Source organism: Bradyrhizobium sp. LB11.1 (assembly GCF_040549385.1).
Taxonomy (GTDB): Bacteria; Pseudomonadota; Alphaproteobacteria; order Rhizobiales; family Xanthobacteraceae; genus Bradyrhizobium.
The window spans coordinates 56,482-111,186 of record NZ_JBEPTH010000008.1 but is presented as its reverse complement, the minus strand read 5'-3'; the positions used below and the strand labels follow the sequence as shown (position 1 = coordinate 111,186).

57 protein-coding genes (2 of these 57 cut by a window edge) are annotated in these 54,705 nt (G+C 64.1%); 21 read left to right on the top strand and 36 right to left on the bottom strand.

The window, feature by feature from the left end; translation table 11 throughout:
* The 7 genes from ABIA96_RS21660 to sdhC form a co-directional block, all read right to left on the bottom strand.
* Positions 1-91, bottom strand: the beginning of a protein-coding gene (locus tag ABIA96_RS21660; protein ID WP_354139082.1) for a VOC family protein. Its footprint begins 296 nt before the window's first position; 91 of the gene's 387 nt are visible here — the first part of the coding sequence; the start codon lies at positions 89-91; the stop codon falls past the left edge of the window.
* A 21-nt stretch (positions 92-112) separates the two neighbouring features.
* Complete coding sequence (locus ABIA96_RS21655; RefSeq protein WP_354139081.1) at positions 113-937, bottom strand: FkbM family methyltransferase; 825 nt, start codon at positions 935-937, stop codon at positions 113-115.
* 117 nt (positions 938-1,054) lie between these two features.
* The gene (locus tag ABIA96_RS21650) at positions 1,055-3,208 is read right to left on the bottom strand and encodes a hybrid sensor histidine kinase/response regulator family protein (RefSeq protein ID WP_354139080.1); all 2,154 of its coding nucleotides are present in this window, start codon (positions 3,206-3,208) and stop codon (positions 1,055-1,057) included.
* 196 nt (positions 3,209-3,404) lie between these two features.
* On the bottom strand, positions 3,405-4,187 hold the full coding sequence (locus ABIA96_RS21645) for a succinate dehydrogenase iron-sulfur subunit (RefSeq protein ID WP_354139079.1): 783 nt from the start codon (positions 4,185-4,187) through the stop codon (positions 3,405-3,407).
* Between the two features lie 42 nt (positions 4,188-4,229).
* The gene (gene sdhA / locus ABIA96_RS21640) at positions 4,230-6,059 is read right to left on the bottom strand and encodes a succinate dehydrogenase flavoprotein subunit (protein ID WP_354139078.1); all 1,830 of its coding nucleotides are present in this window, start codon (positions 6,057-6,059) and stop codon (positions 4,230-4,232) included.
* 3 nt (positions 6,060-6,062) lie between these two features.
* Positions 6,063-6,467 carry a succinate dehydrogenase, hydrophobic membrane anchor protein gene (gene sdhD, locus ABIA96_RS21635; RefSeq protein WP_354139077.1) on the bottom strand — a complete coding sequence of 135 codons (405 nt, stop codon included), beginning with the start codon at positions 6,465-6,467 and terminating at the stop codon, positions 6,063-6,065.
* Positions 6,464-6,862 carry a succinate dehydrogenase, cytochrome b556 subunit gene (gene sdhC / locus ABIA96_RS21630; protein WP_354139076.1) on the bottom strand — a complete coding sequence of 133 codons (399 nt, stop codon included), beginning with the start codon at positions 6,860-6,862 and terminating at the stop codon, positions 6,464-6,466. The genes sdhD and sdhC overlap by 4 nt, the downstream gene beginning before the upstream one ends.
* Positions 6,863-7,384: 522 nt before the next feature.
* Here sdhC and ABIA96_RS21625 point away from each other — a divergent pair.
* Positions 7,385-8,245 (top strand): sulfite exporter TauE/SafE family protein, encoded by an 861-nt coding sequence (locus tag ABIA96_RS21625; RefSeq protein WP_354139075.1) that lies wholly within the window; start codon positions 7,385-7,387, stop codon positions 8,243-8,245.
* Positions 8,246-8,371: 126 nt separating this feature from the next.
* Here the strand turns inward: ABIA96_RS21625 and ABIA96_RS21620 are convergent, their stop codons facing one another.
* Positions 8,372-9,901, bottom strand: a complete 1,530-nt coding sequence (locus tag ABIA96_RS21620; RefSeq protein WP_354139074.1) for a malonate--CoA ligase — start codon at positions 9,899-9,901, stop codon at positions 8,372-8,374.
* A 112-nt stretch (positions 9,902-10,013) separates the two neighbouring features.
* On the opposite strand from ABIA96_RS21620, the gene ABIA96_RS21615 reads away from it, so the two are divergent.
* The 4 genes from ABIA96_RS21615 to ABIA96_RS21600 all read left to right on the top strand — a co-directional run bounded on the left by ABIA96_RS21615 (position 10,014) and on the right by ABIA96_RS21600 (position 13,274).
* Entirely contained in the window at positions 10,014-10,775 is a 762-nt protein-coding gene (locus tag ABIA96_RS21615; RefSeq protein WP_354139073.1) for an SDR family oxidoreductase, read from the top strand.
* A gap of 341 nt (positions 10,776-11,116) precedes the next feature.
* On the top strand, positions 11,117-11,671 hold the full coding sequence (locus tag ABIA96_RS21610; RefSeq protein WP_354139072.1) for a fasciclin domain-containing protein: 555 nt from the start codon (positions 11,117-11,119) through the stop codon (positions 11,669-11,671).
* 176 nt (positions 11,672-11,847) lie between these two features.
* Positions 11,848-12,477, top strand: a complete 630-nt coding sequence (locus tag ABIA96_RS21605; RefSeq protein WP_354139071.1) for a cytochrome b/b6 domain-containing protein — start codon at positions 11,848-11,850, stop codon at positions 12,475-12,477.
* A 14-nt stretch (positions 12,478-12,491) separates the two neighbouring features.
* Positions 12,492-13,274, top strand: a complete 783-nt coding sequence (locus ABIA96_RS21600) for a molybdopterin-binding protein (protein WP_354139070.1) — start codon at positions 12,492-12,494, stop codon at positions 13,272-13,274.
* A 111-nt stretch (positions 13,275-13,385) separates the two neighbouring features.
* Here ABIA96_RS21600 and ABIA96_RS21595 read toward each other — a convergent pair whose 3' ends face one another.
* Positions 13,386-14,585 (bottom strand): YbfB/YjiJ family MFS transporter, encoded by a 1,200-nt coding sequence (locus ABIA96_RS21595; RefSeq protein ID WP_354139069.1) that lies wholly within the window; start codon positions 14,583-14,585, stop codon positions 13,386-13,388.
* Between the two features lie 131 nt (positions 14,586-14,716).
* Here ABIA96_RS21595 and leuB point away from each other — a divergent pair, with 131 nt between their 5' ends.
* Positions 14,717-15,829 carry a 3-isopropylmalate dehydrogenase gene (gene leuB / locus ABIA96_RS21590; RefSeq protein WP_354139068.1) on the top strand — a complete coding sequence of 371 codons (1,113 nt, stop codon included), beginning with the start codon at positions 14,717-14,719 and terminating at the stop codon, positions 15,827-15,829.
* 155 nt (positions 15,830-15,984) lie between these two features.
* On the top strand, positions 15,985-16,623 hold the full coding sequence (locus ABIA96_RS21585; RefSeq protein ID WP_354139067.1) for a DapH/DapD/GlmU-related protein: 639 nt from the start codon (positions 15,985-15,987) through the stop codon (positions 16,621-16,623).
* Positions 16,624-16,696: 73 nt separating this feature from the next.
* Here ABIA96_RS21585 and ABIA96_RS21580 read toward each other — a convergent pair whose 3' ends face one another.
* Both ABIA96_RS21580 and ABIA96_RS21575 read right to left on the bottom strand, forming a co-directional pair.
* Positions 16,697-17,083 (bottom strand): hypothetical protein, encoded by a 387-nt coding sequence (locus tag ABIA96_RS21580; RefSeq protein ID WP_354139066.1) that lies wholly within the window; start codon positions 17,081-17,083, stop codon positions 16,697-16,699.
* A 196-nt stretch (positions 17,084-17,279) separates the two neighbouring features.
* Positions 17,280-18,068, bottom strand: a complete 789-nt coding sequence (locus tag ABIA96_RS21575; protein WP_354139065.1) for a hypothetical protein — start codon at positions 18,066-18,068, stop codon at positions 17,280-17,282.
* A gap of 116 nt (positions 18,069-18,184) precedes the next feature.
* On the opposite strand from ABIA96_RS21575, the gene ABIA96_RS21570 reads away from it, so the two are divergent.
* Positions 18,185-19,219 carry an aspartate-semialdehyde dehydrogenase gene (locus tag ABIA96_RS21570; RefSeq protein WP_354139064.1) on the top strand — a complete coding sequence of 345 codons (1,035 nt, stop codon included), beginning with the start codon at positions 18,185-18,187 and terminating at the stop codon, positions 19,217-19,219.
* Positions 19,220-19,342: 123 nt separating this feature from the next.
* On the opposite strand, the gene ABIA96_RS21565 is transcribed toward ABIA96_RS21570, so the two are convergent.
* Complete coding sequence (locus ABIA96_RS21565) at positions 19,343-19,987, bottom strand: carbonic anhydrase (protein ID WP_354139063.1); 645 nt, start codon at positions 19,985-19,987, stop codon at positions 19,343-19,345.
* A 111-nt stretch (positions 19,988-20,098) separates the two neighbouring features.
* On the opposite strand from ABIA96_RS21565, the gene ABIA96_RS21560 reads away from it, so the two are divergent.
* On the top strand, positions 20,099-20,980 hold the full coding sequence (locus tag ABIA96_RS21560) for an HpcH/HpaI aldolase/citrate lyase family protein (RefSeq protein ID WP_354139062.1): 882 nt from the start codon (positions 20,099-20,101) through the stop codon (positions 20,978-20,980).
* A gap of 97 nt (positions 20,981-21,077) precedes the next feature.
* Here the strand turns inward: ABIA96_RS21560 and ABIA96_RS21555 are convergent, their stop codons facing one another.
* From ABIA96_RS21555 to ABIA96_RS21535, 5 genes are all read right to left on the bottom strand, one after another.
* On the bottom strand, positions 21,078-21,899 hold the full coding sequence (locus tag ABIA96_RS21555) for an LssY C-terminal domain-containing protein (RefSeq protein WP_354139061.1): 822 nt from the start codon (positions 21,897-21,899) through the stop codon (positions 21,078-21,080).
* A 34-nt stretch (positions 21,900-21,933) separates the two neighbouring features.
* Complete coding sequence (locus ABIA96_RS21550; protein ID WP_354139060.1) at positions 21,934-22,779, bottom strand: metal-dependent phosphohydrolase; 846 nt, start codon at positions 22,777-22,779, stop codon at positions 21,934-21,936.
* Between the two features lie 452 nt (positions 22,780-23,231).
* The gene (locus tag ABIA96_RS21545; protein WP_354139059.1) at positions 23,232-24,017 is read right to left on the bottom strand and encodes a glycosyltransferase family 32 protein; all 786 of its coding nucleotides are present in this window, start codon (positions 24,015-24,017) and stop codon (positions 23,232-23,234) included.
* Between the two features lie 80 nt (positions 24,018-24,097).
* A complete protein-coding gene (gene leuD / locus ABIA96_RS21540; protein WP_354139058.1) occupies positions 24,098-24,703 on the bottom strand; it encodes a 3-isopropylmalate dehydratase small subunit in 606 nt (201 codons plus the stop codon).
* A gap of 81 nt (positions 24,704-24,784) precedes the next feature.
* On the bottom strand, positions 24,785-25,183 hold the full coding sequence (locus tag ABIA96_RS21535; protein WP_354139057.1) for a metallopeptidase family protein: 399 nt from the start codon (positions 25,181-25,183) through the stop codon (positions 24,785-24,787).
* A gap of 154 nt (positions 25,184-25,337) precedes the next feature.
* Between ABIA96_RS21535 and ABIA96_RS21530 the strand changes: the two genes are divergently transcribed.
* The 4 genes from ABIA96_RS21530 to ABIA96_RS21515 all read left to right on the top strand — a co-directional run bounded on the left by ABIA96_RS21530 (position 25,338) and on the right by ABIA96_RS21515 (position 27,179).
* Entirely contained in the window at positions 25,338-25,619 is a 282-nt protein-coding gene (locus tag ABIA96_RS21530) for a hypothetical protein (protein ID WP_354139291.1), read from the top strand.
* A gap of 234 nt (positions 25,620-25,853) precedes the next feature.
* The gene (locus ABIA96_RS21525) at positions 25,854-26,069 is read left to right on the top strand and encodes a hypothetical protein (RefSeq protein ID WP_354139056.1); all 216 of its coding nucleotides are present in this window, start codon (positions 25,854-25,856) and stop codon (positions 26,067-26,069) included.
* Between the two features lie 93 nt (positions 26,070-26,162).
* Positions 26,163-26,423 (top strand): hypothetical protein, encoded by a 261-nt coding sequence (locus tag ABIA96_RS21520; RefSeq protein WP_354139055.1) that lies wholly within the window; start codon positions 26,163-26,165, stop codon positions 26,421-26,423.
* A gap of 147 nt (positions 26,424-26,570) precedes the next feature.
* Positions 26,571-27,179, top strand: a complete 609-nt coding sequence (locus tag ABIA96_RS21515) for a hypothetical protein (protein WP_354139054.1) — start codon at positions 26,571-26,573, stop codon at positions 27,177-27,179.
* 73 nt (positions 27,180-27,252) lie between these two features.
* On the opposite strand, the gene leuC is transcribed toward ABIA96_RS21515, so the two are convergent.
* The 6 genes from leuC to ffh all read right to left on the bottom strand — a co-directional run bounded on the left by leuC (position 27,253) and on the right by ffh (position 32,888).
* Positions 27,253-28,659: a 3-isopropylmalate dehydratase large subunit gene (gene leuC / locus ABIA96_RS21510; protein ID WP_354139053.1), complete on the bottom strand. Its 1,407-nt coding sequence runs from the start codon at positions 28,657-28,659 to the stop codon at positions 27,253-27,255.
* Positions 28,660-28,982: 323 nt separating this feature from the next.
* Complete coding sequence (rplS, locus tag ABIA96_RS21505; protein WP_354139052.1) at positions 28,983-29,363, bottom strand: 50S ribosomal protein L19; 381 nt, start codon at positions 29,361-29,363, stop codon at positions 28,983-28,985.
* Between the two features lie 109 nt (positions 29,364-29,472).
* Positions 29,473-30,228 (bottom strand): tRNA (guanosine(37)-N1)-methyltransferase TrmD, encoded by a 756-nt coding sequence (gene trmD / locus ABIA96_RS21500; RefSeq protein ID WP_354139051.1) that lies wholly within the window; start codon positions 30,226-30,228, stop codon positions 29,473-29,475.
* 127 nt (positions 30,229-30,355) lie between these two features.
* Entirely contained in the window at positions 30,356-30,913 is a 558-nt protein-coding gene (rimM, locus tag ABIA96_RS21495) for a ribosome maturation factor RimM (RefSeq protein ID WP_354139050.1), read from the bottom strand.
* 9 nt (positions 30,914-30,922) lie between these two features.
* Positions 30,923-31,255, bottom strand: a complete 333-nt coding sequence (rpsP, locus tag ABIA96_RS21490) for a 30S ribosomal protein S16 (RefSeq protein ID WP_014438992.1) — start codon at positions 31,253-31,255, stop codon at positions 30,923-30,925.
* Between the two features lie 85 nt (positions 31,256-31,340).
* Complete coding sequence (ffh, locus tag ABIA96_RS21485) at positions 31,341-32,888, bottom strand: signal recognition particle protein (RefSeq protein ID WP_354139290.1); 1,548 nt, start codon at positions 32,886-32,888, stop codon at positions 31,341-31,343.
* Positions 32,889-33,364: 476 nt separating this feature from the next.
* On the opposite strand from ffh, the gene ABIA96_RS21480 reads away from it, so the two are divergent.
* Positions 33,365-34,345, top strand: coding sequence for an MBL fold metallo-hydrolase (locus ABIA96_RS21480; protein ID WP_354139049.1), 981 nt, complete (start codon positions 33,365-33,367; stop codon positions 34,343-34,345).
* A gap of 96 nt (positions 34,346-34,441) precedes the next feature.
* On the opposite strand, the gene ABIA96_RS21475 is transcribed toward ABIA96_RS21480, so the two are convergent.
* Both ABIA96_RS21475 and ABIA96_RS21470 read right to left on the bottom strand, forming a co-directional pair.
* Positions 34,442-35,155, bottom strand: coding sequence for an SIMPL domain-containing protein (locus ABIA96_RS21475; RefSeq protein WP_354139048.1), 714 nt, complete (start codon positions 35,153-35,155; stop codon positions 34,442-34,444).
* Positions 35,156-35,160: 5 nt separating this feature from the next.
* Positions 35,161-35,898: a GyrI-like domain-containing protein gene (locus ABIA96_RS21470; RefSeq protein WP_354139047.1), complete on the bottom strand. Its 738-nt coding sequence runs from the start codon at positions 35,896-35,898 to the stop codon at positions 35,161-35,163.
* A 219-nt stretch (positions 35,899-36,117) separates the two neighbouring features.
* On the opposite strand from ABIA96_RS21470, the gene dapF reads away from it, so the two are divergent.
* On the top strand, positions 36,118-36,993 hold the full coding sequence (gene dapF / locus ABIA96_RS21465) for a diaminopimelate epimerase (protein ID WP_354139046.1): 876 nt from the start codon (positions 36,118-36,120) through the stop codon (positions 36,991-36,993).
* A complete protein-coding gene (mtaB, locus tag ABIA96_RS21460; protein ID WP_354139045.1) occupies positions 36,993-38,285 on the top strand; it encodes a tRNA (N(6)-L-threonylcarbamoyladenosine(37)-C(2))-methylthiotransferase MtaB in 1,293 nt (430 codons plus the stop codon). The genes dapF and mtaB overlap by 1 nt, the downstream gene beginning before the upstream one ends.
* Here the strand turns inward: mtaB and ABIA96_RS21455 are convergent.
* Together ABIA96_RS21455 and ABIA96_RS21450 are read right to left on the bottom strand one after the other, a co-directional pair.
* Positions 38,257-39,366 carry a DUF2336 domain-containing protein gene (locus ABIA96_RS21455; RefSeq protein WP_354139044.1) on the bottom strand — a complete coding sequence of 370 codons (1,110 nt, stop codon included), beginning with the start codon at positions 39,364-39,366 and terminating at the stop codon, positions 38,257-38,259. The genes mtaB and ABIA96_RS21455 overlap by 29 nt on opposite strands.
* A 104-nt stretch (positions 39,367-39,470) precedes the next feature.
* Positions 39,471-40,172: an RluA family pseudouridine synthase gene (locus ABIA96_RS21450; RefSeq protein WP_354139043.1), complete on the bottom strand. Its 702-nt coding sequence runs from the start codon at positions 40,170-40,172 to the stop codon at positions 39,471-39,473.
* Positions 40,173-40,219: 47 nt separating this feature from the next.
* On the opposite strand from ABIA96_RS21450, the gene ftsY reads away from it, so the two are divergent.
* Together ftsY and ABIA96_RS21440 are read left to right on the top strand one after the other, a co-directional pair.
* The gene (gene ftsY / locus ABIA96_RS21445; protein WP_354139042.1) at positions 40,220-41,167 is read left to right on the top strand and encodes a signal recognition particle-docking protein FtsY; all 948 of its coding nucleotides are present in this window, start codon (positions 40,220-40,222) and stop codon (positions 41,165-41,167) included.
* Between the two features lie 3 nt (positions 41,168-41,170).
* A complete protein-coding gene (locus ABIA96_RS21440) occupies positions 41,171-41,773 on the top strand; it encodes a septation protein A (RefSeq protein WP_354139041.1) in 603 nt (200 codons plus the stop codon).
* Positions 41,774-41,936: 163 nt separating this feature from the next.
* On the opposite strand, the gene ABIA96_RS21435 is transcribed toward ABIA96_RS21440, so the two are convergent.
* The 5 genes from ABIA96_RS21435 to ccmA form a co-directional block, all read right to left on the bottom strand.
* A complete protein-coding gene (locus ABIA96_RS21435) occupies positions 41,937-42,530 on the bottom strand; it encodes a DsbE family thiol:disulfide interchange protein (RefSeq protein WP_354139040.1) in 594 nt (197 codons plus the stop codon).
* Positions 42,527-42,706, bottom strand: coding sequence for a heme exporter protein CcmD (ccmD, locus tag ABIA96_RS21430; RefSeq protein ID WP_354139289.1), 180 nt, complete (start codon positions 42,704-42,706; stop codon positions 42,527-42,529). Before ccmD ends, ABIA96_RS21435 begins: the two co-directional genes overlap by 4 nt.
* Positions 42,706-43,437 carry a heme ABC transporter permease gene (locus tag ABIA96_RS21425; protein ID WP_354139039.1) on the bottom strand — a complete coding sequence of 244 codons (732 nt, stop codon included), beginning with the start codon at positions 43,435-43,437 and terminating at the stop codon, positions 42,706-42,708. Before ABIA96_RS21425 ends, ccmD begins: the two co-directional genes overlap by 1 nt.
* Before the next feature lie 76 nt (positions 43,438-43,513).
* Positions 43,514-44,182 carry a heme exporter protein CcmB gene (gene ccmB / locus ABIA96_RS21420; RefSeq protein WP_354139038.1) on the bottom strand — a complete coding sequence of 223 codons (669 nt, stop codon included), beginning with the start codon at positions 44,180-44,182 and terminating at the stop codon, positions 43,514-43,516.
* 73 nt (positions 44,183-44,255) lie between these two features.
* Positions 44,256-44,858: a heme ABC exporter ATP-binding protein CcmA gene (ccmA, locus tag ABIA96_RS21415; protein WP_354139288.1), complete on the bottom strand. Its 603-nt coding sequence runs from the start codon at positions 44,856-44,858 to the stop codon at positions 44,256-44,258.
* Between the two features lie 244 nt (positions 44,859-45,102).
* On the opposite strand from ccmA, the gene acnA reads away from it, so the two are divergent.
* From acnA to ABIA96_RS21400, 3 genes are all read left to right on the top strand, one after another.
* Positions 45,103-47,823 carry an aconitate hydratase AcnA gene (gene acnA / locus ABIA96_RS21410; RefSeq protein WP_354139037.1) on the top strand — a complete coding sequence of 907 codons (2,721 nt, stop codon included), beginning with the start codon at positions 45,103-45,105 and terminating at the stop codon, positions 47,821-47,823.
* 211 nt (positions 47,824-48,034) lie between these two features.
* On the top strand, positions 48,035-48,814 hold the full coding sequence (locus ABIA96_RS21405) for a DUF1223 domain-containing protein (protein ID WP_354139036.1): 780 nt from the start codon (positions 48,035-48,037) through the stop codon (positions 48,812-48,814).
* A 625-nt stretch (positions 48,815-49,439) separates the two neighbouring features.
* Positions 49,440-49,811 (top strand): DUF2794 domain-containing protein, encoded by a 372-nt coding sequence (locus ABIA96_RS21400; protein ID WP_354139035.1) that lies wholly within the window; start codon positions 49,440-49,442, stop codon positions 49,809-49,811.
* Between the two features lie 115 nt (positions 49,812-49,926).
* Here the strand turns inward: ABIA96_RS21400 and ABIA96_RS21395 are convergent, their stop codons facing one another.
* The 4 genes from ABIA96_RS21395 to ABIA96_RS21380 all read right to left on the bottom strand — a co-directional run.
* Positions 49,927-50,457: a GNAT family N-acetyltransferase gene (locus tag ABIA96_RS21395; protein ID WP_354139034.1), complete on the bottom strand. Its 531-nt coding sequence runs from the start codon at positions 50,455-50,457 to the stop codon at positions 49,927-49,929.
* Positions 50,458-50,766: 309 nt separating this feature from the next.
* Positions 50,767-51,558 (bottom strand): Bax inhibitor-1/YccA family protein, encoded by a 792-nt coding sequence (locus ABIA96_RS21390; protein WP_354139033.1) that lies wholly within the window; start codon positions 51,556-51,558, stop codon positions 50,767-50,769.
* Positions 51,559-51,838: 280 nt separating this feature from the next.
* A complete protein-coding gene (locus tag ABIA96_RS21385; protein ID WP_354139032.1) occupies positions 51,839-54,409 on the bottom strand; it encodes an ABC transporter permease in 2,571 nt (856 codons plus the stop codon).
* Positions 54,406-54,705, bottom strand: the 3' portion of a protein-coding gene (locus ABIA96_RS21380; protein ID WP_354139031.1) for an ABC transporter ATP-binding protein. 423 nt of this gene lie beyond the right edge of the window; only the last 300 of its 723 coding nucleotides appear in the window; its start codon lies off the right edge, out of view; it ends in the stop codon at positions 54,406-54,408. The genes ABIA96_RS21385 and ABIA96_RS21380 overlap by 4 nt, the downstream gene beginning before the upstream one ends.

Sequence of the window (54,705 nt, the reverse complement as noted above, 5' to 3'; positions counted from 1 at the left end):
TCAGGCTGTAGCCGAGCGGCGCCAGGGCCTTGCTGTAGAACGCCTTCGCGGCCTCGTAGTCGGAGACGGAGAAACCCAAATGATCGATCATCGCAACCTCCGTGGTTCGTCGTCAGCGTGACAGGAACGTATTGCTTCGTGTTTTGCGCGCGATCGTAAAACCGCGCGCGATCATGTCAGCGATACAATCCTCTCGCCATTCGCTTTGTGACAGATGCTCGATCACCACTGCGTGCGGCCACAGCGATGGCGGCGCGTCGCGGAAGAAGCCGATCAGCACGCGGTCCTCAAAACCCTCGACGTCGATCTTGAGCGAATCGACCTGGGTGACGCCAGCCTCTTCCAAAATGCGCGTCAGCCGCAGCGACGGCACCTTGATCGCCTCGGCGCTGGCCGTGCCGGTGACGACGTGAGTGGCGCCGAGATTGCCGCCGCCGCTTTCGATCATCAGCTCGCCGTCGCTGTCGCCCGCGGCGGCCTGCACCAGGCGCACCTGCATCGCGTTCGATGCGGCATGATTGAACGAGAGCCGTCCAAACGTCAGCGGATGCGGCTCGATCGCGACCACCTTGCCATTGGTGCCGACGTGCCGCGCCATCACCAACGCGAAGGTGCCGACATTGGCGCCGACATCGACGAACGTGCCGCCGGCCTGCGTGTGCCGGCGCAGGAAATCGAGCTCATCGAGATTGTAGTCGGGATTGAACAGCGCGCCGCGTTCGGTCGCACTGCCCTGGTGATAGAAGCGGAACGCGGCGCCCTGATACTGCACGTCGACCGGGCCGCTACGCAGCAGATTGACCAGTCGCGACATCCACGGGCGGAAGGCGCCGCGCTTCAGCCCCGATCCTTGCGCGAGGCGAATGATCGCGGCCTGTGCTGCGTTCGGCGCAAACGCACCGAACGGCGCGGACGAAAGGGCGTTGTCTGGCGTCAAGCAGGCGATCCTCGTTGCAGGCGGCGCATGCATAGCCGGTTTTGCCGGGGACTCCAATGTTGCGGCGAAGGAATGCAGCCGGATTGCGCTGCGCTCCATCCGGGCTACACCATGGCGCTATTCCGCGGCGCCGTCGCGCACCCGTTTGAGCCGCGCCGCTTGGCGCAGGACCCGCGACAGCTCCTCGATTGAATAGGGCTTTTGCACGAGTTCGAAGCCGGCGACTCCGTCCTGGGAGAGGGCCTGGCTGTCGCCCGTGGTCAGCACGATCGGCACGCCGATGCCGCGATCGCGGATCGCCTGTGCGAGATCGAGCCCCGTCATTCCCGGCATGACGACGTCGGAGAATACGACGTCGAAACGATCCGCGTCGCTGGCCAGCTGGGAGAGAGCGTCGGTGGCATTGTCGACCAGCGTGATGCTGTAGCCGAGCTCCGTCAGCCCGTCGGTGGCGAAATTGCCGAGCTCGACATTGTCCTCGACGACCAGCACCGATATGCCGCTGCCGACGACGGCCGGAGCCGTGGTCGGCGCCTGGCTTCGGGGCAGGAGATCCGCCGGCACGCGCTGCAGATAGAGCGAGAAGGTGCTGCCCTGGCCGACTTCGCTCATGACCGTCACCTCGCCGCCGGATTGGCGGGCAAAGCCGAACACCTGCGACAGGCCGAGGCCGGTGCCTTGGCCGACCTGCTTTGTGGTGAAGAACGGTTCGAAGATGCGTCCCAATTGTGCGGCGGGAATGCCGATGCCGCTATCGCTGACGGCGACGCAGACGAAGCCGGGACTTTTCAAGGTCTGGCTCCCTGAAAGGTGCGCGAGCGTATCAGGAACGGTTGCCGCCGCGTGCACCGTGAAGACGATCCGGCCCTTGCCCTGCATGGCGTCGCGGGCATTGGTCGCCATGTTGATCAGGGCGGTCTCGAACTGGCCGGCATCGGCGTTGACGAAGCAGGGTTCGGCCGGCGGCCTCATGTCGATCTCAATCGCCGCTCCAAGCAGCGTGGCGAGCATGTCGCGCAGCGACTGCATGCGATCGCCGACGTCGAACACTTCGGGCTTCAAGGTCTGGCGCCGCGCAAAGGCCAGCAGCTGCGAGGTCAGCTTGGTCGCGCGTGCGACGGCCTCCGCGATCGCCTTGATGTAGCGCTGCCGCCGCTCCTCGCTCAGTTGCGGCCGGTTCAGGAGGTCGACGGAGGCGCGGATCACGGTGAGGAGGTTGTTGAAATCGTGCGCGACACCACCGGTGAGCTGGCCCAACGCTTCCAGCCGCTGGCTGTGCTTGAGCGCCTCCTCGGCCTCGCGCCGTCTTGCAGCCTCGGTCTGGAGATGCTGGGTGCGCCGGAAAGCGAAGGCGAGCAGGATGAACAGCAGTGCGGTCGCGGGAACGCCGAACACCAGATGCTGGCTCATGGTGGCGAGCCAGCGCGCGCGGATCGCCGAGGTCTCGAGGCCGGCGCTGACGTAGATCGGATATTCGGCGACGCGCCTGTAGCCGATGCGCCGCTCGATACCGTCCGAGGGCCAGGCGATGGTGATGAGCCCATGGTCGGGATGGGCTGCGATGGTCCGGCCGACCAGACCGTTCGGATCGAGCCGGATCTCGCGGTCGAGCCGCGGGAAATGCGCCAGCAGCACGCCGTCGGTGCGTCCCATTGCGAAGAAGCTTCCGGGGTCGGCGCCGATCCGGGCATAAAAGCTCTCGAAATATTCCGGCAGCACGGACGCCTGAATCACGCCGGTGAAGCTGCCGTCGTCGGACTCGCGGCGGCGGCTCATGCCGAAGAAGCGCGCGCCCAGATAGGGCCGGCGCGGCGTCAGCGAGACACCGATGAAGGTGCCGATGCTCTGGTCGACATGGGCATAGAAGTAGTCGCGGTCGGCAAAGCTCAGCTCCGGCGGCGGTGACGCCAGGCTGTTGACCAGCGACTTTCCGTTCGCATCGAAGATCCAGGCCGATTTGAGCTGCGGCAGCGCTTCGGTCAGCTGCTTGAGGCGCCTGTGCAGCGCAGGTTCTCGCGACCGGATCACGTCGTCGGGAAGGTCTCGCACGACCTCGTTGATCTCGGCCAGACTGCGATCAATGGTCTCGAACACCTTGAGCGCGTGCTCATGCGCGACATCGAGCGAGCGCCCGATCTCGCGATCGGCGATGTCGAGCGTCGAATTGTACGAAATCGTGGAGGCGATGGCGAACAGCGCAATCGGCAGCGCCAGGGATGCGGCCATCATCCACTGCAACAGTCTCAGAGAATTGCGTTGCGCGCCCTGCACGGTCGCTCCGGTCCCCCGACCAGAGCTTACTTGAATTTTACGCCGGGAAGGAAGCGGCTTGTGTCGGGAACCGGAGGTTGTAGTTTCGCGAGTCGCTCGCGACGCGGGATGAGTAAATTTTACCCGAAATCGTCCAAATGGCGGAACGTCCCGGGCATTTTGGCCCGGAATCGCAGCATGGAATGCGCCAATGCGCCTAGATCTGGCGCTCGACCATCTTGAGCTTGAGCTCTGCGATGGCTTCCGCCGGGTTCAGGCCCTTCGGGCAGGCCTTGGCGCAGTTCATGATGGTGTGGCAGCGATAGAGCCGGAACGGATCCTCGAGATTGTCGAGCCGCTCGCCGGTGGCCTCGTCGCGCGAATCGGACACCCAGCGGTTGGCCTGGAGCAGCGCGGCGGGGCCGAGATAGCGGTCGCTGTTCCACCAATAGCTCGGGCACGAGGTCGAGCAGCAGGCGCAGAGGATGCACTCGTAGAGGCCGTCGAGCTTCTCACGGTCCTCGTGGCTCTGCTTCCATTCCTTCTGCGGCGTCGGCGAGGTCGTCTTCAGCCACGGTTCGATCGAGGCGTACTGCGCGTAGAAATTGGTCAGATCGGGGACCAGGTCCTTCACCACCGGCTGGTGCGGCAACGGATTGATCTTCACCGCGCCGTCCTTCACGTCGTGCATCGAGCGTGTGCACGCGAGCGTGTTCTGGCCGTCGATGTTCATGGCGCAGGAGCCGCAGACGCCTTCGCGGCATGAGCGGCGGAAGGTCAGCGACGGATCGATGTGGTTCTTGATCCAGATCAGGCCGTCCAGCACCATCGGACCGCAATCATGGGTGTCGATGTAATAGGTGTCGACGCTGGGATTCTTGCCATCGTCCGGATTCCAGCGATAGACGCGGAATTCGCGAAATTCGGTCGCGCCCGCGGGCTTCGGCCAGGTCTTGCCGCCGGTGATCTTGGAGTTCTTCGGAAGTGCGAATTCAACCATTTCGATAAGGCTTTCGCTGTTCGCTCAGTACACGCGCGCCGTTCAGTAAACGCGAGCTTTGGGCGGGATGTACTGCACGTCGTTGGTCATGGTGTAGTCGTGAACCGGGCGGTATTCGATCTTGGCCTTGCCGTTGTCGTCCAGCCAGGCCAGCGTGTGCTTCATCCAGTTCTTGTCGTCGCGCTCGGAGAAGTCCTCGCGCGCATGCGCGCCGCGGCTCTCGGTGCGGTTGGCGGCCGAGTCCATCGTCACCACTGCCTGCGCGATCAGATTATCGAACTCGAGCGTCTCGATCAGGTCGGAATTCCACACCAGCGAACGGTCGGACACGGCGATGTCGGTGATGCCGCTGTGGACCTTCTCGATCAGGTTCTGGCCTTCACTGAGAATGTCGCCGGTGCGGAACACCGCGCAGTTGTTCTGCATCACGTGCTGCATGCCTTCGCGCAGCTTCGCGGTCGGCGTGCCGCCAGAGGCGTAGCGATAGTGGTCGAGGCGGCCGAGCGCGAGGTCTGACGAGTTCGCCGGCAGCTCGGGCTGCTTGGCGTTCGGCGTCAGCTTCTCGGCGAGACGCAGCGAGGCGGCGCGGCCGAACACGACGAGGTCGATCAGCGAGTTGGAGCCGAGGCGGTTGGCGCCATGCACGGAGACGCAAGCAGCTTCGCCGATCGCCATCAGGCCGGGGATGATGGCGTTGTCGTCGCCGTCCTTCTTGGTCAATACTTCGCCGTGATAATTCGTCGGGATGCCGCCCATGTTGTAGTGCACGGTCGGCACGATCGGGATCGGCTCGCGCGTTACGTCGACATTGGCGAAGATCTTTGCGGATTCGGAGATGCCCGGCAGGCGCTCGGCGAGCACCGCGGGATCGAGATGGTCGAGATGAAGGAAGATGTGGTCCTTCTTCTTGCCGACGCCGCGGCCTTCGCGGATCTCGATGGTCATCGCGCGCGAGACGACGTCGCGTGACGCCAGATCCTTTGCGGACGGCGCGTAGCGCTCCATGAAGCGCTCGCCCTCGGAGTTGACGAGATAGCCGCCTTCGCCGCGTGCGCCTTCGGTGACGAGACAGCCCGAGCCGTAGATGCCGGTCGGGTGGAACTGCACGAACTCCATGTCCTGCATCGGCAGGCCGGCGCGCAGCACCATGCCGCCGCCGTCACCGGTGCAGGTGTGCGCCGAGGTGCAGGAGGCATAAGCGCGGCCGTAGCCGCCGGTTGCCAGAATCACGGTCTGGGCGCGGAAGCGGTGCAGCGTGCCGTCGTCGAGCTTGAGCGCGATGACGCCGCGGCAGGTGCCCTGGTCGTCCATGATCAGGTCGATCGCGAAGAACTCGATGAAGAACTCGGCCGCGTGGCGCAGCGATTGGCCGTACATCGTGTGCAGCATGGCGTGGCCGGTGCGGTCGGCGGCGGCGCAGGTGCGCTGCGCCTGGCCCTTGCCGTAGTCCATCGTCATGCCGCCGAACGGACGCTGGTAGATCTTGCCGTCTTCGGTGCGGGAGAAGGGCACGCCCCAATGCTCGAGCTCGTAGACCGCTTCGGGCGCATTCCGCACCATGTATTCGATCGCGTCCTGGTCGCCGAGCCAGTCCGACCCCTTCACGGTGTCGTACATGTGCCAGCGCCAGTCGTCCTTGTGCATGTTGCCGAGTGAGGCCGAGATGCCGCCCTGCGCCGCAACCGTGTGCGAGCGGGTCGGGAACACCTTGGTGATGCAGGCCGTCTTCAGGCCGGCTTCGCTGCAGCCGACGGTGGCGCGCAGGCCCGCGCCGCCGGCACCGACCACGACGACGTCATAGGTGTGGTCTTCGATCGGATAGGCTTTGCCGCTGGTCGCGGGAGCGCCCTTGCCATTCGTCGCATTGGCCATGGGTTACACTCCGGATGACAGTTGGAGAATCGCGTAGATCGAGGCGAGCGCGACCGCGATCGAGAAGAAATTGTTGAACATGATCGTTGCGAGCTTCAGCTTCTCGTTGTGGACATAGTCCTCGATCACGACCTGCATGCCGATCTTCATGTGCCAGGCGCTGGCGATGATGAAGAGCACCATGATGATGGCTATCGGCAGCGAGCCGAGAATCTGCTTGGCATAGGCTTGGTTGCGGCCGAGCAGCATCATGATCACGACGATCACGGGGATCATCAGCAGCACCATTGCGACGGCAGTCAAGCGCTGGCGCCAGAAATCGGATGTGCCGGAATGCGCCGCGCCGAGGTTGCGGACGCGGCCGAGCGGGGTGCGCATGCTGCGCTTCGGCGTATCGGCCGTGCTCATCGTCCACCTCCGATCGCGTAGGCAATGATCCAGATCAGCACTGTCAGCGCGATGCCGCCGATCAGCGCGCCCCAGGTCAGCGCTTCACGCTCATTGGCCTTGAAGCCGTAGCCGAGGTCCCACACGAGGTGCCGGATGCCGCTCAGCATATGGTGCATCAGCGCCCAGGTGTAGCCGAACATGATCAGCCGGCCGATGATGCTGCCGGTGAAGGCCTGGACGTGGCCATAGGCGGCCGGGCCGGAGGCCGCAGCGATCAGCCACCAGGCCAGCAGCAGGGTTCCGACGTAAAGGGCGATACCGGTGGCGCGATGGACGATGGACAGCGCCATCGTCAGCGTCCAGCGGTAGACTTGCATGTGTGGTGAAAGCGGTCGTTCGATCCGTGCGGTCATGGGCTTTTGATGTTTATGGCGGCCCAGCAGGGGGCGCGCGGGGATCGCGAAAGGTCGGCTCTATTTACGGAGTCGATTTGGCCTGCGCAATCACCAATTCGCCATAAATCGAACCTGCGTTCAGCCCTAGGCCCTTGATGAACCAAGGCCAATCAGGGCTTGGTATACCAGAGCGATGGCGCACCGACCAAAGATAGAACATTAATTCATTCTATGTGACGCCGGGCGAGGCGCATTGAAATCACTATTGGAACGGCTCTAACCCGCCGGTCGACGGCCACGGTTCGAACCAGTCAGTTCATGACGTCGAGAGCGCTTCGGCTGGCCGCCGCGCCGCTCCCAATTTTCCATCAGGCGCACCGATTTTCCGCGAGGTGGCGGATATGCGCAACCTGCATTCCACCCAAGACCGCGAGCGCAGTGTGTCGACCGGGCAAATCAGATCGCCTACAGCTTCCTCAGCAGCTGAATTCGCGCCGACGAATCGGACGCGCTGCGATCAGTCGCCGGGGCAGGTCAGGGGTGATTGCAGGTCTTGATATCAAGGAGATCGTGGAGCTCGCGCTGCTGCTGATCGCAGTCGGCGCGCTGTCCGGATTTCTGGCCGGCGTGTTCGGCATCGGCGGCGGCGCGATTCTCGTGCCGGTGTTTTACGAATGCTTCCGCATCGCCGGTGTGCCGCTCGAGGTGCGCATGCCGCTCTGTGTCGGCACCTCGCTTGCGGTGATCATCCCGACCTCGATCCGCTCGTTCCAGGCGCATTACAAGCGCGGCGCCGTCGACCTGACGATCCTGCGCGTCTGGTGGCTGCCGATCCTCATCGGCGTCGTCGCCGGCAGCGTGGTCGCACGCTACGCGCCGGAGCGGCTGTTCAAGATCGTGTTCGTCTGCGTCGCCTATTCTGCGGCGGCGCGCCTGATCTTCGGGCGTGAGACCTGGAAGCTCGGTGACGACCTGCCGCAGGGCCCGTTGATGCGCGTCTACGGCTTTTGCGTCGGCCTTCTATCGACGCTGATGGGCATCGGCGGCGGACTGTTCTCGAACCTGCTGATGACCTTCTACGGCCGTCCGATTCATCAGGCGGTGGCGACCTCATCGGCGCTCGCCGTGCTGATCTCGATCCCCGGCGCGCTCGGCTATGTCTATGCAGGCTGGCCCGCGGCAGCGGCCTATCCCGCCGTCGCAGCGCTGCAAATCCCGTTCGCGCTCGGTTACGTCTCGCTGATCGGCGCCGTGCTGGTGATGCCGATGAGTCTTGTGACAGCGCCGTTAGGCGTGCGAGCCGCGCACGCGATGTCGAAGCGGACGCTGGAAGTGGCGTTCGGTTGCTATCTGTTTATCGTGGGCAGCCGGTTTGTGATGAGCCTGGTCGGCGGGCAGTAGCCACCGCACACTTCGTCATTGCGAGCGACGCGAAGCAATCCAGAATCGTCCCGCAGCGACAGTCTGGATTGCTTCGTCGCAAGTGCTCCTCGCAATGACGGCGTTGAGAGTTGTGTGCAACAGCTCCTACTTCTTCGCGAAAATATCCTTGTACGTATCCCGCAAAATGTTCTTCTGCACCTTGCCCATGGTGTTGCGCGGTAGCTCGTCGACGACGAACACGCGCTTGGGCATCTTGAACTTTGCCAGCCGTCCGTCGAGCGCTTTCAGCACCGCGGCTTCGGTGACCTCGGCGCCCTTGTTGCAAACGAGAACCGCCGTGACGCCCTCGCCGAAATCGGCATGGGGCAAACCGATCACGGCGGATTCGATCACACCCGGCATCGCGTCGATCTCGCTTTCGATTTCCTTCGGATAGACGTTGAAGCCGCCGGAGATGACGAGATCCTTGCCGCGGCCGAGGATGTGGACGTAGCCCTTGCTATCGATCTTGCCGAGATCGCCGGTGATGAAGAAGCCGTCGGGACGGAATTCGGACTTGGTCTTCTCCGGCATGCGCCAATAGCCTTTGAAGACGTTCGGGCCTTTGACCTCGATCATGCCAATCTCGTCGCGTGGCAGCTCCTTAGCCGTCTCCGGATCGGTCACGCGGACGGAGACGCCGGGCAGAGGGAAGCCGACCGCGCCGGGCACGCGCTCGCCGTCATAGGGGTTCGACGTGTTCATGTTGGTTTCGGTCATGCCGTAGCGCTCGAGCACGGCGTGTCCCGTCCGCGCCGACCATTCGCGATGGGTTTCGGCCAATAGCGGCGCCGAGCCCGAGATAAACAGCCGCATATGTTTTGCGGTGTCGCGCGACAGCGCGGGGTTCTGCAGAAGCCGCGTGTAGAACGTCGGCACGCCCATCAGCACCGTGGCGCGCGCCATCAGCTTGATGATGAGGTCCGGATCGAGCTTCGGCAGGAAGATCATCGAGGCGCGGGCGAACAGCGTCACGTTGGTCGCCACGAACAGGCCGTGGGTGTGGTAGATCGGCAGTGCGTGGATCAGCACGTCCTTGTCGGTGAAGCCCCAGTATCCGACGAGCGAGAGCGAGTTCGACGCGAGATTGTCGTGGCTGAGCATCGCGCCCTTGGAGCGGCCGGTGGTGCCGGACGTGTAGAGGATCGCGGCGAGATCGTCGTTCGTCCGCGAGACGGTCGCAAACTCGCTGCTCGCCCTCTCGGCGGCATCCGTCAGCGAGCCCTTGCCGTCAGGCCCGAGCGTCTCGACCTTGGCCTTCACCTTGGCGGCGATCGGGGCGAGCCCATCCGCCTTGGCGGGATCGCAGACCACCAGCGACGGCTCGGCATCGCCGATGAAGTAATCGAGCTCATTCAGCGTATAGGCGGTGTTGAGCGGCAGGTAGATTGCGCCGGCCCTGACAGTGCCGAGATACAGCACGATATTGGCGACGGATTTTTCCACCTGTACCGCGACGCGGTCACCGGGTTTCACGCCGCGCGCGACCAGCGCGTTCGCCATTTGCCCGGCCCGCGCGATCAGATCGCCATAGCTGATATGGGCGCCGTCCTGCGTCTCGATCGCGAGGCGTTTGGGGTCGTCGAGGCCGTCGAACAGGCGGGAAAACAGATTGGCGTTGGCTGCTTGGTTCATGCAAGATTTCCTCGACGGCAAGGCTCGTAACAAGCCTCGTAAAGCAAGGCCGGTCAAAACCGAGGGCTGGATTAGCAAAAACCGCCCCAATGTAGCAACGGAGACAGTTTGCATGACCAAAAACGGGAAACGCGTGGCCTGGGTCACGGGCGGGGGCAGCGGGATCGGGGAGGCCGGTGCCGAGGCGCTCGCGGCCGACGGCTGGATCGTCGTGGTCTCCGGCCGCCGCAAGGACGCCCTGGAGACCGTGGTTGCCAGGATCGCCAAGGCTGGCGGGACGGCCGAGGCGCTGGCCCTGGACGTGTCAAACGCGGCCGAAGCCCAGAAGGCCGCCGATCACATCGTCGCGAAGCATGGCCGGATCGACCTGCTCGTGAACAATGCCGGCATCAATGTTCCGAAACGCAACTGGAAGGACATGGAACTGGAAGGCTGGGACAGGCTGGTCCAGGTCAATCTCAACGGCGTGCTCTATTGCATGCACGCGGTGCTGCCGACGATGCGCAAGCAGCAGGACGGCTCGATCATCAACGTCTCGTCCTGGGCCGGCCGCCATGTCTCGAAGATGCCGGGCCCGGCCTACACCACCACCAAACATGCGGTGCTGGCGCTGACCCATTCGTTCAACATGGACGAATGCATCAATGGCTTGCGCGCCTGCTGCCTGATGCCCGGCGAGGTGGCGACGCCGATCCTGAAGCTGCGCCCGGTGGTGCCGAGCGAGGAAGAGCAGGCGAAGATGCTGCAATCCGAAGACCTCGGCCGCACCATCGCATTCATCGCCAGCATGCCGCCGCGCGTCTGCATCAACGAGCTCCTGATCAGCCCGACACACAATCGCGGGTTCATCCAGACGCCGCACAACAGGGATTGAGGCGGGCGCAACTGTCGCAACGGGCAAACTGCCGTAGCAAGGGTGGGCAAAGGCGCCAAGCGCCGTGCCCACCACCTCTCGCCATTTGCGTTTGGTGGGCACGCTACGCTTTGCCCACCCTCGCGACACTGTCTCTTTGGCACGCGTGCGGCGCTCACACGATCACGCCGCCCCATAGTTTCACGCATCACAAAGAATTTTTGTCCGAAACCGCTCGCAAACCGTCCCGTAGCTCGGGCCAACGACGCCACTTCTGCCTCACGCCAAACTGTCGCAGTTGCCGTTGTTGCCCAAGTTCATCGCCGGCAAACGCCGGTCACAATCCAATCGGGAGTTGCCCCATGTCGAAGCGCATTGCCTATCTCACCGCCGCAGCCTTCAGCGCCCTGGCCATCACAGCGACCGTCGTCGCGCCTGCCCGTGCCGAGGAAAAGACCGTCATGGTCGGCGGCGCCGCGATGTTCCCGTCGAAGAACATCGTCCAGAATGCCGTCAACTCGAAGGATCACACCACGCTGGTGGCGGCGGTGAAGGCGGCCGGCCTGGTTCCGACGCTGGAAGGCAAGGGTCCGTTCACGGTGTTCGCGCCGACCAACGCCGCCTTCGGCAAGCTGCCGGCCGGCACCGTCGACACCCTGGTCAAGCCTGAGAACAAGGCGACGCTGACCAAGATCCTCACCTACCATGTCGTGCCCGGCAAGCTCGAAGCCTCCGACCTCACCGACGGCAAGAAGCTCAAGACCGTCGAGGGCGAGGAGCTCACCGTGAAGAAGCAGGACGGCAAGACCTGGATCGTCGACGCCAAGGGCGGCACCTCGATGGTGACGATTCCCAACGTCAACCAGTCCAACGGCGTCATCCATGTGGTCGACACCGTGCTGATGCCGGCGACGTAACACCGCGCACCCCTGTTTAGTCCCCCGAGCGGGGATGAACGGCAAAGCGAGCCGGGGGTCCCCCCGGCTCGCTTTATTGTGAGAAGCTGCCCGCCAGTTTCGCGAAAACGCCGATGTAACGAAGGCGTAGCGACTGGCGTATAATTACCAACGCGATCTCACAGGACGGAACCACCATGGCGAGCCTAGCCACAGTCGACGAGCACATCGAAGCGGCCCCGACCAGGACGATCCAGCCGGCCTGGGTTCGGGTCATGCACTGGACCAACGCCGTTGCCATGGTCCTGATGATCCTGTCGGGCTGGCAGATCTACAACGCCTCGCCGCTGTTCGGCTTCAGCTTTCCGCGCGAATACACGCTCGGCGGCTGGCTCGCCGGCGGTCTTCTTTGGCATTTTGCCGCGATGTGGCTGCTGATGATCAACGGCCTTGCCTATCTCATCACCGGTTTCGTATCCGGCCGCTTCGCCAAGAAGCTGTTGCCGATCACGCCGTCGGGTGTGCTCCACGATGTCAGGGCCGCGCTGACCTTCAAGCTTAGCCATGACGATCTCAGCGTCTACAATTACGTTCAGCGTGCGCTCTATGCCGGCATCATCTTGGTCGGCGTGCTGATCGTGCTGTCGGGCCTGTCGATGTGGAAGCCGGTGCAGCTTTACTATCTGGTAAAGCTGTTCGGCGATTACCCGACCGCGCGCTACGTCCATTTCTTCTGCATGGCTGCGATCTGCGCTTTCATGGTCATTCACGTGCTGCTCGCGCTGCTGGTGCCGAAGAGCCTGCGCGCGATGATCATCGGTCGCTGAGAGGGAGAATCACAATGGCGAAGCGTTCATTCCTGATCCCCGGCGTCGACAAGCGGCTGCTGATCAAGGACTCCCTCAAGACCATGCCCGATCCCACCCGCCGCCGCTTCATCGCGGGCGGCGCCAGCCTCGGCGCGCTGACACTGCTCACCGGCTGCGACGTGATCGACTCGTCCTCGGCGGACACGATGCTGGCGAAGATCTCGAAATTCAACGACGCCGTGCAGGATTTCATCTTCAATCCCGACGCACTGGCGCCGACGTTCCCCGAGAGCGCGATTACAAAGCCGTTTCCGTTCAACGCCTATTACGATCTCGACGACGCGCCGGAGGTGGATGGCGATGCCTGGAAGCTCGAGGTGCGCGGTCTCGTCGACAACAAGAAGTCGTGGACGCTTCCCGAGCTCACCAGGCTGCCGCAGTTCACGCAAATCACGCGCCACATCTGCGTCGAAGGCTGGAGCGCGATCGGCAGCTGGACCGGCACGCCGCTGCGCGATTTCCTGAAACTGATCGGCGCCGATACGCGCGCGAAATACGTCTGGTTCCAGTGCGCCGACAAGGACGGCTACAATTCGCCGCTCGACATGCGCACCGCCCTGCATCCGCAGACCCAGATGACGTTCAAATACGCCAACGAGACCTTGCCGCGCGCTTACGGCTTTCCGATGAAGATCCGGGTGCCCACAAAACTCGGGTTCAAGAATCCGAAATACGTGGTCTCGATGGAAGTCACCAACGACTACAAGGGCGGCTATTGGGAAGACCAGGGGTATAATTCGTTTAGCGGGAGCTGACGGCTACTACTAGCTCCGCTGCCGTAGGGTGGGCAAAGCGAAGCGTGCCCACCAGTGTTGTGTCAGCGATGACTGTCATGGTGGGCACGGCGCTACGCGCCTTTGCCCACCCTACGGCACCGAGACCTTCGGACCGACCTTCCGCTGAAGCAACGCTAGCACCGCCCCTAGCGCCAGCAACCCCGCCGAGACATTCAGTGCGTAGCTCAAACTCCCCAGCGCATCCGTGATCGCGCCGACCACGATCGGGCCCAACGTCTGGCCAACGCCGAACGAGATCGTCATCGCCGCGATCGCGCGCGGCCATACCTCCGGCGGATAGTTGAAGCGTACGAACGCCGTGGTCGACCCGACCACGGCGAAGAAGGCGACGCCGAACACCACCGCGGAGGTCGCAAGCCACGTGATCGAATGTCCCAGCATCGGCAAACCGGCGCCGATCGCGTTGGTGCCGAGGATGATGGCGGTGGCGAGCCCGCCGCGATCGAGCGCGAGCACGCGACGCCAGATCCAGGGCGTCACGAAAGCGCTCATGCCGATCAGGCCCCAGAATCCCGCCTGCGCCGCGGCGCCGCCGCCGCCGTCGCGCACATAGGCGATCATGAAGGTCATGTAGGCGATGTAGCCCGCGCCAAACAGGAAGTAGGCGGCGAGATAGATCAACGCGGGAAGAATCCTGAAAGCGGCGTGGCTGCCTTCCGAAAAACGCGCGCCGCTCTCGATCCGGACCAGGAACAGCGGCACGGTCATCGCGGCCGAGAGCAGCGTCATCGCCCACCACACGATCCACCACGAGCCCGGGCCGAAATGCTGCAGCGTGAACGGTGCGATCAGCCCGGAGGAGAGAATGCCGATGCCGGGGCCGGCATAGAACAGACTGAGCAGGAAATTGGCCCGCTCCGGGCGCGACTGCGCGACGGTCGCGGCGAGCGCGCCGCCGGCCACGAAGCCAGCCGCGGCGCCGATACCGAGCACCAGCCGCGCCAGGCTCAGCGCGAAAAAATTTCCGGTCAAGGCGCAGACCGCCAGCGCAGCGACGCAGGCCACGGTTCCGCCGCGGATCGCCGCCGCCCAGCCGACGCGCTGGATCAGCCGGGACGCCATCAGCGCGCCCACGAGGTAGCCGACGGCGTTGATGGTGTTCATGAAACCGGCCGCCGAGTAGGACCAGCCGAGATCCTCCCGCATATCAGGCAGCACCAGCGCATAGGCAAAGCGGCCGATGCCGAGCCCGACCGTCGCGGCAAGCGACAGGGTCAGGATCAGCCGCGCGGGATGTGCGTCGGGCGAGGGGCGGTTAGGTGCGAGCAAAGGGTACTCCGGCCGGCGCAGTGTGGCAGGCCCCGTCCGCCTTGCACAGCCGCGCGGCGGCAATGGTGTCTTGCCAAGCACGCAACGCCGCTCTAGCACTCCGGCCGAATTCGATCTCAGAGGAAACGACCATGGCGACCCATAAATTGCTGCTGCTCCCCGGCGACGGTATCGGCCCCGAGGTGATGGGCGAGGTGAAGCGGCTGATCGATTGGCTCAATTCGGCCGGGATCGCCAAATTCGAGACCGATACCGGCCTCGTCGGCGGCTCGGCCTATGACGCCCACAAGGTGTCGATCTCCGAGGGCGACATGGCCAAGGCGCTGGCTGCCGACGCCATCATCTTCGGCGCGGTCGGCGGTCCGAAGTGGGATGCGGTGCCTTACGAGGTGCGCCCCGAAGCCGGCCTGCTGCGCCTGCGCAAGGATCTCGCTTTGTTCGCCAACCTCCGCCCGGCCGTGTGCTATCCGGCGCTGGCGGATGCTTCCAGCCTGAAGCGCGAGGCGGTCGAGGGTCTCGACATCGTCATCGTGCGCGAGCTCACCGGCGGCGTCTATTTCGGCGAGCCCAAGACCATCACCGATCTCGGCAACGGCCAGAAGCGCGCCATCGATACCCAGGTCTACGACACCTATGAGATCGAGCGCATCGGCCGCGTCGCCTTCGAGCTGGCCCGGAAGCGCAAGAACAAGGTGACGTCGATGGAGAAGCGCAACGTCATGAAGTCGGGCGTGCTCTGGAACGAGGTCATGACCCAGGTCCACAAGCGCGAATACCCGGATGTCACGCTCGAGCATCAGCTTGCTGACTCCGGCGGCATGATGCTGGTGAAGGCGCCGAAGCAGTTCGACGTCATCGTCACCGACAATTTGTTCGGCGACATGCTGTCCGACATCGCGGCGATGCTGACGGGATCGCTCGGCATGCTGCCCTCGGCCTCGCTCGGCGAAGTCGACGTCAAGAGCAAGAAGCGCAAGGCGCTGTACGAGCCCGTGCACGGTTCGGCGCCTGATATCGCAGGCCAGGGCCTCGCCAATCCGATCGCGATGATCTCGTCGTTCGGCATGGCGCTGCGCTATTCCTTCGACATGGGTGCGCTCGCCGACAAGGTCGACGCCGCGATCGCCGCCGTGCTCGCCAGCGGTCTTCGGACTGCCGACATCAAGTCGGAAGGCACGAAGGCTGCCTCGACCACGCAGATGGGCGAAGCGATCCTGAAGGAACTGCAGAAGCTGCACGCGTAAGGCGGGCACAGAACCGTAGGGTGGGTTAGCCTTGCGGACTGCGCGAAGCGCAGACCGCTTGGCGTAACCCACCTCTTCTATCTCCGCGGAAATCAAAGTGGTGGGTTACGCCTTCGGCTAACCCACCCTACGGCACCTGCTCTCGGAGCCACCTCATGGATGCCTCTTCCCGCCCCAAGATCGCGGAAACCATCATCCATGACACGGTGCGCCAGCGCGAGGCGCAGATCGGGCGGCGCTGCGAGATCCTGAGCCACACGCGCATCGAATATGCCTTGCTCGGCGACTATTCTTATCTCGGCGAGAATTGCGATGTCGCCGATGCCGTGATCGGCAAATTCACCGCCATCGCCAATTCGGTGCGGATCGGCGCGCCGAACCATCCGATGGGCCGCCCGTCGCAGCATCGCTTCACCTATGTCCCGGAATATTATGACGCGACGGCGAGCCGCGACCGCGACTTCTTCGCGGACCGCCGCGGCGACCGCGTCATCGTCGGCAATGATGTCTGGATCGGCCACGCCGCGATCCTGCTACCGGGCGTCACGGTCGGCGACGGTGCGGTGATCGGAGCGGGCGCAGTCGTCAGCCGCGATGTCGCGCCCTACACCATCGTCGGCGGCGTTCCGGCGCGCGCCATCCGCAAGCGCTTTGATGACGCCGTCGCTGACAGCCTGCGCCGCATCGCCTGGTGGGACTGGCCGGATCAGCTCATCTTCGAGCGCCTCGCCGATTTCCGCTCCGAGGCGATCGAAGAATTTTGCCGGCGATATGACCCGGAAGCCAACGCGTGAAGCACACGCGTTTCGCACAAACAAAAAGGCCGGGCATGAAGCCCGGCCTTTTGATTCGGTCGTGACGTCCGTCTCAGTAGAGCGGGAAATTCCGCGGGTAGCCGCCGACATCGGCCGGCGTGCTGAGCGGCTGGCGATCGATCGGACGGTTATTGTTCTCGCGTGCGAAGGTCGGATAACCGATCTCCGGCGGGAAAGCGTAGTCGCTGAACTTGCGGTCGCCCGGATTGACCTCGGTGCCGCCGTCGAGCCAGGAGCGCTTGCTCACATAGATTCGGGTACGGCCCTGCTGGTAGACCGCATTGGGACCGCTCGGGCCGTAAACGGGCCGGCCGCGATCGTCATACCGATGCTTGGTCCTGGTGTCTGCCGAGGCCGGCGCGGCGAAGGCCATCGCAACCACGGCGCCCGCCGCAAGCCACATCGCCAGTTTGTTCGCCGGAAAGAAATTCAAACTCATCGCGTCCCCTTCAGGCGGCAAGCCGCCAGTCGATTTCACCCCATACTAGCCCGGACGGGGTGGCTGCAACTAGGTCAATTCAGTCACACCACGCCGGAATAATCGCGCGCGCTGGCAAAAGTTGCATGCATACCAGTGACTTGAGCTTGATGCAGATCCTTGATGCAAATCCTTGATGCAGGTCCCTTGATACAGGTCAAAGCGTCCCGCGCAATTGCGCGTTCGCGGCGCCCAGCAGCCAGTCGGCGGAGCCCTGGGAATCGCAGGAGCGGCGCTTCAGCTCCGCATGGGCGAACAGTTCCGCGAGCTTCGGCTCGTTGCCCGAGGCAAGCTGCGTCAGCCGGTTCAGCGTGCAGGCGATCGCCGCACGCCGGGCCGGCATTGTGTCGCCCTGGCAGGAGAAACCGGATATCTGCAGCGCCGGCTCCTCGTTACGCTTGAGATAGCCGAGGCAGGCCGGCGATCCGTCGGCTGTGCCGGTCGGTCGGAACAGGGCGACGGCACCGAATTTGGTATCGATCAGGCCGGCCTGCTCCAGCGTGGAGGCCTCGCCCAGGCCCATTCGGACGGCGAGGCCAGCGGTCGCCGGGCGCGTCACGTCGAATTCGCTGCCTTCCCGGTAAATCTCGAGCTCGGCCAGGGGCTTGTCCGCGTCGCCGATCCAGCGCATCACGTCGCGGCGGCCGCCTTCGGGGTGCCGCAGGATGGTGTAAGAGGCTGTTTTTTCTGATGAATCGAGCCGACTGAGTGCAAACGCCGGGTGAGACCGGTCCGCGACGGCCCAGCCCGGTCGCTCCGCGGCTTCATCGTCGCGCAAATCCGGCAGCTGGCCGAGACCGGCCAGCGCAAGGATGGCAAACAGCGCGAGCACCCCCACATAGGCAAACAGGTGCGCCAGCGTGCCGACGATTTCGTCGGCGAAATTGGCGAGCGCCAGATGGATCTGGGTAGGAGTTGCGGCCGTGCCGGCCTCAGGCGACTGCATCCACGGCCTTCAGGCATGGTCCAACGTTGTCTTGAGGCCGGTTCTCGCATAGAAGCGCTGCTCTTCCTGTTTAAGCGTCAGCTTCAGGAACGGGCTTTTTCATCGGAGAGTGAACGATGGGTTACAAAGTCGCAGTCGTCGGCGCGACCGGCAATGTCGGACGGGAAATGCTCAACATTCTGGATGAGCGCAAATTTCCCGCGGACGAGGTCGTGGCCCTGGCGTCACGTCGCAGCGTCGGCGTCGAGGTCTCCTATGGCGACCGCACCCTGAAGTGCAAAGCGCTCGAGCATTATGATTTCTCCGATGTCGACATCTGCCTGATGTCGGCGGGTGGCGAGGTGTCGAAGGAATGGTCGCCGAAAATCGGCGCCGCCGGCACGGTCGTCATCGACAACTCTTCCGCCTGGCGCATGGATCCGGACGTGCCGCTGATCGTGCCGGAAGTGAATGCCGACGCCACCAAGGGCTTCGCCAAGAAGAACATCATCGCCAACCCGAACTGCTCGACCGCGCAGCTCGTGGTCGCGCTGAAGCCGCTGCATGACAAGGCGACGATCAAGCGCGTCGTGGTCTCGACCTATCAATCGGTGTCGGGCGCCGGCAAGGACGGCATGGACGAATTGTTCTCGCAAACCAAGGCCGTCTACACCAACCAGGACCTGGTCAGTAAGAAATTCCCCAAGCGTATCGCCTTCAACGTCATTCCCCACATCGACGTCTTCATGGAGGACGGCTACACCAAGGAAGAGTGGAAGATGATGGCGGAGACCAAGAAGATTCTTGATCCCAAGATCAAGCTCTCCGCGACTTGCGTGCGCGTGCCTGTGTTCGTCGGTCACTCCGAGGCCGTCAACATCGAGTTCGAGAATCCGATCACTGCGGACGAAGCGCGCGACATCCTGCGCAAGGCGCCCGGCTGTCTCGTCATCGACAAGCAGGAGGCCGGCGGCTACGCCACACCGTATGAAGCGGCCGGCGAGGACGCGACCTATATCAGCCGCATCCGCGAGGACGCGACGGTGGAGAACGGTCTCGTGCTGTGGTGCGTGTCGGACAATCTACGCAAGGGCGCAGCCCTCAACGCGATCCAGATCGCGGAAGTCCTGATCAACCGCAAGCTGATCAGCGCGAAGAAGAAGGCGGCGTAACGAGCTGCCGTAGGGTGGGCAAAGCGAAGCGTGCCCACCACCGGCGCATAATCGGAAAAGATGGTGGGCACGGCGCGGTGCGCCTTTGCCCACCCTACGAATTCAAGCCAAGCCGCGAGCGGCCTACACCACGCTCCGCGCGCTCTTGAATTCCTTGCTCGCCTTGTCCAGCACGAACAGCGTTCCCTCCGCGACGCCGAAATAGGCGCCGTGCAGTTGCATCTGGCCGCTCTCGACGGCCTTGCGCACGAACGGGAACGTCATCAGGTTTTCCAGGCTGCGGAACACCGCGGCTTTCTCGATGCGCTCGACGAATTGCGCCATGGTCTCGTGGTCGCGCTGCTCGACCACTTCGCCGGGCTTGATGAACATCTGCATCCATTTGCCGATGAAATCGCCCGGCGTGAGCGGCTCGATCTTGTCGACGAAGGCGCGGATGCCGCCGCATTGCGCGTGCCCGAGCACCACGATGTGTTTGACGCGTAGCACTGTAACGGCATATTCCAGCGCCGCCGAAACGCCGTGCGCATTCTCGTCGGGCTGATAGGTCGGCACCAGATTGGCGATGTTGCGGACCACGAAGAGCTCGCCCGGACCGACGTCGAAAATCACTTCGGGCGAGACGCGGCTGTCGCAGCAGCCGATCACCATCACAGGTGGCGACTGCCCTTTCACCGACAGCTCGCGATAGCGGTTCTGCTCGGCCGGCAGCCGCTGGGTGGCGAAGGCGTTGTAGCCTTCCAGCAAATGCTTCGGGAATGTGATCATGGCCTATGCCTAACCATAGACCAGAGGGCCGAACAAGCCTTTCGAATAGGCAGGCCAAGTGCTATCGGCTTCGGTCGGAATAGTGACGTGGAAACCGGAAGGAACGCCAGCATGACCCGCCCGCGCCGCAGCCATCTGTTCATGCCCGGCTCCAACCCCCGCGCCCTTGAAAAGGCGCGGAATCTCGCCGCCGACGGCCTCATCCTCGATCTCGAAGACTCCGTCGCCCCCGACGCCAAGGCGGTGGCACGTGACGGCATCGCCGCCGCGATCGCGGCCAAGGGTTTCGGCAAGCGCGAGATCCTGATCCGGACCAACGGCCTCGACTCGCAATGGTGGGCCGACGATGTCGCGATGGCCGCCAAGGCCTCGCCCGACGGCATCCTGGTTCCCAAGGTTTCAAGCATCGAGGATCTCCAGATCATCGGCCGCCATCTCGCCGACCTCGGTGCCGCGCCGACCGTGAAAGTCTGGGCCATGATCGAGACCGCGCGCGCGGTGCTGCATGCGGAGGAACTGGCCGCGGCCGGTCGCGATCCCAAGACGCGCCTGTCAGGCTTCGTGTTCGGCCCGAATGACATCTCGCGCGAGACGCGAATCAAGATGATGCCCGGCCGCGCCGCGATGATCCCGATGATCACCCATTGCATCCTGGCGACACGCGCCCATGGCCTCGAGATCCTCGATGGTCCCTACAGCGATATCAACAATCCCGATGGCTTTGCCACCGAATGCGCGCAGGGTCGCGATCTCGGCTTCGACGGCAAGACGCTGATCCATCCGTCTCAGATTGACGCCTGCAACGCGATCTTCACGCCGCCAGAAGAAGAGATCGCGCGCGCCCGAAAAATCATCGCGGCGTTCGAGCTGCCGGAAAACGTCTCGCGCGGCGCGATCCGCCTCGACGGCGCCATGGTGGAGCGCCTGCACGCCGCCATGGCGAAACGCACGATCGAGATCGCGGACGCGATCACGGCAATGAGCAAGGGCTAGAGCATGATCCGGAAAAGTGCGAAGCGGTTTTCCGGAAAGATCATGCGCAAACAACCACCTAAAGCGCGATGACGATTCATCCAAATCTCATCGCGCTTTAGGGCGTGCCTTCGGCTTTGTGAGCGATGCCGTGCCATATGGCATCTTTCAGGGCAATAAGAGAAGGCGGCGGGATGGTCGGCGGATCGGCAGGTCCATTCGCCGCTCCTGGCACGAGGACGGCAACATGGATCTCGCCGTCGGTGTAATAGGGGTCGCCACCCCCGTTTCGGCCGAACAGCGTCGGGCCTATGCCCGAGATCTGAAAGAAATTGCTGACGACTTTTGCCTTGCTTAGGTCGGTCATCAGGAGATCTCGCTCGGCATCGATGTTGGCCGCGATATGATGAGTGACTTGTCCTGTGTCGTGGCTTAGCCCGACACCCCGGTCGAAGGTCGCCGAGCCGAGCCAGACCGGACGACCGTCGTCGCCTTTTTCGAGAGCCTTCCAGAACCGGACGTGATTCCGTCGATCCGCACTGCTCCCGACGGGTTTCTCGAAAGCGTATTGCTCCTTCTTTCCCAGATAGTAGAGCGGGCTGACGGGAGCGTTGTGATAGGGGCGATCCAGCACCACGCTCCCGACGATCTCGACACTCGAACGCAGGGTCACGGCGTCGGCTGCAAACCATCCAGCCGCATTCATGGCGCGGACAACGTCTTCTTCGTTGCCGACGATTCCAACGTTCAGGGGATCAGCAGGGATATCGTCCGACGTCCTGGTGACCATTGGCAACGAAGCTAGCCCGGCTTCGTGCTCGTGATGGATCCACAGTAGGGGCGCCAGAAAGTAGGCCAGAGCCAGATAGGCGATCAGCACCACGGCCAAACGGTAAGGCCACCGTCGCCTCTTCGTCCCGCTCTCGGCGAAATTGGTCATGCGATATCGTTCGAGTATTCGTCCAAGATCACCATTATGGCTGTGGTCCGGATAAGCCCGGTTCGCGCTCAGCCCGGAAAACGTTGCCGTACAGGTTCGCAATCCATTGCCGCCCGCTCGCGGTGATGTTGAGATAACGTATGGCGCCTTGAATTTGCGGGGCGACGTTGCTCCAATAGAATTGCGGGTACTTGTAGACGACGTCTGCAGGCGTTTCGTAGCCGAGCTTCTTGTTCAGCCCGATTTCCTCAAACTCGTAGAAGAGTGCATTTGCCTTTCTGAGATAGTTCGGGTCGCCAAGCTGGCCAATGAGGTCCGCGGCGCGCAGCAGCATGCCTTCCTCTTCGACCAGCTCGTCGTTAGGCGTATCCGTATAAGGAAAACGCGTGAACTCTATGGCTCGCGCAATCCGGCTTGCGTCAACTTCTTCGACACCATCGAAGCGCTCGGAGGCGAACAGCTTCGAGCGGTCGACATGATGGGGCGCGAGCGAGGCATCCGTCGCCCCGCGCGGGAGACGAACCGTGCGGCCGGTCGTGTCAGCAACATAGGAGTCCTCGGTGTCGCCCTGAACGATGCCGCGCACATATCCGATATCATGAGTGAGGCAGGCCAGGATGAAATTTGCGTAGTCTGCGGCTGTCGTCGGACGCAACATCATCCGTCCCATCAGGATATCGTGTCCCGCCAGGGTAACGAGCATGGTGTGCTCGACGTCGTGATAGAGAGCGTCGCTGTTGCCGATGCATTCCAGCGTAAGCCTGGCTGCAAACGGAAGCACTTCGGTCAAACGGGCATGAGACGAACCGAACCGGTCTCGGGTATCGGACGTCAGAAACGACGATAAGGTCTGCGCCACCAATTCAGGAATCGTGATCATCCGGGCACCATTCAATGTGTGTTGGCACGACAACGGATCACCGTTGCCAGCCCATGATCGAGCCCGAATTTGTCCTGAAGCTTGACGTAAATCAATGGCCGACCCGACCTCGATCCGAGGCAGGGACCAAGAAATTCCTGGCCGGGCGGGATTTCCCGCGCCGCCGCGGCGCGACGTCTGCCCGATCGAGCGATTCCGACGTCGCGGCGTTGCCGCAATAGCCGTGGTAATTTTCAACGACCGTGCCGGTCACGAGTGCTGGGGCGCGTTGCGCTGGATCAAATTGAGATAACGAGGCCACGGGCTCCGCTGCACCTCTCCCGCTTGCGGGAGAGGTCGGCGCTTGCGCCGGGTGAGGGTTCTTTCCTCTAGGGCATTGTCCCGTTGTGGAGACACCCTCTCCCCAACCCTCTCCCGCAAGCGGGAGAGGGGGCGCACGGCCTGCGCGGAAGCTACGAGAACCGCTCCGTCGCCCACGCATAGAGGCTGCCCGGAATCGGCTTCTCGCCGCCGCGGCCTTTTGGCGAGATGTGCAGGCCGATGATCTCGGGGTTGGTGACGAGGCCGAGATAGCTCGAGGGATCGAAGAACAGCTTGGGCTCGGCGTGCACGGCGTAGAACGACTGCTTCGGCAGCGCATTGTGCAATTCGCCGGTGCGGCGCGCGAGCGCGGTGAGTGCTGCGGGCCCGAAGATCGCAACACGAAGGTCGGAGAGACGGTTCGAGCCGCCGCGCAGGCGGCGCATCATGAAGGTGATGCGGTGGCGCACCGACAGCCAGTTCGGTGTCAGCTCCTCCTGCTCCATCAGCTCTTCGAAGGCCGCGACGATGCCGTGCTCGGGCGGCAGATAGATCGCGGAATTGCCGAGTTGGCGCGGCCGCTCCCAGGCAAAGTAAGGCTTTGCCGGATTGATCTCGGCGGGCTTGAGCAGCAGCACGTCGGCATCGAGCCAGAGGCCAAAACCCTTCGCCATCAGTTTCATGCGGAAGAAGTCGCTGAACTGCAGCGTGGTCCAGTCGCGCCAGCTTCCGTCCAGTTGCGGCGGCCGCAATCGTTCGGAGAAGGCATGCGGCAGGATCGCTTCGGCATCGGCATTGCCGACGCCCGCCGGAAGACCCGGGATGGTGTCAAAGCTGTAGACCGTGACCTTGTGGCCGGCCGCGAGTTGCGAGCGCAGACAGGTCTGGCGCAGCGCGTCTATCGGGCCGTGCCAGAAGGTGACGATGTCGGGCAGCATGAATGGAGCTATACGGGATATCGAGGACAAAGAAAAAGCCCCGGCGCCGATGACGCCGGGGCTCGAACCGGAATTTGAGATCAGGCCCAGGCGCGTTCGTGCTTGAGCTTCTCTTCATAAGTGTCGATCGAGGACTTCTTCTCCATCGTGAGGCCGATGTCGTCGAGGCCGTTGATCAGGCAGTGCTTGCGGAACGGGTCGATCTCGAACTTGACCGTGCCGCCGTCGGGACCGCGGATCTCCTGGTTCGGCAGATCGATCGTCAGCGTCGCGTTGGCGCCGCGCTCGGCGTCGTCGAACAGCTTGTCGAGGTCTTCTTGGCTGACGCGGATCGGCAGAATGCCGTTCTTGAAGCAGTTGTTGTAGAAGATGTCGCCGAACGAGGTCGAGATCACGCAGCGGATGCCGAAGTCGAGCAGCGCCCAGGGCGCATGCTCGCGGCTCGAGCCGCAGCCGAAATTGTCGCCGGCGACCAGCACCTTCGTCTTGCGATAGGCGGGCTGGTTGAGGACGAAATCCGGGTTCTCGCTACCGTCATCCTTGTAGCGCTGCTCGGAGAAGAGCCCCTTGCCAAGGCCGGTACGCTTAATGGTCTTGAGGTACTGCTTCGGAATGATCATGTCGGTGTCGACATTGATGATCTTCAGCGGCGCCGCGACGCCTTCCAGCGTAGTGAACTTGTCCATTGTTTGCGCTTCCCGAGGAGTGGTTAGGGACCGCGTATTTATCGCGATTAAGGCTCGAATCCTAGGTCGATTTCGGCAGATCTAGTCTGCTTGAGCCTCAATATCAGCCATATCGTCGTCCGAGAGGCCGAAATGGTGCCCGATCTCGTGAATCAGGACGTGGCGGACGATGTGGCCGAGGCTTTCGTCGTGCTCGGCCCAATAGTCCAGGATCGGCCGGCGGTAGAGCCAGACCATGTTAGGCAGCCGCGCCACATCGCCAAAGCTTTGCTGGGGCAGGCCGACGCCCTGGAACAGGCCGAGTAGGTCGAACTCGCTCTCGCATTCCATCTCGTCCATGACTTCCTCGGTCGGGAAATCGTCGACGCGGATGATCAGGCCCTCACAGAGCCTGCGAAATTCCGCCGGCAGGCGCTCGAAAATGTCGTGCGCCGTCACTTCCATCTCGGCCAGCGAGGGCGCTTTCAGGTCGATCCACATGCGTTTCTCCTAGCGCGGGTTCCGCAGCGATGCATCTGGCTTTATAAGCGTGCGAGGTTGACGGGCGCCGCCAAAACGGGGAGCGTGGGCCTCGGTGAGGGTGGTTCAGGTGGGCGATAAAATGCGAGCGAAAACAGCGCTGACGCTACTGTGCATGGGGTTGTTTTCGCAAGGTTGCGTCCCCGCCGAAGCCCAGACGGCCGGCGCCGAACTCCGGGTGGCCCAGGCGGTCTCGCCCGACGACGCACGGCCGCCACGCAAGCGGCCCCAGACGCGCCTGCGCGTCACGCCCTACTACATCCCGGACGGCGTCTATCCGCGCTACAACCCGGGCCCGGATGCGGTCCGTGAATGCAACGCCACCTATGTGCAGGAATTCCGGCCGAGCGGCACGGTGATCGTGCCGCATATGAGCTGCTACTGGCGTCGCGGCTGAGCGGGCCCGCAGAGCCGGTCTCGACGCCTCGTCGCTGACGGCTGGTTTTGTCGGCGCATGAAATGTTGCGCCGCTGCTCAGGAACTTGTCCGCGTTTTCTGCATTCATATCCGGGGCGCGTTCATCCATAACAGATTCAGGCCCAGGGTTCCAGGTTCGGCTCTCCCGTCGCGCCCGTGCCGCAACGTCTGATCAGTGCGTGCACCCGCAACGATGTCAGGAGATCAAACTGAAATGCAGTCCTTGAAAATGCTCGGCCTTGCGGCCACTGGAGCGCTGTTCGTTCTCGCCGCTCCGGTCGAGCGCGCGCAGGCGGTGTCGCTGATCAATCCCGGTGCCGCGCAGTCGGTGCAGGACGAAGCGAGGCCGACGACCGAGGTGCGCTGGCATCGCCATCATTGGCGCTCTCGTCATTGGCGCGGACACCGCTGGCATCACCGCCGTTGGTGAACGCCGGTACGAATAGGACAGGCCCGCATGACGGGCCTGTTTTTAACTTGCAGACGGCCGCGTGATGCCCGCATGTTGACGGCGGAGGTCGTCATGACGAAATGGATCGCATTGGCCGTTGCTGTCGGGCTTGCCGCAGGCCTGCCTTGCGCTTCCGCCGCGCAGAGAGTGACGAAGCTGCCGGATGCTTCCGCCGGGCGCGCAGTTTTCGATGCGCGACGGCATGTGCGATACGATGTCGCGCGATACGCTCCGCGTCCTGATCCGCACTATTATGCGCGGCCCGTCTATTACCGTCCCTATCCCTACGGCGTGCCCGCGCCGTTCGTGTTCGGCTACGGGCCGTGGTGGTGACGCGCCAGCGTTGCCCGGGAACGTCGTTCATTCATGAGGCGTTCACGTCACCGTCCCTAGTTTAATCTCGGGAGCGACTGCAAATGAACAGCGACGGTGCGAGACGCTGCGCCGCAATCAAGCTGTTCGCATTCAGGGAGATCTTCCATGCCGAGGATACTGGGTCCCGGAACAAGCCCGCTGCGCTTGCTCGGGCTTGCGGCCATTGCCACGCTGATGCTGGCGGCCGGGACCGCGCGTCGCGCTGAAGCGATGACGCCGATCAATCCGACCGCGCTGCCCGCGGCGAAAGCTGCAAGCGACGACATGACGATCCAGGTCCGCCACGGCGGCGGCGGTGGTGGACACGGTGGAGGTTTCCACGGTGGTGGCGGTTTCCACGGTGGCGGCGGTTTCCACGGTGGTGGAGGTTTCCACGGTGGTGGAGGTTTCCACGGTGGTGGAGGTTTCCACGGTGGTGGAGGACATTTCGGTGGCTTCCATGGCGGCGGCTTCCGCGCTGCGCCGGCCTTCCACGGTGGCGGCATTCGCTACGGCGGCTTCCATCGCTACGGCGGATATGGCGGCTATCACCGCCACTGGGGCTATCGCCCCCATTACGGCTATCGCCATTTCCACCGGCGCTATTACGGTGGCTACTATCCCATCTACCACCATCCGCGCCGCTGCCGGATTATCTGGACCTATTACGGCCCGCGCCGCATCTGCCACTGGCACCATTGGCATCGCTGGCACCATCCGTACCGCTATTGGTAAGCACGCATAAATGCCGAAATGAAAAGGGCGCCTCAACGGCGCCCTTTTGTATCGCGAGTTTCGATGCAGTGGCTCAGCGCCAATCCCTGACGTCAACGAAGTGACCCGCGATTGCCGCGGCCGCCGCCATTGCCGGCGACACCAGATGCGTGCGGCCCTTGAAACCCTGGCGTCCCTCGAAATTGCGGTTCGAGGTCGAGGCGCAACGCTCTTCCGGAGCCAGCTTGTCCGGGTTCATGGCGAGGCACATCGAACAGCCTGGCTCGCGCCATTCGAAGCCGGCCTTGATGAAGATCTTGTCCAGACCTTCAGCTTCCGCCTGCTCCTTCACGATGCCGGAGCCCGGCACGACCATGGCGTTGACGTGGCCAGAGACATGCTTGCCTTCCGCAATCTTGGCGGCAGCGCGCAGATCTTCGATGCGGCCGTTGGTGCAGGAGCCGATGAAGATGCGGTCGAGCTTGATGTCGGTGATCTTGGTGCCGGCCGTCAGCCCCATGTACTTCAGCGCGCGATGCTTGGAGAGGCGCTTGGCCTCGTCCGCGATCTTGTCCGGATCGGGCACGATGCCGGTCACCGAGATGACATCCTCTGGGCTCGTGCCCCAGGTCACGATCGGCGGCAGCTTTGCTGCGTCGAGGCGGATCTCGTGGTCGAAATGTGCGCCGTCATCGGAGCGCAGCTTCTCCCAATAGCGCATCGCTTCGTCCCAGGCCGCACCCTTCGGCGACTTCGGACGATCACGCAGGAAGTCGAACGCCTTTTGATCGGGCGCGACGATGCCGGCGCGTGCGCCGCCTTCGATCGACATGTTGCAGACTGTCATACGGCCTTCCATCGACAGTGCGCGGATGGCGTCGCCGGCATACTCCAGCACGTAGCCGGTGCCGCCCGCGGTGCCGATCTCGCCGATGATGGCCAGGATGATGTCCTTGCCCGTGACGCCGTCCGGCAATTTGCCGTCGACGGTGACACGCATGTTCTTCGCCTTCTTCTGGATCAGCGTCTGCGTCGCCAGCACATGCTCGACCTCGGAGGTGCCGATGCCGTGCGCGAGCGCGCCGAATGCGCCATGCGTCGAGGTGTGGCTGTCACCGCAGACGATGGTGGTGCCGGGCAGCGTAAAGCCCTGCTCCGGGCCGATGACGTGGACGATGCCCTGGCGCTTGTCGAACTCGTTGTAATATTCGATGCCGAATTCCTTGGCGTTCTCCGCCATCACGCGCATCTGCTCGATGCTCTCGGGGTCCGGGTTCGGCTTCGAGCGGTCGGTGGTCGGGATGTTGTGGTCGACGACCGCGAGCGTCTTCTCAGGCGCGTGGACCTTGCGGCCCGTGGTGCGCAGGCCTTCAAACGCCTGCGGCGAGGTCACCTCGTGCACCAGATGGCGGTCGATGTAGAGCAGGCAAGTGCCGTCCTCGGCTTCGTGCACCAGATGGTCGTTCCAGATCTTGTCGTACAATGTGGTCGGCTTGGACATGAGCTTCAGCTCCGGGAATGTGTGTCAGCGGATATGCGCGGGTGACGCGCGGGCAACAAAATCGTCAGCGCAGCTTTTAGGCTGCGCGCGTAAGCTCTGACGTTGCCGAGGTCGCAAAGCGTCCGAAGAACCGGCCAGGCAGCCGCGAGCGATCGTCGATGACGACGCGCTGGATCGGCGAGAGGCTGGTCAGATCTGGAAACATTCCAGGAATATATAGCAGGCCGAATTGGAATCGCGAGCGCTTTGACGCGCACGGCTGAGGCAACAAAAAAGCGCGGGGCTTTGCCCCGCGCTTTCGGAAACTTGCCTGTAAGCGGAGCTTACTCGTTGACGGCGGCCTTGTGCTCAGTCTTCTCGACGATGCGGGCCGACTTGCCGCGAAGGCTGCGAAGATAATAGAGCTTGGCGCGACGCACCTTGCCGCGGCGCACCACCTTGATCGAGTCGATCATCGGCGACATCACCGGGAACACCCGCTCCACGCCTTCGCCGTAGGAGATCTTGCGAACGGTGAAGCTCTCGTTGAGGCCACCGCCGGAACGGCCGATGCAGACGCCTTCATAGGCCTGCACGCGGGTGCGGTCGCCTTCGACGACCTTCACGTTGACGATCACGGTGTCGCCGGGTCCGAACTCCGGAATCTCCTTGCTGGCGGAGAGCTTCTCGAATTGCTCTTTTTCGAGCTGTTGGATCAGGTTCATGGGTAAATCTCCATCGGCGCGCCCAGCCTTGGAAACGGGGGCCGCGCGAAATTCGTTTATCCAGCCATTGCGGATGTGGCCGCTCCTATAAGGCAAGCCGGAGCGTTTGTCACCCGTCTGTCTTGTTTTTTGGCGTTTTTTGGCGTCCGGGCCGATTCGGGGCTTTGGCCGGGATTCGGGCCCATAAATCGGGCCGCCGGGCCGCGGTCAGGGCCTCCGATTGCGCCCGCCGCCAGGCCGCGACCTTGGCGTGGTCGCCGGAGGTCAGGATCTCTGGGATCGGAACGCCCTCGAACAGCTGCGGGCGCGTATATTGGGGGTATTCGAGCAGGCCGTCCGAAAAACTTTCTTCGGTTCCCGAGACTTCCTTGCCCATCACCCCCGGCAGCAGCCGGACGCAGGCATCGATCAGCGCCAAAGCCGCGATTTCGCCCCCCGAGAGCACATAATCGCCGATCGAAACCTCCTCCAGGCCACGGACGTCGATCACCCGCTGGTCGATCCCCTCGAACCGCCCGCAGACGATCAGGGGGCCGGGGCCCTGGGCCATCTCCATGATGCGGGCCTGGGTCAACGGCCGACCGCGCGGGCTCATCAGCAGTTTTGGCCGGTCCGGGACGATCGGCACAGCATCGATCGCCGCCGCCAGAACGTCGGCCCGCAGCACCATGCCCGGGCCGCCGCCGGCGGGGGTGTCGTCGACGCTGCGGTGGCGGTCCGTGGCGGAAGCCCGGATGTCCCGCGCTTCCAGCTCCCACAGTCCCGAGGCCAGCGCCCGCCCGGCCAGGCTCATGCCGAGCGGCCCCGGAAACATCTCCGGAAACAGCGTCAGCACCGTTGCGCGCCAGGGTGTGGGGTTGGTCATGGGATCTCAGTTGGTATCGTCGCGGGACAGCGCAGCGAAGCGGAGCGCTGATCCGGGAACCCATAGCCACCGCGCTTCGTTTTGCGACGGCTGGAGCGTTCAGCTTAGCTAAAATTCCGGCCCGTGGTTATGGGTCCCGGCTTTCACCGGGACGACTCGTGGAGGGGGCATCGCCTTCGTCATCGCCCTCGATCTCCTGAGGCAGCGCGATCACGACGCGGCCGCCGGCGATATCGACCTCCGGCACCACCGCGTTGGTGAACGGCAGCAGCATCGTCGGGCCCTTCAGCGGCGCGATCTCGATGATATTGCCGGCACCGAAATTATGGATCGCGAGCACGCGGCCGAGCGCATCGCCTGCCGTGGTGACGGCGGCGAGCCCGATCAGATCGGTGTGGTAATATTCGTTGTCATCTGTCGCGGGCAGTTTTTCGCGCGTGACATAGAGCTCGATTCCGTTGAGGCGTTCGGCCTCGTCGCGGGTCGTGACGCCCTTGAAGGTCGCGACCAGATGGTCCTTGGCTTCGCGGGCCTGCGCCAGCTCGAACTGGCGCTTGCCATCCTTGGAGAGAAGCGGACCGTAGCGCTTAACGGCAAAGGGATCTTCGGTGAAGGTCCACAGTTTGACCGCGCCGCGCACGCCATGCGCGGCGCCGATCCGCGCGACGCAGATCAGCGCCGACATGGTCTAGCCTTAGCCCTTCGCAGCGGCTTCGGCCTGCGCCTTGCGCTCCTTGCGCGGCACGGCCTTCTCGGGGTTGTTGCGCGCTTCGCGCTTCTTGACGCCGGCGGCATCGAGGAAGCGGGACACGCGGTCCGAGGGCTGCGCGCCCTTGGCGAGCCAGGCCTTCACCTTGTCCATGTCGAGCTTCAGGCGGGTTTCGTTGTCCTTCGGCAGCAGCGGGTTGAAATAGCCGAGGCGCTCAATGAAGCGGCCATCACGCGGGAAACGCGAGTCGGCGACGACGACGTGATAGACGGGACGCTTCTTGGTACCAGCGCGGGCGAGGCGGATAACGACGGACATTTAGTTCTCCTTCAAGATACGGTTTGTTCGGTTGATTGGTATTCCGCGTTGCGCGAGACCGATGCGATCCCTCGCGACGAATTCCTCATTTCTTCTTGCCTGGAAAGCCGCCGAGGCCGGGCAGCGTCGGCTTGCCGCTCAGGCCGGTTAGTCCAGGAACGTTCGGCAGGCCGGTGCGAAGACCGGCCGGCAAATCCTTCGGCAGGCTCGGCAGACCTTGTCCGCCGCCGCTCTGCATTTTCTCCTGCAGCGCCTTCATCTCGTCCGGAGACGGCATCTTCATGCCGCCGCCAAAGCCCATCGCCTGCGCGATGCCGGCGAGCGGGCCACGCTTGCCCGAGCCCATCGCCTTCATCACGTCGGCCATGTTCCGGTGCATCTTCAGGAGCTTGTTGACCTGCTCGACGCTCTGACCAGAGCCGGCGGCAATGCGCTTCTTGCGGCTGGCCTTGAGCAGGTCGGGATGACGGCGCTCGTCGCGCGTCATGGAATCGATCACGGCGACCTGACGCTTCAAAATCTTGTCGTCGATCCCGGCAGCCGCGATCTGGTTCTTCATCTTGGCGATGCCGGGCATCATTCCCATCAGGCTGCTGATGCCGCCCATGTTCGCCATCTGCGAGAGCTGCTCGCGCATGTCGTTGAGGTCGAACTGACCCTTGCGCATGCGCTCGGCGGTGCGCGCGGCTTTTTCGGCGTCGATGTTGGCGGCGGCGCGTTCGACCAGCGACACCACGTCGCCCATGCCGAGGATGCGGCCCGCGATACGATCAGGATGAAAATCTTCCAGCGCGTCGGTCTTTTCACCGGTGCCGAGCAGCTTGATCGGCTTGCCGGTGACGGCGCGCATCGACAGCGCAGCGCCGCCGCGGCCGTCGCCGTCGACTCGTGTCAGCACGATGCCGGTGAGGCCGACGCGCTCGTCGAAGGCGCGGGCGAGATTCACCGCGTCCTGGCCGGTGAGGCTGTCCGCGACCAGCAGCACTTCATGCGGGTTCGCAGCCGCTTTGATCGCGGCGGCCTCCGCCATCATCTCTTCGTCGAGCGTGGTGCGGCCGGCGGTGTCGAGCAGCACGATGTCGTAGCCGCCGAGCTTGCCAGCCTCGAGCGCACGCTTGGCAATCTGAGCCGGCTGCTGGCCGGCGACGATCGGCAACGTCGGAATCTCGAGATCGCGGCCGAGCACGGCCAACTGCTCCATCGCCGCCGGGCGATAGATGTCGAGCGAGGCCATCAGCACCTTGCGCTTGTCGCGCTGGACCAGGCGGCGGGCGAGTTTTGCAGTGGTGGTCGTCTTACCGGAGCCTTGCAGACCGACCATCATGATCGGCACCGGCGGCACGGAATTGACGTCGATGGTCTGGCTTTCGGCGCCGAGCGTGTTGATCAGCTCGTCATGGACGATCTTGACCACCATCTGGCCGGGCGTCACCGACTTGACGACGGTGGCGCCGATCGCCTGCTCGCGGACCCGTTCGGTGAAGCTGCGCACGACTTCGAGCGCGACGTCGGCCTCCAGCAGCGCGCGGCGCACCTCGCGCATCGCGGCATCGACGTCCTTTTCGGTCAGCGCACCGCGCCCCGTCAGACGATCGAGAATGCCGCCAAGCCGTTCCGACAGATTGTCGAACAATGCCGTTGTCCTGTTCTTGCCCTCACCCTGAGGAGCAGGCGTAGCCTGCGTCTCGAAGGGTGTCGTCGTGACCTCATCCTTCGAGACGCCGCTTCGCGGCTCCTCAGGATGAGGAAATCCAAACACTTTCACGCCCGAGGGCGCATAGCGCTGTCGGGCGTTGACCTCTGGCCTCCGGGGCCAGGCGGCGGGTCGAAAAGAAAGCCTTTCCGAGAAAGTGGCGGGGTTAAACGCCGCTCACGCCCAAAAGTCAAGGAAAGTTAGGGTGGAGGGGCGCCTTTGCCAGGGCAAGATCTTGAAAACACGTCGTTTCCGGCGACGGGTTCCTTTTTCGGCGGTCCCGCCCATATAGCTCGTGATGTCGTACCGTCCCAACCATCCCTGAAGCCCGCCCCGCGCCGATCACCCGCCGCCGTCTGTTCGGACTGCTTGCCGGAGCCGGCGCGGTGGTCGGTGTTCCCCTCTGGATGTCCCGCATGAAAACCTATGACGGTCCCGCCTCCGACCATTTCAATGGCCTGCACTTCTTCGATCCGGACGGCGCGCCGCCAAAATCGCTCCGCCAGCTGCTGCGCTGGCAGTTCAGCGGCGGGCGGGAGCGCGCGAAATGGCCGGATTGGGCCCCCAGTCCTCACGCCGACACCCCACCGGAGCGTGTCGATGGCGGCAAGGTGCGGCTCTCCTTCGTCGGCCACGCCAGTTGGCTGATCCAGACCGGCGGCCTCAACATCCTCGTCGATCCCGTCTGGTCCACGCGGGTGTCGCCGGCCAGTTTTGCCGGACCGAAGCGGCACAACGCGCCCGGTATCGCCTTCGACAAGTTGCCGAAGATCAACGTCGTGCTGGTCTCGCACGGTCATTACGATCATTTGGACATCGCGACGCTGTCGCGGCTCGCCAAGAATTTTGCGCCGCGCGTGATCACGCCGCTCGGCAACGATATGACAATGCGCAGCGCTGATTCCGCGATCAAGGCGGAGGCGTTCGACTGGCACGACCGTGTCGAGCTTGGCGGCGGCATCGCCGTGACCCTGGTGCCGACCAGACACTGGTCGGCACGCGGCATGTTCGATCGCAACAAGGCGCTGTGGGCGAGTTTTGTGCTGGAGACGCCTGCAGGGAAGATCTATGTCGTCTGCGATTCCGGCTATGGCGACGGCGGACATTTTCGTCGCGTCGCCGAGAAGCACGGGCCGCTGCGTCTCGCGATCCTTCCCATCGGGGCCTATGAGCCGCGCTGGTTCATGCGCGACCAGCACATGAATCCGGAAGATGCAGTGAAGGCGCTCGCCGATTGCGGCGCGCAGGCCGCGCTCGGGCATCATCACGGGACGTTCCAGCTGACCGATGAAGCGATCGATGCGCCGGCCAAGGCACTGGTCGAGGCGCTCGATGCCGCGAAGATTCCGCAGGAGCGATTTGTGGCGATGAAGCCGGGTCAGGTGGTCGAGATCTGATCGTCATTGCGAGGAGCGAAGCGACGAAGCAATCCAGACTGTTTCTGCGGAAGCAGTCTGGATTGCTTCGCTGCGCTCGCAATGACGACGTGGCGGTTACTGCGCCGCCTTGATCGCCCAGCTCACATTCACGGTCACCGATAGCGTTTCCTCGCCCGGCGCGACCGCGGCAGACGCAGCCATCGGGGCCGCGGCCATGCGGCCCTTGAACAACGGCATCGGAGCGCTGCCTTCGGAGACGCTGAGCGGCGCGCCTAGCGTGACGCCGGTGGCCCTGGCGTAGATCTCGGCCTTGCGGCGGGCATCAGCCACCGCTTGCTCGCGGGCATCATCGAGCAGCTTTGACGCCTGTGTCACTTCAAACGAGATGTTGCCGATATCGTTCGCGCCGGCGCTGACCAGCGTGTCGATGATGCCGGCGACCTTGGTCACGTCGCGAATTTTCACCGTGACGCGGTTAGAGGCGCGGAAGCCGACGACCGGTGAGGCGCCGGTGGATTTGTTCTGGCCGTATTGCGGCTGCAGCGACAGCCGCGAGGTCTGATAATCCTTCTCGGCGATGCCGGCGCCCTTCAGCGCCAGCAACACCTTGCCCATCGCGGCGTTGTTGGCGTCGGACGCTTCCTTCGCCGACTTTGCGTCATTGGCGACGCCGGCATCGATCTGCGCGAGATCGGGCGCCGCCGAGACGGTCGCCTCGCCGCTGACGGAGATGGCGGCCGGGAAATCGTCGGCGAGTGCGGGCGATGCCAGCAGCGTGGCGGCGAAAATGGCGGCGAGGGAAGTAAAAAGAGTAGCAGGCTTTTTCATCGGTCTCACTTCAGTGGTACGAACACATTGATCACGAGCTTGTCCTCGGCCGTCTTGAGGGGATCGGTGAGGTACTCCTCGATGAACGTGTCCTTGGCTTCCAGCTTCTTGTCGTCGAGGTGATTGGTGATCGCCTCATAAGTGTTGTCCATGTTATCGTAGGAGCCGCGATGGACGAATTTCAGCGCCTTGCCCTCGGGCGATTTGCCGATGCTCATGTCCTTGGTCAGGTTCTTCGGGTCCTGCTCGATCGGGATCTCGGCGAGGAAGGTGAAGCCGGTGTCGTCGGTCGAGGTGTAGACGATCATCGAATTGCCGGTGTGGTTGATGCCCTGCTTGTCCAGGAGCGCATTCAGCGCCTTGAAGGCGTCAACCAGAGTGTCGAAGGCCGAGTCCCAATTGGCGGTGCCCTTGACCATCACGACCTTCTTCGCCTCAAGCGTGATCTCCTGGCCAAAGGGATCGGCGGTCTGAACCGGGGCGGGGGTGGCGGCTGCCGCAGGCGGCGGGGCCGCCGGGCTCGGTGAGGCACTGGCCGCGGGCGAAGGGGCAGGCGCCGGTGTTGCCGCAGGCGCGGGTGAAGCGCTCGCGGCCGGGGAGGGCGCAGCCGACGGTGCCGGCGAGGGACTCGCCGATGCGGCGGGCGCCGGGCTCGGGGTCTGAGCCAGAGCGCCGGACAGGCCACACGACAAGGCCGCTGCCGGGATCAGCGCGGCCAGAGCGAGACGACGAAACCCAAACATTCTATTCTCCCCAACAGCTTCCGTATCAAGACCTTGCCCGCCAACGCCCAAATCCGGTGGCGCATTCCGGTTCGCGCGAACTGCGCGGTTCTAACACGCGAGCGCTAAATTCGTCCCATGACAGATGCGTCATGGCAGTCCACCTTGGCTGCCACAGCCAAATCACTGGCCAAGCCGGCAAGGATCGCCATATAAGGCAGGCGAAATTCGGGAATTTTCATGAGCGCGCTGGCCAATCACGCATTTGCCAAGATGAATGGCATCGGCAACGAGATCGTCGTTGTCGACATGCGTGATTCCGCCTCGCCGGTCACGCCGGACGATGCCCGCGCGGTGGCGTCCGCGCAAGGCGGCGTGCCTTACGACCAGCTGATGGTGCTCCAGAAGCCGCGGCTCGACGGCACCGAGGCCTTCATCCGCATCTATAACAATGACGGCTCGGAAGCCGGCGCCTGCGGCAACGGCATGCGCTGCGTGGTCCGCCGCATCTTCGAGAAGACCGGGCAGGCCACGGTAACGTTCGAGACCGCGGCCGGCCTGCTCAATGCCTGGCAGGGTCCGGCGCCCGATCTCTACACCGTCGACATGGGCGCGCCGAAGTTCGGCTGGCAGGACATTCCGCTCGACCAGGAATTCCGCGACACCCGCTACATCGAATTGCAGATCGGGCCGATCGACAACCCGATCCTGCATTCGCCGTCCGTGGTGAGCATGGGCAATCCGCACGCGATCTTCTGGGTCGACGACGTCAACGCCCATGACCTCGCGCGCTTTGGTCCGCTGCTGGAAAATCATCCGATCTTCCCCGATCGCGCCAACATCACGCTCGCCCATGTCGTCGATCGTGAGCACATCACGATGCGCACCTGGGAGCGCGGCGCCGGTCTCACCATGGCCTGCGGTTCGGCGGCCTGTGCGACCGCAGTTGCAGCTGCGCGGCTGAAGCGCACCGGGCGCAAGGTCGAGATGACGTTGCCCGGCGGCAAGCTCGGCATCGAATGGCGCGAGCGCGACGACCACGTGCTGATGACGGGCACGGCGACCTTCGAGTATGAAGGCAATTTCGATCCGGCGCTGTTCGCGCCGGTCGGCTGATGGCCGTCGACATCGTCACCTTCGGCTGCCGCCTCAACGTCTTCGAGGCCGAGGTGATCCGCCGCGAGGCGGAAGGCGCGGGGCTCGTAGACACCATCGTCATCAACAGCTGTGCCGTCACCAACGAGGCGGTGGCGCAGGCGCGGCAGTCGATCCGCAAATTGAAGCGCGAACGGCCCGGTGCGCGCATCGTCGTCACCGGCTGCGCGGCGCAGACGCAAAGCCAGACGTTTGCCGACATGGCCGAGGTCGATCGCGTCGTCGGCAATGACGACAAGATGCGCGGCGAGGCGTGGCGCCAGGCGCGCGACGCCTTCGATCTCCGCGCCAGCGAGAAGATCGCGGTCAGCGACATCATGGCCGTGAAGGAGATGGCGCCGCATCTGATCGACGGCTATGCGAGCGGCCTGCCGCGGGTGTTCGTGCAGGTGCAGAACGGCTGCGACCATCGCTGTACCTTCTGCATCATCCCCTATGGCCGCGGTAATTCGCGTTCGGTGCCGATGGGCGCGGTGGTCGATCAGGTGCGGGCATTGGTCGAACGCGGCCATGCCGAGATCGTGCTGACCGGCGTCGATCTCACCAGCTACGGCGCCGATCTTCCGGGTGCGCCGAAGCTCGGCATGCTGACGAAGCAGATCTTGCGGCACGTGCCGGAGCTGAAGCGCCTGCGCATCTCCTCGATCGATTCAATCGAGGCAGATCGCGATCTGCTCGACACCGTCGCCGAGGATGCGCGCCTGATGCCGCATCTGCATCTGTCGCTGCAATCCGGCGACGACATGATTCTGAAGCGTATGAAGCGGCGGCATTTGCGACAGGACGCGATCGCGTTCTGCAATCAGGTGCGCCGGCTGCGGCCGGATATTGTTCTCGGCGCCGACATCATCGCGGGCTTTCCGACAGAGACGGAAGAAATGTTCTCACGCTCGCTCGATCTGGTCGAGGAATGCGGCCTGACGTTCTTGCATGTCTTCCCTTATTCGCCGCGCCCCGGCACCCCGGCGGCGAGGATGCCGCAGGTGGCGGGGCCAGCGATCAAGGAGCGTGCGCGGAGGCTGCGTGCGGCTGGCGAAGCCGCGTTGCGGCAGCGGCTGCAAGCCGAGATCGGCGCGACGCGCGATGTGCTGATCGAGAGCGAGGGACAGGGGCGCACGGAGCACTATATGCCGGTGGCGCTTGCCGGCGGGCGCGCGGGACGTATCGTGCCGCTCAGGATTGCCGGCAGTGATGGCGAGCGGCTAACGGTACAAGGGCAAGCGCCTACGACGCCCGCACCTGCCAGAACCTGAGCGTCCGCCGCGCATTCTCCGGCGACATGCGTGCAAAATTGCTTTGCGCCCTCGCAGCATCCGCCGGCTTCATTGCTCCTGTTGCAAAGCGGCTCTCGAGCACGGCGGCGGTGGTTTCCCAGCTCAGCTGCGCCGCCTTGCACGGCACCAGCAGGCCGTCTTCGCGCAGGCTTTGCATCAGCGGACGAATCACCTCGACGGTCGATCCTGACAGTGCCGCCAGCGCCGCCACGGCCTCCTCGTAGCGCCGGTGTCTTGCGAAGCCGAGCAGCGTCGCCTCGTTGAGCTGGCCGGATGCCTTGAGATTCGCAATCGCCCGCTTGGCGCCCTCGAAATCGCGGACCCCCGACATCTCACGCTCGACGCCGACGGTGACGGCGGCAATCGCGCTCTGGATCTCATCGAACAGATCGGGCGGCGCGCGCGACAGCAGGCGGGTGCGAACCGTATCCGTCGCGGAGTGCAGCAATCGACGGCGTAGATCAGATGGCAGATCGACGCGGACGCCAACGCTGACGGCGAGATCGGGATCGGACTCCGCCTGGCCGACGATGACGGCGAAACCGTTGCCCGAAACGCGCGCGCCGGGATTGGCGGCGAGGCGCCGGTTGACGCTGGGATAGCGGCGCGCCAGCAGCGCGTCGGTGACGATCTCCTTCAACCACCAGCGGCCGGCGACCGCAAGGAGATGCGGCTCGCCTTTGGATGATGCGATCTTCACCAACTCGCTGTCGTCGAGGCGGGCGGATTCCTGCAGCACGGGGCCGGCGATGCGGATCTCGTCATTGTTGGCGAGGCGGCGGATGACGGAGGGCGGCGCCTGCGCGATCGGCGCGAGCTGGGCGCTGATTTCGGCGAGCGCAACGCGTGCACCCATGTCGGCGATGGCACGCAGCTCGATGGTGCCGATCAGGCGCTCGAGCACGTCATCAAACAGCGCGATCTGCTCGTCGTCAAAACTTCCGGCGGAGGACAGGAACAGGTCGGTGACGCGCCGGGCCGTTTCAAGGCCCTTTTCCGCCGAGCCGAGTCGAATGGCGGATTCGACCTCGTCGATGATCGATAGTTCGGCCGTGGACATGACGCGTTGCTCGTCCTGAGCGGATGACGGAAGCTTGTTCTAAGCAACCACTATCATTAGAGACGAGCACTGAACGTTTCGTAAACCAAGGCTCGGAGAAGGCGTTATTCCCCGTTCCAGCCGCAGGCGCGGAGCTTCCCGTGCATGTGAGGCGGGGCCGGCGCGACGACGCGGACCGGCTCCTTGTTCCGGGAGATCGGCACCACGATCTCGCGGGAATGCAGGTGCAGCTTCGGTTCGCCGAAACGCGGGCCGCTGCCGTAAATGTTATCGCCGAAGATCGGCCAGCCGGTCGCAGACGAATGTACCCGCAATTGATGGGTCCGCCCGGTGACAGGTTCCATGGCGAGCCAGGTCAGCCCTTCGCCCCGGCCCATTACTTTCCAGTTGGTGATCGCCTTCTGCCCCTCGGGATCGGGCTTCTGCCACCAGCCGCGCTCGGCATTCAGCCGGCCGAGCGGCATATCGATCGTGCCCTCATCTTCCGTGGGGCCGCCCTCGACCACGGTCCAGTAGGTCTTGCCGATCTTGCCGTGCTTGAAGAGGAGGCCGAGCGACGCTGTCGCTTTGCGATGGCGGCCGAGCACGAGGCAGCCTGAGGTGTCCTTGTCCAGCCGGTGGGCCAGCACCGGCGGGCGCGGCAGGCCGAAACAGAGCGCCGTGAAGGAGGCTTCCAGATTGGCGCCGCCCTTGGGGCCGCGATGCACCGGCAGGCCCGAGGGCTTGTCGATGACCAGCATCAACCCGTCGCGATGGAGCACGCGCGACTGGATCTCCTCAGCGGTCAATTCGGGAACATCGAGCAATTGCAAGACTTTCGTTTAGGGGCGGGAACGGCTAACACACCGCCACCATGAACGATACCACGTCAGATCCCCCCAAGTTGAGCTGGTGGCGCCGCCTGTCCAACGGGCTGAAGCGCACTTCGTCCTCGCTTGGGACTGCGGTCGCCGACCTCGTCACCAAGCGCAAGCTCGACCGCGCCATGCTCGACGACATCGAGGATGTGCTGCTGCGCGCCGATCTCGGCACCGCGGTCGCGGCGCGGATCGCGGATGCGGTCGGCACCGGGCGATACGACAAGGCGATCTCGGCCGACGAGGTCAAGGATGTGGTCGCGACCGAGGTCGAGAAAGTGCTGGCGTCGGTCGCGAGGCCGCTCGAGATCGATACGGCCAAGAAGCCGTTCGTGATCCTCGTGGTTGGCGTCAACGGCTCCGGCAAGACCACGACCATCGGCAAGCTCTCGCAAAAGTTCGCGTCCGAAGGCCGCAAGGTGATGCTGGCTGCCGGCGACACGTTTCGTGCCGCAGCCATCGAGCAGCTCAAGGTGTGGGGCGAGCGCACCAAGACGCCCGTGATCGCCGGAGCGCAGGGCTCGGACTCGGCCAGCCTGGCCTTCAATGCGCTGACGGCAGCGAAAGAGCAGACCATCGATGTGCTCCTGATCGACACCGCCGGCCGCTTGCAGAACAAGGCCGAGCTGATGAACGAGCTCGAGAAGGTCGTGCGCGTCATCCGGAAGGTGGACGCGACTGCGCCGCATGCGGTGCTGCTTGTGCTCGACGCCACCGTCGGCCAGAACGCGCTGTCGCAGGTCGAGGCCTTCCATCGCACCGCAGGGGTCACCGGCCTCGCGATGACCAAGCTCGACGGCACTGCGCGCGGCGGCATTTTGGTGGCGCTCGCAGAAAAATTCAGACTGCCGGTGCACTTCATCGGCGTCGGCGAAGGCGTCGACGATCTCGCGCCGTTCACCGCGCGCGATTTCGCCCGCGCCATCGCCGGAATCGAAAGCTAGAGAATGGACAAGACCCAGCCGCATCCGCTGTTCAAGCTCGCGACCGAGCTCGGTCCGCTGCTCGTGTTCTTCTTCGTGAATGCGAAGTTCAATCTGTTCGCCGCGACCGGCGCCTTCATGGTCGCGATCGTGGCGGCGATGATCGCGTCCTATGTGGTGACGCGCCACATCCCGATCATGGCGATCGTGACGGGCGTGATCGTGCTGGTGTTCGGCACGCTGACGCTGGTGCTGCACGACGAGACCTTCATCAAGGTCAAGCCGACCATCATCTACGGCCTGTTCGCCGCGATCCTCGGCGGCGGCCTATTGTTCGGCCGCTCCTTCATCGCCGTCATGTTCGACCAGATGTTCAACCTGACGCCGCAGGGCTGGCGCATCCTGACGCTGCGCTGGGCGCTGTTCTTCGCCGGCATGGCGGTGCTGAACGAGATCGTCTGGCGCACCCAGAGCACGGACTTCTGGGTGAATTTCAAGGTGTTCGGCGTCACGCCGCTGACCATGATCTTCGCCATCGCCCAGATGCCGCTGACCAAACGCTACGGTGTCGAGCCGGCGTCGCTGGAAGCGAGCGAGGCCGAGGCGGGGGATGTGCGGAAGGGGTAGGCGGGTAGGGCGAAGCATCCGCTCCACATACCGCTGGATGCCCCGGCTTGACCGGGGCATCCAGTACGCCGCGGCCTGTCCGTATACGACTGACGTCTCTGGAATACTGGATCGCCCGATCAAGTCGGGCGATGACAGTTGAGTATGCGGCGCGAGACCAGCATCAGCTTCCCGCCTTCAACGCCTTCTCCATCTCCGGCAGCAGTACCGTCCGGTAATTCTCCGATGTGATCGGGCCGACCAGCTTGTAGACGATGGTGCCTTCGCGACCGACGACGAATGTCTCCGGCACGCCATAGACGCCCCACTCGATCGAGGCGCGGCCATTGGCGTCGATGCCGACGCGGCCGAACGGATTGCCGTAGCGCCCGAGGAATCGCCGTGCGTTGTCGGGTGCGTCCTTGTAGTTGATGCCGACGAACTGGAAACGCTTGTCCTTGGCGAGTTCCGTCAGCAGCGGCGCTTCGTCATGACAGGGGACGCACCAGGAGGCCCAGACGTTGACGAGGCTGACCTTGCCCTTGAAGGCGGCGGGATCGAGGCCGGGCACCTGCGTGCTGTCGGCCTGCAATCCCTCGAGCGGCGGCAGCGTGGTCTGCGGCGCGGGCCGACCGATCAGCGCGGAGGGAATTCGCGAAGGATCGCCGCTGCCGAGCCGGAACCAGAACAGCACGGCAAGGGCGATGAAGGCGAGCAGCGGCAGCACCATCAGGAAGGTGCGGCGTTGCGGCGATGCCGAGGTCGATTGCTCGCTCATGGTGTGTCCACAGCGCTTCGGCCCGAGCGGCGCGTGACGCCGCTGCGCTCGAGTTCGCGCAAACGCTGCGTCTGGTTGCGATAATCGAACACGACCCAGCCGATCAGGATCGCGACCACGACGGCCGCCGCAGCATAGGACGTGACGATGAAGGATGCGTAGGGGCCAAGCGACATCATGCAGCTTTCTGACTGGCTTGCATCATCTGCAGCGAGCGCACGCGCCGGCGCAAAATCTCGTTGCGCATCGCTGCCAAGTGCAGCGTGACGAACAGCAACGTGAATGCGACCGCCATCACCAGCAGCGGAATCAGGAAGGACTTATCGAGCGTCGAGCCACCCATGCGCATAACGGAGGCCGGTTGATGTAGCGTATTCCACCAATCGACCGAGAATTTGATGATGGGAAGATTGATCGCGCCGACCAGCGTCAGCACCGCTGCGGCGCGTGCCGCGCGCGAGGGATCTTCAACCGCACGCCATAGCGCCATCAGGCCGAGATACATCAGGAACAGGATCAGCACCGAGGTCAGCCGCGCATCCCATTCCCAATAGGTGCCCCACATCGGCCGGCCCCACAGCGAGCCCGTGAGCAGTGCGAGGAAGGTGAAGGCTGCGCCGATCGGTGCGGCGGCTTTCGCGGCGACATCGGCGAGCGGATGCCGCCACACCAGCGTGCCGAGCGAGGCGACACTCATCACGCCCCACACGAACATCGACAGCCACGCATTGGGCACATGGATGAACATGATCTTCACGGTCGCGCCCTGCTGATAATCGTCGGGCGCATACGCGGACTGATAAAGGCCGATCGTGAGCAGGACGACGGTCGCGGCCGCAAGCCACGGCAGCACCCGCGCGCTCAGCGTGAGGAACCTTGTGGGGTTGGCGAGGTCGATCAGCGACATGGTATTCTGATAATCACCGGTAAGCGCTCACGCAATCGGCATGAAAGCGCGCAGCGAAAGTTGATCGGGGTCAAGGTCAGTCCAGTCCATGTTTCAGGCTCGCCGCGGCCGCGAACGGGCCGATCACGAGGCTGACCAGCGACAGCGCGCAAAGGATCGAGAACGGCGCGCCGAATGACGACGGCCCCGTGATCGCGGCCTGCGAGGCCGCGACCCCGAAGATCAGGACGGGAATCGACAGCGGCAACACCAGCACGGCCATCAACAGCCCGCCGCGATGCAGCGTCACCGCCAGCGCCGCGCCGATCATGCCGGTAAACGTCAGCGCCGGAGTGCCGGCGAGCAGGGTCAGCGCCACCGCGCCGGTCGCGACCATGTCGAGATTGAGCAGCAGGCCGAGCACGGGGGTTGCGACAATCAGCGGCAGGCCTGCGGCCAGCCATTGCGCCAACGCCTTGGCGGCGCAGGCCAGTTCCAGCGGTGTCCGGCTCATCGTGATCAAGTCGAGCGATCCGTCCTCATGGTCGGCCATGAACAGCCGGTCCAGCGTGAGCAGGCTCGCCAGGAGTGCGCCCAGCCACAGGATCGCCGGCCCCAGCCGAGACAGCAGCGCCAGGTCCGGCCCGACGGCGAACGGCATCAGGACGACGACGGTCAGGAAGAACAGCACGCCAATCAGCGCCCCGCCGCCGACGCGAAGCGCGATCCGGATGTCCCGGCGGATCAGGGCGGACAGGGCGGTCATGCGGCGCCTCCTGCAAGGGATGGGGCGGATGGAGCCGGGATCGACCGTCCGGAAATCTGAGGGTCAGGCCGCCTCACGCCACACTCCCGATCCGAAGCTCCCGCGAATCGATCCCCAGCGGCGCGTGGGTCGCCGCGATGATCAGGCCGCCGCGCGCCAGATGGTCGCGCATCAGACCACCGAACATGTCCTGGCCGGCGGCATCCAGCGCAGTGGTCGGCTCATCCAGCAGCCAGACCGGGCGGCGCACCGTCAGCAGCCGGGCCAGCGAGAGCCGGCGGCGCTGGCCGGCGGACAGGTACGCGGCGGGCAGATCAGCGGCGTGGTCGAGGCCGACGGCGGCGAGGCATTCAGCGGCGTCGCAGCGCCCGCCGCCCAGAAAATCAGCCCAGAATGACAGGTTTTCAGCCACGCTCAGGGCTGGCTTCAGGGCATCGCGATGGCCGAGATAGTGGCATTGCTCGGGCAGCGTCAGCTCGGCATCGCCCCCGTCGAGGGCGATTGTCCCACCCGCCGGAATGAGCAGGCCCGCGATCAGCCGCAGCAGTGAGGTCTTGCCCGATCCGTTGTGGCCGACGACAGCGACGGCTTCGCCGGTCACCGCCTCGAAATCGAGCCCGGAAAACACCTCGCGGCCGCCGCGCACGCAAATCACCCCGCGTCCGGACAACTGCATCTTGCCTGATACCAACCCGTTCAAAGCCAGGCCTCAGGAAATCTTGGGGTAGCGCATCAGAATTTTTGGCTCGCGACTTGCTGGGGTTCGATTGTGGCTGTGGCGGCGCGGTTAGAAAGCTTCTATAAGCCCGGAACTACTTGATGCAGCAACTTAACCTGCCCCTGCAAGCGATCCAGCCGGAATCGCAGACGGTGTTAAAATACCCCTAGCTGGGTATAACTAACAATTGGGATTTCCTTTCATGACCTCGCTCGACAGCTTCAAATGCAAAAAGACCCTCAAGGTCGGCGCCAAGACCTATGTGTATTACAGCCTGCCCACGGCCGAGAAGAATGGTCTGAAGGGAATTTCGAAACTTCCCTATTCGATGAAGGTCCTGCTTGAGAACCTCCTCCGCAATGAGGACGGCCGCTCGGTCAAGAAGGAAGACATCGTCGCGGTCTCGAAGTGGCTGCGCAAGAAGTCGCTGGAACATGAAATTGCATTCCGCCCGGCACGCGTGCTGATGCAGGACTTCACCGGCGTTCCCGCCGTCGTTGACCTCGCCGCGATGCGCAACGCGATGCAGAAGCTCGGCGGCGATGCCGAGAAGATCAACCCGCTGGTACCGGTCGATCTCGTCATCGACCACTCCGTGATCGTGAACTTCTTCGGTGACAACAAGGCTTTCGGCAAGAACGTCACCGAGGAATACAAGCAGAACCAGGAGCGCTACGAGTTCCTGAAGTGGGGCCAGAAGGCGTTCTCGAACTTCTCCGTCGTGCCGCCCGGCACCGGCATCTGCCACCAGGTCAATCTCGAATATCTCTCCCAGACGGTGTGGACCAAGAAGGAGAAGATGACGGTCGGCAAGAAGACCGGCACCTTCGAGGTCGCCTATCCGGATTCTCTTGTCGGTACTGACTCGCACACCACCATGGTCAACGGTCTCGCCGTGCTCGGCTGGGGCGTCGGCGGCATCGAGGCGGAAGCCTGCATGCTCGGCCAGCCGCTGTCGATGCTGCTGCCCAACGTGGTCGGCTTCAAGCTGAAGGGGGCGATGAAGGAAGGCGTCACCGCGACCGACCTCGTGCTCACCGTGACGCAGATGCTGCGCAAGCTCGGCGTGGTCGGCAAGTTCGTCGAGTTTTTCGGCCCCGGCCTCGACAACCTCTCCGTCGCCGACAAGGCGACGATCGCCAACATGGCCCCCGAATATGGCGCGACCTGCGGCTTCTTCCCGGTCGACGCCGCGGCGCTCGACTACCTCAAGACCTCCGGCCGCGCAGCACCGCGCGTCGCGCTGGTGCAGGCCTATGCCAAGGCGCAGGGCCTGTTCCGCACCGCCAAGTCGGCGGATCCGGTGTTCACCGAGACCCTCACCCTCGACCTCGGCGACGTCGTTCCGTCGATGGCCGGTCCGAAGCGCCCCGAAGGCCGCATCGCGCTGCCCTCGGTCGCCGAAGGTTTTTCGGTCGCGCTTGGCACAGAGTACAAGAAGACCGAGGGGCCCGCGAAGCGCTTTGCCGTCGAAGGCAAGAATTTCGAGATCGGTCACGGCGACGTCGTGATCGCCGCCATCACCTCCTGCACCAACACGTCGAATCCGAGCGTTCTGATCGGCGCGGGCCTGCTCGCGCGCAACGCGGCCGCGAAGGGCCTCAAGGCCAAGCCATGGGTGAAGACCTCGCTGGCTCCGGGCAGCCAGGTGGTCGCGGGCTATCTCTCGGATTCCGGTCTGCAGGCCGATCTCGACAAGGTCGGGTTCAACCTGGTCGGCTTCGGCTGCACCACCTGCATCGGCAATTCCGGCCCGCTGCCGGAGGAGATATCGAAGTCGATCAACGACAACGGCATCGTCGCCGCGGCCGTGCTCTCCGGTAATCGCAACTTCGAAGGCCGCGTTTCGCCCGACGTGCAGGCAAACTATCTGGCCTCGCCGCCGCTGGTCGTCGCGCATGCGCTCGCCGGCAGCGTGACGAAGAACCTCGCCGTCGAGCCGCTCGGCGAAGGCAAGGACGGCAAGCCGGTGTACCTCAAGGACATCTGGCCGACGACCAAGGAGATCAACGCTTTCATGAAGAAGTTCGTGACCGCGTCGATCTTCAAGAAGAAGTATGCCGACGTGTTCAAGGGCGACACCAACTGGCGCAAGATCAAGACGGTCGAGAGCGAGACCTATCGCTGGAACATGTCGTCGACCTATGTGCAGAACCCGCCCTACTTCGACGGCATGAAGAAGGAGCCGGAGCCGGTCACGGATATCGTCGAGGCACGCATCCTGGCGATGTTCGGCGACAAGATCACCACGGACCACATCTCGCCGGCCGGTTCGATCAAGCTCACCTCGCCCGCGGGCAAGTATCTCAGCGAGCATCAGGTGCGTCCTGCCGACTTCAACCAGTACGGCACGCGCCGCGGCAACCATGAAGTGATGATGCGCGGTACCTTCGCCAACATCCGCATCAAGAACTTCATGCTCAAGGGCGCCGACGGCAACATTCCTGAAGGCGGTCTTACCAAGCACTGGCCCGACGGCGAACAGATGTCGATCTACGACGCCGCGATGAAGTACCAGCAGGAGCAGGTGCCGCTGGTGGTGTTCGCCGGCGCCGAGTACGGCAACGGCTCCTCGCGCGACTGGGCTGCGAAGGGTACGCGTCTGCTCGGCGTGCGCGCCGTGATCTGCCAGAGCTTCGAGCGCATCCATCGCTCCAACCTGGTCGGCATGGGTGTGCTGCCCCTGACCTTCGAGGACGGCACCTCGTGGTCCTCGCTGGGCTTGAAGGGCGACGAGAAGGTCACGCTGCGTGGTCTCGTCGGCGATCTGAAGCCGCGCCAGAAGCTGACCGCGGAAATCGTCTCCGGTGACGGTTCGCTGCAGCGCGTTTCGCTGCTTTGCCGCATCGATACGCTGGACGAGCTCGAGTACTACCGGAACGGCGGTATTCTTCACTATGTGCTGCGCAAGCTCGCGGCCTAAGCGCGAATTTGTGAACGGTGGCTCACTGCGACGTGAGTAGAAGGTTAGACGAAGGCGGCCTATCACAAGGCCGCCTTCGTGCGTTACGGGATGCTTCGGATGGGCCCGCCCGGCGGACACTGCGGATGGCTGAATGTGCCGTGCCCGTAAGACTACGGTGACCATCAGGCGATAGGATATCCCTCCCCGAATACGAGATGTGACGTTCGACATGACTGGAATGATGGCTTCTAATCTCGTTTCGCGATGGTCCGGTGCATTCTGGTCGGGAGCACTCGGCATCTGCGCGATCGTCGCCGTCGTCCGTCCCGCCCAGGCCGATCCCCGCGCCGTGGTCGAACTCTTCACCTCTCAGGGGTGCTCGTCCTGCCCGCCCGCCGACAAGGTCATCGGCGACCTCGCCAAGGATCCCTCGATCATCGCGCTGAGCATGCCGATCGACTATTGGGATTATCTCGGCTGGAAGGACACGCTGGCGGATTCGCGTTTCTCGGCGCGGCAGCGCGCCTATTCACGCATGCGTGGTGACCGCGAGGTTTACACGCCGCAGGTCGTGGTCAACGGCGCCGCGCATGTCATCGGCAGCGATCGCGCCGGCATCGAAAGCGCGATCGGCAAGACCGACACGGGCACGGGCGTGATGAGCGTGCCGGTGACGATGTCGCTGGCGGGCAAACAGATCAACGTGTCGGTCGCCGCGAGCAAGGAGCCGGCAGTCTCGCATGGCGAGGTCTGGATCTGCTCGATCGCAAAATCGGTGCCGATCGAAATCAGCCGCGGCGAGAACCGCGGACAGCAGATCACCTACCACAACGTCGTGCGCAATCTGCTCAAGGTCGGCGACTGGAACGGACACCAGGAAAGCTGGACGGTGCCGATCGAGAACCTGACGTCGCGCGATGGTGTCGACGGCGCGGTGGTTTATGTCCAGGACGGCAGCCGCGAGAAGCCCGGCCCCATGCTGGGCGCGGCGTACACGTCGCTGCACTGATCCGAATTTCCTGTCTCTCTCTCTTTATTCTTGAGCGTCTCATTCGCTCTCAGCCCTCATGGTGAGGAGCGTGCGTTTGCGCGCGTCTCGAACCATGCAAGCCCGCGCTGATGCATAGTGGCCTCGATCCTTCGAGACGCCGCGCGAGCGCGGCTCCTCAGAATGAGGGGAGAGTCTTCGCGCGAATATCGGAGAAAAATTCGTCGCGGCAGCAACACCCCGACGCAAACAAAAAAGGACCAACTTGCGTTGGCCCTCCTTGTCGCGCGTACAGACCCGATCCTGTTCGACCCCGGGGGGCTGGGGGCTGAGGAATCCGGAGCCGAAAGGACCGGGTCAACGCACACAAACCTTTTCGCAGTGCAGGGCGGCGGGCGATGGGCGGAAAAGCGGCGATCCTGTGATTCTTCCTAACGTTCCCGTGACGGTTTGCCGCTGAGAAGTTCCACCGTTGCGTGTGTCATGATTCGCAACCGGGGGGCGAGGTGGGCGCGGTCCTTGAGGAGGCCCTGAAGAGCCTCTTGCGGTGGCGAACGGTTGGAGCAATCATGCAATTGTCATGATCCGCGGATCCGGGGACGGTCTTCGCGGACGGGGGGTCATGTTGTGCGACAGGAGGCGCTCGATGAGTCTGACGCCGGAGGATGCCGATCCGAGCGGGCAGCGCGCAGTGGCGCATCCCGCCGCTGCGAATGCCCAACTGAGCCGGGTGACGTTCAACCGGCTCGAACTGAATCGTATTCTCAATCTCTATGGCCGCATGGTCGCCGACGGCGAGTGGCGCGACTATGCCATCGATTTCCTGAAGGACCGCGCGGTGTTCTCGGTCTTTCGCCGTGCCTCCGAAGTGCCGATCTACCGCATCGAGAAAGATCCCCGACTCGCGCGCAAGCAGGGCATGTACAGCGTGATCTCGGCGACCGGCCTGATCCTGCGCCGCGGCCACGAGCTCGACCGCGTGCTGCTGGTGATCGACCGGAAATTGGCGGTGGTGTAGCCACACCAGCGGTGCCGGGTGGGCAAAGGCGCGAAGCGCCGTGTCCACGTCGTTGCTCAATCGCCGCAAATGGTGGGCACGCTTGCGCTTTGCCCACCCTTGCTACGAGACCGGATTACTTCCCCGGCACCGTGCGCGCGCCCTCGCCGAGGTCGCGCTGCATCATCACCGTATCCAGCCAGCGGCCGAACTTCAGGCCGACATTCGGATGCGTGCCGATCATCTTGAAGCCGCCTCTGGCGTGCACGCCGATCGAGCCGGCATTGGCGGAATCGCCGATGACGGAGATCATCTGGCGGAAGCCGCGCGCCTCGCACTCGGTGACCAGCCGCTCCAGCAGCAGCGAGCCGATGCCGCGTCGGTGGAAGGAGGGATCGAGATAAATCGAGTTCTCGACCGTGAAGCGATAGGCCGGGCGCGGCCGGTAGGCGCCGGCATAGGCGTAGCCGGCGACGCGGCCGTCGAGCATGGCGACGACATAGGGATAGCCGCCGTCGACCAGCGCGCGATAGCGGCGCGTCATCTCGGCGAGATCGGGCGGTTCGAGCTCGAACGTCGCGGTGCCCTCGCGGACGGCCTGCTGATAGATGGCGGTGATGGCGGGGAGGTCGGCCTCAAGGGTGGGCCTGATTTCGGGTGCGGACATGGCGGGAGATTAGAGGCTTCGTCCGGTCGCTGAAAGGGGCAACACCGCCTCTCCGCCGTCATTGCGAGCGTAGCGAAGCAATCCAGAAATGCATCCGCGGAGGGACTCTGGATTGCTTCGCTGCGCTCGCAATGACGAGGAGTAGCCCGGATGGAGCGCAGCGAAATCCGGGGCAGGCTCATCCGCAGGCCCGACTTTCCCGGATTGCGCTTCGCTCCATCCGGGCTACGGCAGCACGCTCTCGGCCGAGCCAAACAAAAACCCCGGCCTCTCGGCCGGGGTTCGTGTCCGTTCTCTCAGGCTTTGCGCTTAGTCGCGCTGGCCGAGGAGCTGCAGCAGCAGCGTGAACAGGTTGATGAAGTTCAAGTACAGCGACAGCGCACCGGAAATCGCCGCACGCTCGGCGATGTCACCGCCGGCCGAAGCGTAGCCGTAAATGTAGTCGTTCTTCAGCCGCTGCGTATCCCACGCGGTAAGGCCCGCGAACACGAGAACGCCGACCACCGACACAACGAACTGCAGCACCGAACTCGCCATGAACAAATTGACCAGGCTCGCGATGATGATGCCGATCAGGCCCATGAACAGGAACGAGCCCATGCCGCTCATGTCACGCTTCGTGGTGTAGCCGTAGAGGCTCAACGCACCGAAGGTGGCCGCGGTGATGAAGAACACCCGCACGATCGAGGTGTGCGTGTACACCAGGAAGATCGAGGACAGCGAGACGCCCATCAGCGCCGCGAACACCCAGAACAGGATCTGGGCGGTCGAGGGGGCGAGACGGTTGATGCCGGCCGAGATCACGAACACCATGGCGAGCGGCGCCAGCATGAACAGATATTTCAGCGGGCTCACAAACATCGCGTAGCCGAACGGCGTCAGGAACAGCTTGCCGACACGGACGGCTTCCGCGGTCGGAACGTCAGTCACGGCAGCCATATAGACGCCAAGCGCGGCCAGGCCGGTGATGGCCAGGCCAATGCTCATGTAATTGTAGATGCGCAGCATGTAGGCGCGCAGACCGGCGTCGACCGTCGCGGCGTCAACGCGCCCGGCGGCCCGGCCGAAAGGAGAAGCGTAATTGCGGTCTAGGTCCGACATGGTCGAATTCCCGTTGGTTGCCCGGGCCGGCACGAGGGTTGCCATGCCGCCGGGTCGTCTAATTCTATCTCGGATACCGATGTCCGCCGACATTAAATTTGGCTAACAATCGGGTCTCCGAACCCATCCGATATGTGGGAAACTAACACATTCGCTGCAACGGTCCACGCGCGGCTGAATGTCGCCCTTGGCGCGAATCCTGACGAGAACCTGACAAGCAGACGCGGTTAATCGCGGAAACGGGGGAATTCAGCCCGGCTCGACCGTCCGCTACCTTTTGTCACAAATTGCGCAACACCGTGGCGGGCTTTTTGTTCAACGCCAAGAGCGTGCCGGCAAGGCCGAGCCCGACGGTGACGACCAGGGCGGCCGCAACCACGCCGGCCGCGCTGCCGGCCTGCCAGACGAAGGTCAGCGTCATCAGCCGCGTCACGATCATCCAGGCCGCGATGCTGCCGGCGATCACGCCAAACACGGCAGTGGCGAGCCCGATCAGGAGATATTCGAGCGCATAGGCGCCGAGCAGCCGCAGCCGCGTTGCGCCGAGCGTCTTCAGGATCACCGCGTCGTAGACCCGGTGGCGGTGGCCGGCGGCGAGGGCGCCACCCAGTACCAGGATCGCCGAGATCAGGGTCACGGCGCTGGCGCCGCGGATCGCGAGCGCCAGATTGGTCACGACCGCGCCGATCGTCTCCATCACCTCGCGCACGCGCACGCTCGTCACCATTGGATAGGTATCCGCGACCTGCTTGATGATCTTGCCATCGCCGGTCGCATCGCCGCCGGCTTCGGTCAGCGTGGCGATGTGGGTGTGCGGCGCGCCCTTGAAGGCGTTCGGCGAGAACACCAGCACGAAATTGATGCCGAGCCCCTGCCAGTCGATGGTGCGCAGATTGCCGATTTTGGCCGGGATGTCGCGGCCGAGCACGTTGACCACGACCTCGTCACCTAGCTTGAGACCGAGGCCGTCGGCGATCTTCTTCTCCATCGAGACCAGTGGCGGGCCGGAATAATCCGCGCCCCACCATTCGCCTTCGACCACCTTGGAGCCCTTCGGCAACTCGCCGGTGTAGGTCAGGCCGCGGTCGCTCTGCAGCACCCATTCGGAATCGGTGGTGGGCTTGAGGTCCTCGGCGCGGACGCCGCGGGCGCCGACGATGCGCCCGCGCAGCATCGGCACGTCCTCGACCTTCGCGCCCGGCGCGATCTGGCGCAGATAATCGTCGAACGGTGCTGCCTGCGTGCTCGGAATATCGATGAAGTAGAACGCCGGCGCGTGCTCGGGCAGTGCAGCGAGAAACTGCCGCCGCAGATTGCCGTCGATCTGGGTGATGGTGACGAGCACGGCGAGGCCGAGCCCGAGCGACAGCACGACCGAGGGCGTCAGCGCGCCTGGCCGGTGGATGTTGGCGATCGCGAGCCGCAGCATGGTGAAGCGCGTGCGCGGCAGCCGTCGCGCGATCGCCATCAGCACGGCGGCGACACCGCGCAAGACTGCGAACACGACGACGGAGGAAAGCACGAATACCGCGGCAATGCGCTTGTCGAAGGATAATCCGATCACCACGGCAACCAGAAGCGCGACGACGACGCCCATGAAAACGAGATAGCTCCAGCGTGGCCGGTGCCATTCGGCAGCGATGGTATCGCGGAACAGCGCGGCGACCGGCACATCGTGCACGCGTCCGAGCGGCCACAGGCCGAAGGCGAGCGCGGTCAGGAGACCATAGATGAAGGACAGCGCGAGCTCGTCGACATGCACGGCCGGCACCACCGGCAGCGGCAGGAGTTTTCCGAACAGGCCGACGATGGCGAACGGCATCGCCGCGCCGAGCGCCAGTCCAATGATCGAGCCGATCGCAGCCAGCAGGACGACTTGCGCCAGATAGATGCCGAACACATCGCGCCCAGTGGCGCCGACGGCCTTGAGGGCCGCGATCACCTCGAGCCGGCGGTCGATATGGCTCTTCACCGCGTTGGCGACGCCGACGCCGCCGACCAGCAGCGCGGCGAGGCCGACCAGCGTCAGGAATTGCGTGAAGCGGCCGATATTGCGCTCGAGCTGCGGCGAGGCGTTGGAGCGGCTCCGGACTTCCCAGCCGGCCTGCGGCGCGGCGTTGCGGGCATCCGCGATGAAGGAATCGGTGGCGCGGTCGCTGTTGGCGGTGTCGGGCAGTTTGACGCGGTAGACCCAGCGCACCAGGCTGCCGGGCTGGATCAGCCCGGTGGCGCGCAAGGCCGCCTCGCTGATCAGGAAGCGCGGACCGAAGCCGATGCCGCTGGCGAGCTTGTCGGGTTCGGCCTCGACGCTGCTTCGGATCTGGAAGGTCGCGGAGCCGATGGTGACGCGGTCGCCGATCTTGAGTGACAGCCGCGCCAGCAGCGTCGGATCGGCGGCCGCGCCGAATGCGCCGTCGCGCTCCGCAACCAGGTCAGTGAGTGGCAGCGGTGGCGCCAGCGTCAACTGTCCGAGCATCGGATAGGTGTCGTCGACCGCCTTCATCTCGACCAGCGCCAGTTTGCCGTCGGCCGAGCGCGCCATGCCGCGCAGGGTGGAGGCCACGGAGACGGTGCCGCGTGAGCGCAGGAAGGCAACCTCTTCGGGCTTCGCCTCGCGCTGGAAAAGCACGAAGGAGACGTCGCCGCCGAGCAGCGTGCGCCCCTCACGCGCAAGGCCATCGCTGAGGCTCGCCGACACCGAGCCGACGCCGGCGATCGCCATCACGCCGAGCGAGATGCAGGCGATGAAGACGTAGAAACCGCGCAGGCCTCCGCGCAGTTCGCGGAGCGCATAGCGCAGCGACAGCGCAACGCCGTTCGGCTTCGCAAACGGTTCGACAACCAGGCTCATGCGTTGGTCGTCTGCGTGTCGATGCGGCCCGAGCGCAGCCGGATCACGCGATCGCAGCGATGCGCGAGCGAGGAATCGTGCGTGACCAGCACCAGCGTCATGCCACGCTCGGCATGCTTGGTGAACAGCAGATCGACGATCTGCTTACCGGTGGTCTCGTCGAGATTGCCGGTCGGCTCGTCAGCGACGAGGATGGCGGGGTCGGGTGCCAGCGCGCGCGCGAGCGCAACGCGCTGCTGCTCGCCACCGGAAAGCTGCGCCGGATAATGATGCAGGCGATCGCCGAGCCCGACCGA

What these genes read in the sequence shown, in the direction of transcription:
- ABIA96_RS21645 (WP_354139079.1), bottom strand. Translation starts at nt 4,187, where the DNA reads ATGGTTGAATTCGCACTTCCGAAGAACTCCAAGATCACCGGCGGCAAG.
- sdhA (WP_354139078.1), bottom strand. Translation starts at nt 6,059, where the DNA reads ATGGCCAATGCGACGAATGGCAAGGGCGCTCCCGCGACCAGCGGCAAA.
- sdhD (WP_354139077.1), bottom strand. Translation starts at nt 6,467, where the DNA reads ATGAGCACGGCCGATACGCCGAAGCGCAGCATGCGCACCCCGCTCGGC.
- sdhC (WP_354139076.1), bottom strand. Translation starts at nt 6,862, where the DNA reads ATGACCGCACGGATCGAACGACCGCTTTCACCACACATGCAAGTCTAC.
- ABIA96_RS21620 (WP_354139074.1), bottom strand. Translation starts at nt 9,901, where the DNA reads ATGAACCAAGCAGCCAACGCCAATCTGTTTTCCCGCCTGTTCGACGGC.
- ABIA96_RS21615 (WP_354139073.1), top strand. Translation starts at nt 10,014, where the DNA reads ATGACCAAAAACGGGAAACGCGTGGCCTGGGTCACGGGCGGGGGCAGC.
- ABIA96_RS21610 (WP_354139072.1), top strand. Translation starts at nt 11,117, where the DNA reads ATGTCGAAGCGCATTGCCTATCTCACCGCCGCAGCCTTCAGCGCCCTG.
- ABIA96_RS21605 (WP_354139071.1), top strand. Translation starts at nt 11,848, where the DNA reads ATGGCGAGCCTAGCCACAGTCGACGAGCACATCGAAGCGGCCCCGACC.
- ABIA96_RS21600 (WP_354139070.1), top strand. Translation starts at nt 12,492, where the DNA reads ATGGCGAAGCGTTCATTCCTGATCCCCGGCGTCGACAAGCGGCTGCTG.
- leuB (WP_354139068.1), top strand. Translation starts at nt 14,717, where the DNA reads ATGGCGACCCATAAATTGCTGCTGCTCCCCGGCGACGGTATCGGCCCC.
- ABIA96_RS21585 (WP_354139067.1), top strand. Translation starts at nt 15,985, where the DNA reads ATGGATGCCTCTTCCCGCCCCAAGATCGCGGAAACCATCATCCATGAC.
- ABIA96_RS21580 (WP_354139066.1), bottom strand. Translation starts at nt 17,083, where the DNA reads ATGAGTTTGAATTTCTTTCCGGCGAACAAACTGGCGATGTGGCTTGCG.
- ABIA96_RS21575 (WP_354139065.1), bottom strand. Translation starts at nt 18,068, where the DNA reads ATGCAGTCGCCTGAGGCCGGCACGGCCGCAACTCCTACCCAGATCCAT.
- ABIA96_RS21570 (WP_354139064.1), top strand. Translation starts at nt 18,185, where the DNA reads ATGGGTTACAAAGTCGCAGTCGTCGGCGCGACCGGCAATGTCGGACGG.
- ABIA96_RS21565 (WP_354139063.1), bottom strand. Translation starts at nt 19,987, where the DNA reads ATGATCACATTCCCGAAGCATTTGCTGGAAGGCTACAACGCCTTCGCC.
- ABIA96_RS21560 (WP_354139062.1), top strand. Translation starts at nt 20,099, where the DNA reads ATGACCCGCCCGCGCCGCAGCCATCTGTTCATGCCCGGCTCCAACCCC.
- ABIA96_RS21555 (WP_354139061.1), bottom strand. Translation starts at nt 21,899, where the DNA reads ATGACCAATTTCGCCGAGAGCGGGACGAAGAGGCGACGGTGGCCTTAC.
- ABIA96_RS21550 (WP_354139060.1), bottom strand. Translation starts at nt 22,779, where the DNA reads ATGATCACGATTCCTGAATTGGTGGCGCAGACCTTATCGTCGTTTCTG.
- ABIA96_RS21545 (WP_354139059.1), bottom strand. Translation starts at nt 24,017, where the DNA reads ATGCTGCCCGACATCGTCACCTTCTGGCACGGCCCGATAGACGCGCTG.
- leuD (WP_354139058.1), bottom strand. Translation starts at nt 24,703, where the DNA reads ATGGACAAGTTCACTACGCTGGAAGGCGTCGCGGCGCCGCTGAAGATC.
- ABIA96_RS21535 (WP_354139057.1), bottom strand. Translation starts at nt 25,183, where the DNA reads ATGTGGATCGACCTGAAAGCGCCCTCGCTGGCCGAGATGGAAGTGACG.
- ABIA96_RS21530 (WP_354139291.1), top strand. Translation starts at nt 25,338, where the DNA reads ATGGGGTTGTTTTCGCAAGGTTGCGTCCCCGCCGAAGCCCAGACGGCC.
- ABIA96_RS21525 (WP_354139056.1), top strand. Translation starts at nt 25,854, where the DNA reads ATGCAGTCCTTGAAAATGCTCGGCCTTGCGGCCACTGGAGCGCTGTTC.
- ABIA96_RS21520 (WP_354139055.1), top strand. Translation starts at nt 26,163, where the DNA reads ATGACGAAATGGATCGCATTGGCCGTTGCTGTCGGGCTTGCCGCAGGC.
- ABIA96_RS21515 (WP_354139054.1), top strand. Translation starts at nt 26,571, where the DNA reads ATGCCGAGGATACTGGGTCCCGGAACAAGCCCGCTGCGCTTGCTCGGG.
- leuC (WP_354139053.1), bottom strand. Translation starts at nt 28,659, where the DNA reads ATGTCCAAGCCGACCACATTGTACGACAAGATCTGGAACGACCATCTG.
- rplS (WP_354139052.1), bottom strand. Translation starts at nt 29,363, where the DNA reads ATGAACCTGATCCAACAGCTCGAAAAAGAGCAATTCGAGAAGCTCTCC.
- trmD (WP_354139051.1), bottom strand. Translation starts at nt 30,228, where the DNA reads ATGACCAACCCCACACCCTGGCGCGCAACGGTGCTGACGCTGTTTCCG.
- rimM (WP_354139050.1), bottom strand. Translation starts at nt 30,913, where the DNA reads ATGTCGGCGCTGATCTGCGTCGCGCGGATCGGCGCCGCGCATGGCGTG.
- rpsP (WP_014438992.1), bottom strand. Translation starts at nt 31,255, where the DNA reads ATGTCCGTCGTTATCCGCCTCGCCCGCGCTGGTACCAAGAAGCGTCCC.
- ABIA96_RS21480 (WP_354139049.1), top strand. Translation starts at nt 33,365, where the DNA reads ATGAAAACCTATGACGGTCCCGCCTCCGACCATTTCAATGGCCTGCAC.
- ABIA96_RS21475 (WP_354139048.1), bottom strand. Translation starts at nt 35,155, where the DNA reads ATGAAAAAGCCTGCTACTCTTTTTACTTCCCTCGCCGCCATTTTCGCC.
- ABIA96_RS21470 (WP_354139047.1), bottom strand. Translation starts at nt 35,898, where the DNA reads ATGTTTGGGTTTCGTCGTCTCGCTCTGGCCGCGCTGATCCCGGCAGCG.
- dapF (WP_354139046.1), top strand. Translation starts at nt 36,118, where the DNA reads ATGAGCGCGCTGGCCAATCACGCATTTGCCAAGATGAATGGCATCGGC.
- mtaB (WP_354139045.1), top strand. Translation starts at nt 36,993, where the DNA reads ATGGCCGTCGACATCGTCACCTTCGGCTGCCGCCTCAACGTCTTCGAG.
- ABIA96_RS21455 (WP_354139044.1), bottom strand. Translation starts at nt 39,366, where the DNA reads ATGTCCACGGCCGAACTATCGATCATCGACGAGGTCGAATCCGCCATT.
- ftsY (WP_354139042.1), top strand. Translation starts at nt 40,220, where the DNA reads ATGAACGATACCACGTCAGATCCCCCCAAGTTGAGCTGGTGGCGCCGC.
- ABIA96_RS21440 (WP_354139041.1), top strand. Translation starts at nt 41,171, where the DNA reads ATGGACAAGACCCAGCCGCATCCGCTGTTCAAGCTCGCGACCGAGCTC.
- ABIA96_RS21435 (WP_354139040.1), bottom strand. Translation starts at nt 42,530, where the DNA reads ATGAGCGAGCAATCGACCTCGGCATCGCCGCAACGCCGCACCTTCCTG.
- ccmD (WP_354139289.1), bottom strand. Translation starts at nt 42,706, where the DNA reads ATGTCGCTTGGCCCCTACGCATCCTTCATCGTCACGTCCTATGCTGCG.
- ABIA96_RS21425 (WP_354139039.1), bottom strand. Translation starts at nt 43,437, where the DNA reads ATGTCGCTGATCGACCTCGCCAACCCCACAAGGTTCCTCACGCTGAGC.
- ccmB (WP_354139038.1), bottom strand. Translation starts at nt 44,182, where the DNA reads ATGACCGCCCTGTCCGCCCTGATCCGCCGGGACATCCGGATCGCGCTT.
- ccmA (WP_354139288.1), bottom strand. Translation starts at nt 44,858, where the DNA reads ATGCAGTTGTCCGGACGCGGGGTGATTTGCGTGCGCGGCGGCCGCGAG.
- acnA (WP_354139037.1), top strand. Translation starts at nt 45,103, where the DNA reads ATGACCTCGCTCGACAGCTTCAAATGCAAAAAGACCCTCAAGGTCGGC.
- ABIA96_RS21405 (WP_354139036.1), top strand. Translation starts at nt 48,035, where the DNA reads ATGACTGGAATGATGGCTTCTAATCTCGTTTCGCGATGGTCCGGTGCA.
- ABIA96_RS21400 (WP_354139035.1), top strand. Translation starts at nt 49,440, where the DNA reads ATGAGTCTGACGCCGGAGGATGCCGATCCGAGCGGGCAGCGCGCAGTG.
- ABIA96_RS21395 (WP_354139034.1), bottom strand. Translation starts at nt 50,457, where the DNA reads ATGTCCGCACCCGAAATCAGGCCCACCCTTGAGGCCGACCTCCCCGCC.
- ABIA96_RS21390 (WP_354139033.1), bottom strand. Translation starts at nt 51,558, where the DNA reads ATGTCGGACCTAGACCGCAATTACGCTTCTCCTTTCGGCCGGGCCGCC.
- ABIA96_RS21385 (WP_354139032.1), bottom strand. Translation starts at nt 54,409, where the DNA reads ATGAGCCTGGTTGTCGAACCGTTTGCGAAGCCGAACGGCGTTGCGCTG.